Genomic DNA, 54,641 nt, shown 5'->3' with positions numbered 1-54,641 from the left:
GCGCGGGCGCCTATGTCGAGGCGGTGCTGCCCGGCGACAATGCGGTGCTGCCCAAGGTCAGCGCCTTCGAACTCACCGAGGCGCGCTCGCTGTTCGAGGCCGAGGCCGCGGCGCTCGCCGCGCCGACCATCTCGTCCGAAACGCTCGAAAAACTCGACGAATTGCTCGCCCTGATGGCCGACGACGGCAAGAGCGAGGAAGAGGTCAGCGCGATCGACCGCGAGTTCCACATGACGATCGCCGCGGCGTCGAGCAACAAGGCGATCATCCATGTGATCGAGAGCCTGTGGCGGATGCGCATGGAATTGCCCGAGGTGCGCAGCAGCCACTCGCTCGTCTGCCGCAAGGACGGCGCGGCGCGCCAGGCCGAACATGCCGATGTCGTCGCGGCGCTGCGCAAGCGCGATGCCGCGGGCGCCCGGCTCGCGATGCGGCGCCACTTCAACCGGTTGATCGAGTCGATGCTCGACGAGACCGAGGAGCGCGCGATCGTCGAACTGCGCCGCCAGTCGGCCGAGAGCCGCCAGCGCTATTTGCTGACCGCCAAACTCGCCTGATGCCGCGCGCGCCGGATCCCGTTGCGGCGCTCTTGGCGGCGCGCCTTTCGGGGCAGGCACTTTCCGCCTTTCCCGCGCCGGTTCCCGCGACGCTGGCCGAGGCCTATGCGATCCAGCGGCGCCTGACCACCGCGCTCGGCGCCCCGGTGCTCGGCTGGAAGGTCGGGCGCATCCCGCCGGCGCTGGTCGGGACGCTCGGCGCCGAGCGCGTGGCCGGACCGGTGCTGCGCATCGCCGAACTGGGCGGAAGCACGCCGGGCGAGGCGCTGGTCTTCGATGGCGGCGCGGGCGCGATCGAAGCTGAGGTCATGCTGTGCCTTCGCGCGGTGCCGGGCGGCGAGGTGGCCGGCCGCGACGACGGCGCCGTATGGATCGACGAGATCCGCGCTGGGTTCGAGGTCGCCAGCTCGCCCGCGCCCGACGTCCACGACCATGCGCCTTACGCTATCGTCGCCGACATCGGGATCAACAATGGCCTGCTGCTCGGCCCGCGGCTGGACATCGCCGACTTCGCGACGCTGGCGGTCGAAACGCGGATCGACGGCGGGCTTGTCGGGACGGGGCGTGCGATCGACGTCCTCGACGGGCCATGGGGATCGCTGAATTTCCTCGTCGGCCTCCACCGGTGCGGCATCATCGAACTGCAGCCCGGCCAATGGATTTCGGCCGGTGCGATCACCGGGGTGCATCCGATCGCCATCGGGCAGCGTGCCGAAGCGCGCTTCGGCACCGCCGCGCCGATCGCCTGCACCGCGGTCCCGGAGACCGGATTCCAGCCATGAGCGCACCCGATGGCACCATCGCCTGTTTCGGCGAGATCGTCCTGCGCGTCTCGGTTCCGCACGGCGAGCTCCCGCTGCAATCGGCGCGTTTCGACGCCCATGTCGGCGGCGCAGAGGCGAATGTCGCGGTCGCGCTCGCCGCGCTCGGGCGCCGCACTGCTATGATCAGCGCGGTCCCCGAGGGGCCCATCGGCGACGGCGTCCTCGGCGCGCTCCGCCGCAACGGCGTCGATATCGCGCCCGTGCTGCGCCCCGCGGGCCGTATGGGGCTCTATTATCACCTCCCTGGCGGTGCGATGCGCCCCGCCGAGGTCGTTTACGACCGCGCGGGCTCGGCCTTCGCGGAGACGCGGCCCGAGCGCTGGGACTGGGATGCGCTGCTGGACGGCGTCGGCTGGCTGCACCTGTCGGGCGTCACCCCCGCGCTCGGACCGGGTGGCGCGGCGGCCGCGCTCGAAGCCGCGACCCGCGCCCGCGCCGCCGGGATCGGCGTATCGTTCGACGGCAACTGGCGCGGCCGCCTCTGGGAGCGCTGGCAGCGCGACCCGGCGGCGATATTGAAACCCATCGTCGCGCAGGCGACCCTGCTCTTCGGCAATCACCGCGACGCGGCGCTGCTCCTCGGGCGCGACTTTTCGGGCGAGGGCGAGGATCGGCGGCGCGAGGCCGCGCTCGCGCTGCTCGACGCCTTTCCTTCGCTGGTCCATGTCGCGTCGACCGCGCGCGAGATCGTCGGTCCCGATGCGCACCGGATCACCGCGCGCATCGATACGCGAAGCGAAGGCGGGTCGAGCGCTCCCACCCTGATCGCGCCGGTGATCGACCGGGTCGGCACCGGCGACGCCTTCGCCGCCGGGGTGCTCGACGGATTGTGGGCGGGCAAACGCCTCGCCGATGCAGCGCGGCAAGGGCTCGCGCTCGCCGGACTCAAACACGGCCTGCGCGGCGATTTCGCGCCCTTTTCGCGCGCGGCGGTCGAATGCGCCTCCTCTGGAACGCAGGATATCGCACGCTAGCTTCGCATCGGCTGGAAATCGCCGACGCCATTGATGATTGGGCGCGTATCGCACATTCTTGGTGCATGAACAGGAAATCCAGCCAGAGCGCCAAGGGACTGCGTCAGTTCCTCGATCCCGACCAGCAGGAAGCGTGGCTCGAGGGAAGAGCGGAACCGGCCGACGCCGAAGAGCGGCAGGATTCGATCGAGCAGCGGATCAAATATGCGCCCCGCTCCCAGAAGCTGCTGCGCCGGCCACAGGCGCCCGAGCTGTTTGCGATTCTGGAGCTGTACGGCCGGACCTGCCTTCCGATCCCGCGCGCGACCGAGCGGTTTTACTGGTCGGTTTCCTGCCTGCCCTCTACGTCGGACAAGCCATTGGTCCGCGTCAACGCGAGCTGGATGGAGCTGTTCACCCTCTACGCCGACGGCGACGATCTCCGTGCCCGCTTCATCCTGCACGTCTCGGATTTCACGGCCGACGGGTCGCCCATGTCGGAGGCAATCGACCCCATGCTGCTCGAGCGAAGCGTGCGGGCTCCCGAGGACCTGGACTATGTGTGTCCCGGCAGCTCGGACCTCTTCATCGTCAAGATAGGCGGCGGCGCTTCGATCCGCGATTTTCTGACCGACCCTCACGCGCTGCGTGCCATTCGGCGATTCAACCTGACCCATATGAACCGCGGCCGGAACGCCTATCAGGCCAGCCATTCCTATAGCGTGGCGGACTATATGCTGGGGGAAGGCGCGCTCTGATACACGCATGTCCGGGTCGCAGGGAGCGCGCTGGTGCCGGCTGCAGGATTCGAACCCGCGGCCCCCTGATTACAAATCAGGTGCTCTACCAACTGAGCTAAGCCGGCGCCCTTCGGCCCTTTGCTTCAAATGATGCCAAAGGTCCAGCCTTCGGTGCAGGCCAGACCTTCTGTGAGGGGCGCGGGGGACCAGGGCGCGGGGTCGGCCGCAATCGCGCGCAGCCATGCGGCGGTGAGCAGCGCGTCGCTGGCATGGTCGCTGATCGGGCCGGCGAAGCGCGCGGGCGGCGAGCCGAGCACCGCCAGCGCGGCGTCGAGCGCCGCGCCGTCGCGGATCTTGCTGCGCCCGCCGCCGATGCCCGCCGCGCGTGCGGCGAGGCTGGTGTAGATTTCGACGAGCAGCGGGCCTCGCGCGGGCACCGGGTCGAGCGGCCAGAGCGGCAGGCGGCCGCTGAGGCGGTGGAGCAGGCGCATGCCCGACAGGCTCGCCTTGCCGACCTGCGCCGCGCCGACGAGGTTGAAATTGCTGACGCTCGCGGCCTGCTTCGTCGCGCGCTGGTGCTGCTCGACGACGCGCAGCCGCCCGGCGCCGCCTTCGAACCGGTCGCCGACATCGCCGCGGCCGTGGCGGAAATGGCGCCGCGCCTCGGTATGGGCCAGGAAAGCGCCGATTTCATAATATGGATCGGTGGCCGTCAGCGCCTCGACCAGCATCCACAGCGCGGGCAGGTCGGCGGGGCTTTCCGCCCATTGCGGAAAATAGGCGCCGCGGTCGGCAAAGGCGAAGGCCGCCGAAAAATCGAAGCCGATCAGCATGTCGGCGCCCGATGCCGCCATATCTTCGAGCCACGCCAATATCTCGGCGCGCGACCAGATATGCCCGGGGCGCACCAGCTCGGGCGCCGCGCCGCCGCTCGCCACCGCCAGCGCGATCCCGCGCTGGCGCGGCCCGCGCGCGCCCGACCAGTCGATCGCGGCAAAGTGGGAGAAACGGCGCATTTTTCGCCCCTAGCGCATCTTTGTCCGCTTGCACAAAGCCCCATCGCGCCCCACATGCGCCCCATGCTGATCGAAACCGAATCGACGCCCAATCCCGCGACGCGCAAATTCCTGCCCGGCCGGGTGGTGATGGAAGCGGGCACTCGCGACTTCGCGAGCCCCGAGGAAGCGCAGGCCTCGCCGCTCGCGACCGCGCTTTTTTCGCTCGGCGACGTCACCGGGGTCTTCTTCGGCCGCGACTTCGTGTCGGTGACCATCGCGCCCGGCGCCGAATGGGCCGATGCGAAGCCCGACATCCTCGGCATCGTGATGGACCATTTCCTCGCCGACATGCCGCTGTTCCACCCCGCGAGCGCATCCGGCTTTTCGGTTCCTGCCGAGGATGAGGGTTTTGCCGACGATCCAGCCGACGCCGATATCATCGAGCAGATCAAGGAACTGATCGAGACGCGCGTCCGCCCCGCGGTCGCCAACGACGGCGGCGACATCATCTATCGCGGCTTCGACAAGGGCAATGTGTATCTGAAGATGCAGGGTGCCTGCGCCGGCTGCCCCTCGTCGACCGCGACGCTGAAGAACGGCATCGAATCGCTGCTCAAACATTATGTTCCCGAAGTGACGGCGGTCCACGCCGTCTGACCCTCAGGACCCTTTCCATTCAGGAGAATGACCCGATGAGCGAGCCGCTTTCCAACGAGGCCCTCGACCAGCTGTTCCGCACCGCGCGCACCTATAACGGCTATGTCGACAAGCCGGTGAGCGAGGAACAGCTGCACGCGATCTGGGACCTGGTGAAATATGGCCCGACCAGCGCCAACTGCCTGCCGGCGCGGATTATCTGGTGCACCTCGGACGAAGCCAAGGAAAAGCTCGCCGCGCTCGCGCTGCCCGCCAATGGCGACAAGATCCGCAAGGCGCCGGTGACCGCGATCATCGGCATGGACCTCGAATTCTACGAGAATCTCCCCGAACTCTTCCCGCACGCCGATGCGAAGTCCTGGTTCAACACCAATGCCGAGCTCGCGCACGCGACCGCGTTCCGCAATTCGAGCCTCCAGGGCGCCTATTTCATTCTCGCCGCGCGCGCGCTCGGGCTCGACACCGGGCCGATGTCGGGATTCGCCAACGACGCGGTCGATGCCGCTTTCTTCGCTGACCAGCCGACGGTGCGGAGCAATTTCATCTCGACCCTCGGCTATGGCGATCCCGCGACCATCTTCGACCGCAGCCCGCGCCCCGGCTTTGACCGCTTCAACCGCATCGCCTGAGGCCCGTAGTCTCGTCATCGACTCCGCCAGCGAGGCCTGCTCGGTCGCGCTGTTCGAGGGCGCGCGCCTGATCGATCACCGCCACGACGTCATCGGGCGCGGCCACGCCGAACGGCTCGTCCCGCTGATCGCCGAGCTGGCGGAGGGCGGCCGCGCCGACGCGATCTTCGTCGGCTGCGGCCCCGGCAGCTTCGCGGGGGTGCGGATCGGCGTCGCCGCGGCGCGCGCGCTGGCGCTCGGCTGGCAGGTCCCCGCGCAGGGCTTTTCGACGCTCGCGCTCGTCGCCGCTGCGGCCGCGAACGGCATCGCTGCCGCCGGCGGCGCGCTTATCGTGATGGAAGGCGGCCACGGCCAATGGTTCGTCCAACCCTTCGCCGCCGACTTGTCACCGCGCTCCGACGTGCGATCGCTCCTCCCGGACGCCGCGATCGAATACGATGACGCGCTGATCGTCGGCAACCGTGCCGAGGCCTTCGTCGCGCGGCGCGGCAGCGGCGCCGCGCTGCCGATGCTGCCCGACGCGCGCGCCTTCGCACGCCTGCCGGCGGGCGCGATCTTCGCCGACCCCAGCCCGGTCTATGGCCGCGCGCCCGACGCGAAGCCGATGGCGGCCCCGGCATGAGCGATACGATCAGCCTCGCGACCGCGCGCGTCGCCGACCTCGCGGCGGTGATGCAGGTGATGGAGGCCGCCTTCGACCCCGCCTATGGCGAGGCGTGGAGCCGGGCGCAGCTGCTTACCCTGTTCGCGCTGCCATCGGCGCGCATCTGCCTGGCGTGGGACGGCGAGATTCCGTGCGGCTTTTCGGCGGCGCGGATCGCCGGCCCCGAAAGCGAATTGCTCCTTCTGGCGGTCGATCCCGAATGGCGCGGCCGCGGCGTCGGCGCACGGTTGATGGCCGACTGGCAAGGTTGGGCGGCTGCCGAAGGAGCCGAAGACTATTTCCTCGAAATGCGCGCCGACAACGACGCTGTTCATCTCTATCGGCGCAGCGGTTTTTCGGAATGCGGCCGGCGCAAGGACTATTACCGCGGCGCCGACGGGACGATCCGCGACGCGATTACGATGCGCCGTTTCCTCCATAGTCGAGATAACTAGGGCAGCGATCTTGCGGAAGCGACGCCAAAGTGGCATGGGCAAGTGCGGATGAAGAAGACTCTCAATATTCGTCATCCAACTTCTGGGTATAACAAATAAGGAATCTGTCCCATGTCGGAGCAAGCCGATACCAGCGAAATGCTGGTTACCCTTACGGCGGACATAGTCGCCGCCCATGTCAGCAACAATAGCGTCGCGATCTCGGATCTTTCGGTGCTTATCAATAATGTGCACGCGGCCCTGTCGGGCCTCGGCACGCAGGTGGTCGAAGAAGAGAAGCCGGTTCCGGCGGTTTCGATCCGTACGTCAGTGAAGCCGGACTTCATCACCTGTCTCGAAGACGGCAAGAAGCTCAAGATGCTGCGTCGTCATTTGATGACGCATTATGGCATGACCCCCGACGACTATCGCGCGAAGTGGGGCCTTCCCGCCGACTATCCGATGGTCGCCCCCAATTATGCCGAAAAGCGCCGCGCGCTGGCCAAGGAAATCGGCCTCGGCACCAAGGGCCGCGGCGGTGGTCGCAAGCCCAAGGCCAAGAAAGCGGCCTGACGCTTTTCGAAACTTGGCCCGCCAGGGCAGGTAAGGGCGGTGCCGCAAGGCGCCGCCCTTGTCCTATGCGCGGGCCGTGCCTATACATAAATGCAGAAGAACGACACGGCTGCATATTGCAGGAAAGGCCTCCATGTCCGGTACCATCGACCTCGAAGCTCTGTGCCACGAAAAGGGGCTGCGCATCACCGAGCAGCGCCGCATCATCGCGCGGGTGATTTCGGATTCCGAAGATCACCCCGATGTCGAGACACTCTATGAGCGCGCGTCCAAGCTCGACAGCGGCATCTCGATCGCGACCGTCTACCGGACCGTCCGCCTGTTCGAAGAGGCGGGCATCCTCGACCGCCATGATTTCGGCGACGGCCGCTCGCGCTACGAAGCCGCGCCCGAGGCGCATCACGACCATCTGATCGACGTCGAAACGGGCAAGGTGATCGAATTCGTCGACCCCGAACTCGAGGCGTTGCAGAAGGTGATCGCCGAACGACTGGGTTTCCGCCTCGTCGACCATCGCATGGAGCTTTACGGTGTCTCCCTCGCTCGCGACAAGGGCTGACGCCGCCCGCATCACCTGGCGCACGGTCGCGCGTCTCGCCCTGATGGTGCTGACGCTGCTGTTCCTGATCGTTCCGCATCTTTGCTACCGCGCCGTCGGCCGCCCGTCGCCGATGGTCATGGCGTTCCTCAATGCCGTCGGCTGGATCGCCGGGCTGCGCATCCGCACCACCGGCACGCGGTTGCGCCGCGACGTCCTGTTCGTGTCGAACCATGTCAGCTGGCTCGACATCCTCGCGCTCGGCGGCGCCGCGCGCTCGGCCTTCGTGTCGAAGGCCGAGGTCGAAACCACACCGCTCGTCGGCTGGCTCGCCGACCAGAACAAGACGATCTATGTCCAGCGCGAGGCGAAGCGCGAAATCCACAGTCAGGCAAATAGCTTGCGCGCGGCGCTCGCGCGCGGCCGCCCGGTGACGCTGTTTCCCGAGGGCACGACCGGCCCCGGCGACGGCCTGCTGCCCTTTCGCGCCTCGCTGTTCCAGGCCATCGTCCCGACCCCGCCGAACCTGCGCGTCCAGCCGGTCTTCCTCGACTATGGCGCACAGGCCAGCGACATCGCGTGGCTCGATCCCGAATCGGGGCTCGACAATTTTAAACGGTTGCTCGCGCGCAAGCGACCGATCCCGCTGACCATCCATTATCTCGGTCCGCTGCCCGACCATGTCGAGCAGGACCGCAAGGCGATCAACGAGGCTGCGCGCGCCGCGATCGCCGCCGAAATCGCGGCGACCGTGCGCCCTTCCGCCGCGTTGCGGCATCGCCTATAGCGCGCCGATGAAATCCGACTCTCCGAAAACCTTCCACGTCAAATCCTTCGGCTGCCAGATGAACGTCTATGACGGCGAGCGCATGGCCGAGATGCTGGGCGCCGAGGGCTATGTGCCCGCCGCCGACGGGGCCGATGCCGATCTGGTCGTGCTCAACACCTGCCACATCCGCGAGAAGGCGGCCGAGAAGGTCTATTCGGACATCGGCCGGCTGAAGCGCGCGGACGGCAGCACGCCGACGATCGCCGTCGCGGGCTGCGTCGCGCAGGCCGAGGGCGCCGAGATCGCGCGCCGCGCGCCCAGCGTCGACGTCGTCGTCGGCCCGCAGGCCTATCACCGCCTGCCCGAGCTGATCGCGAAGGCGGCGAAGGGCGAAAAGGCGATCGACCTCGACATGCCGCTCGAAAGCAAGTTCGGCGCGCTGCCGGGGCGCGCCGGCGGCCAGCGCCCGACCGCCTTCCTGACCGTGCAGGAGGGCTGCGACAAATTCTGCACCTATTGCGTCGTGCCCTATACGCGCGGCGCCGAGATCAGCCGGCCCTTCGCCGACCTGATCGCCGAGGCGTGCGCGCTCGTCGCGGGCGGGGTGCGCGAAATCACGCTGCTCGGGCAGAACGTCAACGCGTGGGACGGCGAGGACGACAGGGGCCGGGCGATCGGCCTCGACGGGCTGATCCGCGAACTCGCGAAAGAGGACGGGCTCGAGCGCATCCGTTACACGACGAGCCATCCGAACGACATGACCGACGGGCTGATCGCCGCGCATGGCGAGATCGACAAGCTGATGCCCTTCCTCCACCTGCCGGTGCAGGCGGGCAGCGACCGCATCCTCGCCGCGATGAACCGCAGCCACAGCGTCGACAGCTACCTCCGCGTCATCGAGCGCGTCCGCGCGGCGCGCCCCGACATCGCCATTTCGGGCGACTTCATCGTCGGTTTCCCTGGCGAGACCGAGGCGGATTTCGAAGCCACGCTCGATATCGTCCGCGCCACCAATTATGCGATGGCGTACAGCTTCAAATATTCGCGCCGCCCCGGCACGCCCGCCGCGACGATGGACGGGCAGATCGACGAAGCGGTCATGAACGACCGGCTCCAGCGGCTGCAGGCCCTGCTCAACGAACAGCAGCACGCGTTCAACGCCGCCACGGTCGGCCGGTCGACGCGGTTGCTGCTCGAACGCAAGGGCAAGCACGACGGCCAGCTGATCGGCAAGTCGCCCTGGCTGCAATCGGTGCATCTCGTCGCACCGGGGCTGGCCATCGGCGACATGGTCGATGTAGAGATAATCTCGGCTGGTCCGAACAGTCTGGGCGCAATGGTGCGCCAATTGCAGGAGGCTTGATGTCCAAACGCCCGCTCGCCGCAGCGCCCGCCGAACCCGGCGATCGCGTCCGATTGACGGCCGAGTTTGAAAGGACACAGCTTCTCGGTATCCTCTTCGGCGAATTCGACCGCAACCTCGTGGCGATCGAAAACCGCCTCGGCGTCTATATCTCGGCGCGCGGCAACCGCGTCCAGATCGAGGGCGAGGCCGAAGCCGCCGCGCGCGCGCGCGACGTGCTCGTCGACCTCTACAATCGCGCCGAACAGGGGCAGGAGGTCGACGCCGGCACGGTCGACGGGGTGATCGCGATGTCCGCGCAGCCGACGCTCGACGGCATCATCCGCCACGACACCAACGCCGCGCCGCCGATCATGATCCGCACGCGCAAGAAGACGATTGTCCCGCGCGCGCCGTCGCAGGTCCCCTATATGCAGGCGCTGGCGCGCGACGACGTGATTTTCGCGCTCGGCCCCGCGGGCACGGGCAAGACCTATCTCGCGGTCGCGCAGGCGGTTGCGCAGCTGATCACCGGCAGCGTCCAGCGCCTGATCCTGTCGCGCCCCGCGGTCGAGGCCGGCGAGAAATTGGGCTTCCTGCCCGGCGACATGAAGGAAAAGGTCGATCCCTATCTGCGCCCGCTCTACGACGCCTTGCATGATTGCCTGCCCGCCGAGCAGGTCGAGCGCCGCATCGCATCGGGCGAGATCGAGATCGCGCCGCTCGCCTTCATGCGCGGGCGCACGCTCGCCGATGCCTTCATCATCCTCGACGAGGCGCAGAATACGACGATCCCGCAGATGAAGATGTTCCTGACCCGCTTCGGCATGAACAGCCGCATGGTGGTCTGCGGCGACCCCAAGCAGGTCGACCTGCCGATCCCCGCAACCTCGGGCCTCGCCGATGCGGTGGCGCGGCTCGAAGGGCTCGAAGGCATCAACGTCAGCTATTTCACCAGCGCCGACGTCGTCCGCCACCCGATCGTCGGGCGCATCGTCGATGCCTATGAGGGGCCGGGGGCTTAGCTTCCAATCTTGCGGAACGTCGCGGTCGTCGGTGTATCGTCGTCGTAGTTGAGCTCGAACTCGCGGATGCCGCGCCGCGCGGCGCCGTCGGGCCAGCGAATCTGATAGACGTTCCGGCCCCGGATTTCGGCGGGCTTGCCCGTTTCGATCTCCTTCCACCGGCAGGCGAAGCGATCCCACGGGTCGGACAGTTTGCGCGTGCAGACCTTGAAGGCGAAGGCGCTGATCAGCAGCACCTCGCCGCCGGGCGGTTCGGTTCGCACGATCACCGGCGCCGGCGGAGCATCGCCGCAACCACCGTCGGCGATGACCTTGGGCAAGCGAGGGGCGGTTCGCTCGCGATTCGCCTCGATTTCCCGCGCCAGCGCGGCTTCGGGCGGCTCGCCGACCTCCGCTTCCTCTTCCGCTTCGGGCAAGGCGTCATAGATTTCGTCGGGGCCGATGCCGAGCGCCATCAACACCTGGTCGGGCGTGCGCCGCTGCGCCTGCTCGACCAGATGGCGCTCGTAGGCCGCGAGTGGCGCGGCGTAGACGTTTGCAGGATAGCCGATCGTCACGAGATCCCGGCGCATCCGCGCGATTTCGAGCGCGGTGTTGCCAAAACGCCGCGTCGCCTCGTCGGCCTCGTCGGGCATGATGAAGAAGCCGCCGCAGCCGAGAATGTCATATTGGGGGCCGTCACCCCAGTCCGGCGCGAGATCGCCCTTCGCGACCGGCGCCTCGGCAAGTTCGGCCTCGGCGGCGATGCGCGCGTCATAATAGCCGTCGGGGTACCAGTCTTGCGGCGGGACATCGGCTTCGATCCGCTCGAGATCCGCCGCGGTCGCAGGCTCGCGCGCCTGGGCGGGCGCCGCGACCAACAGGCCGATCAGCCCCGCAAATGCCAGATGATGCATGGCAACCTCCTTTCGCGCCGCCCCGCCCGCTCAGCTTCCGGTCTTGCGGAAGGTGACGGTGGCGGAGCCACTTGGCCCGGGCGCCACCTCGCGCGTGCCCTTGCGCACCGTGCCGTCGGGCCAGCGGACCTGATAGACGAAGCGTCCCGACAGCGGCTTGGCGACGCCGGTCTCGATCTCGTTCCAGCGGCACTGGAAGCGGTCCCACGGGTCGGGCTGTCTGCGCGTGCACACTTTGAACGCAAAAGCGTTGATCATCAGCACCTCGCCCGCGGGTGGCTGGGTGACGAAGGTCACGCCCGGCGCGCGGCGTGGCCGGACGCTCGCGATCGCCGGCCTGCCGGGGGCTGGCGACGGGGCGGCGGCGGGCGGCGGCGTGCATTCGTCGAAAGCGAAGACCTCGGGGAGATCGGGCGCGTCTGCCCGCGCGGCGTTGAGCGCCCCGGCGAGCGCTTCATAGGGATCGCCCGATCCGTCGCCGCCGTCGGCGACCGCGATGCGCGCGCGCTCGAAGGCCAGCAGCGGTTCGGTATAGGCGCCGGCGGGATAGCCGAGACGGCCGAGCTGCGCGCGCAGCCGCGACGTTTCGAGCGCGGCATAGCCATAGCGCTGTAACAGCGGGTCGGAGGCGCCGGGGTCGATCTTCTGCGCATCGCAGGCGATCAGGTTGAAATCGCCGCCCGGCGTGGCGGGCCGGTCCACGGCGGGTTGCGCGGCGCGCTCGGCAGTCTCCGCCTCGGCGGCGATGCGGATGTCGTAATAGCCTTCGGGATACCAGTCTTGCTTCGGCACCGCGGTCTCGAGCGCGCGCATCGCGGCGGCTTCGTCCACCTCCTGCGCCGCAGCGGTCGCCGGGTCCGCGAGCAACAGCAAGGCGGCAAGCGTCCGGCCGCCCATGCTCAGCTCCCCGTTTTCTTGAACGTCACGGTCACCACGGCGTCCTCATCCTCAAAATCGGGAATGATCTCGCGCGTGCCCTTGCGCAGCGTGCCATCGGGCCATTTGACCTGATAGACATAGCGGCCCGACAGCGGCTTCGCGATGCCGGTTTCGATCTCGTTCCATTTGCACTTGAAGCGGTCCCACGGATCGGGGGTCTTGCGCGTACACACCTTGAAGGCGAAGGCGTTGACCAGCAGCACCTCGCCGCCCGGCGGGCTGGTCTTGACGATCACCCCGGCGCCTTCGCCGGCGCCGCAGCCGCCTTCTTCGGCTACGATCGGCAGGCGCGGCGCGATCCGCTTGCGGTTCGCTTCGATGGCCGCGATGAATTTATACCCGGGTGAATCCTCGAACTCGCCGACGTCGGGCGGGGGTGGTTCGTCCTCGGCGGGCATGACCATTCCCGACGCGACCTGCACCTCCCGTTCGCTCAGCCGCGCCGATTCGGCGATGCGCGCGCGCTCATAGGCCGCGAGCGGTTCGGCATAGACGGCGGGCGGATAACCGAGCTGTTCGAACTCGTAACGCAGCCGCGACACGTCGATCGCGATATAGCCGTAGCGCGCGAGCACCATGTCGCCGTCCGGATTGATCTCTTCGGTGCCGCAATCGATGATGTCGTATCTCTTGCCCTGGCCGTCTCCCCAATCGAAGAGGATCTCGTCCTTCTTGCGCGGGCTCTCGGCGCGCTGCCCCTCGGCGGCGATGCGGATGTCGTAATAGCCCTCGGGATACCAGCTCTGCGGCGGCACCTTCGCCTCGATCGCCTTGAGCGCGGCGGCGTCGAGCGGCTGCTGTGCCGCCGTCGCGGCGGGCAACGCCAGCGCCGCGAGCGTCGCGATCATCCGGGTTCGCATCATCCATCCTCCTGTTTCAGCCGCCGCGGCCCGCCGAGCCACGCCGCGATGAGCAGCGCCGCGCTCGCGGCGATCAACGCCCATGCGCCGCCGAGCAGCAGCTTGACGCGCCCGATCGATCCGGCGGTCCACAGCACCGCCGGGTCATAGGCTGCGTCGATCAGCGCGTCCGACGGCAGGTCGGGGCATTCGCTCTCATAGACCAGCTTCGCGTCGGGCGTGCATTCGGTCCCGCGCACCAGCGGCGCCCCGTGCTCGCCCTCGATCACATAGCTGCTGTGCGCCCAGCCATAGGCCGCAGCCGCCGCGACGAGCAGCGCGAGCAGCACGCCCTGTACGCTGCGTTTCGTCCACCACTTCGCCTGCCCGCTGCCGATCACCCCCGCGGGGATCGCCAGCGCGACGAGCGGCGCCAGCCAGCCGATCGGCGAAGCGGGCGGCGCGAGCCCGCCGAACCACGCCGCGAATAGCAGCAGCGCCAGCACCGCGCCGCCCGTGCCCGCGCGCACCAGCGCATTGTTCCAGCTGAGCTTCGCGGCGCCGCGCGGCCCCGCCGAGCGATAGTCGCGTGCGTCGGTGACGCCCGTCACCAGCTGGCTCACCACATCGCCCAGCCGCGCGATATGATCCTCGACGGGCGGCGACAGCGCGTCGAGCCAGTGCGGCACGCTCATGAAATATTCGAGGCTGCGTTCGGGGACGACATCCTCGATGCGGAACGGGATGATCGGCAGGCCCAGGTGCACCGCGCGCTCGACCTCGCGCAAAATCTGCGGCGAGGTGTTGGCGTGGCGCGAAAAGACGAGCACGAAGACGCGCGCGTCCTTCAGCCCGTTGATGATCGCCTCGCCCCATTCGGTGCCGGGCAGGATGTCGCGCGGCGCGACCCAGCAGCGATGCCCGCGCTCTTCGAGCAGCGCACACACCATGTTGGCGACGGTGCGATCCTTCGACGAATAGCTGATGAAAACCTCGGCCGTCATCGGCGCGTCCCCCCATCGCGATCATGCCGCGCGGGGAAGGGGAGGGCAATGGCTGAGTGATCCTCCCCATCGCAAGTCGATGGGAGGATCGTTCCATTGCGCGAACGACTCGCATTATCATAAAGCTTGACCCCCGCGCTTCATGCTCCTAGAGCGCCGCTATTGCGAGTCACTCGCAAACTGCAAGGGGAAGACAATTGAAGATCCAGGGTTCGCCGTCCGTCCACCGTCTCGCCGCGGGCACCGCGCTCGGCCTCGCGCTCGCCGTGACCGCCGCGCCCGCAATGGCGCAGGACAATGACGGCGAATATTGGGCGCTGCGCAAGAACCAGATCGTCGTCACCGCGACGCGCACCGAAGTGAAGGCCGAGGATGTGCCGCTCACCGTCTCGCTGATCACCGAAGAGCAGATCGCGAACGAACTCGCGACCGACATCCGCGACCTCATCCGCTTCGAGCCCGGCGTCAGCGTCCAGCGCCAGCCCGCGCGCTTCGGCGCTGCGCTGGGCGCCACGGGCCGCGCGGGCAACGACAGCTTCAACATCCGCGGTATCGGCGGCAACCGGGTGCTGATCCAGGTCGATGGCGTGCGCGTCCCCGACGGCTTCGCCTTCGGCGCGCAGGCGTCGGGCCGCGGCGACTATGTCGACCTCGGCCTCGTCAAGTCGGTCGAGATCCTGCGCGGCCCCTCGTCGGCGCTCTACGGCAGCGACGGCCTCGCGGGCGCGGTCAGCTTCGTCACCAGCGATCCCGAAGATTTCCTGACTGGCGGCAAGTCGGTCGGCGGCCTCGTCCGCACGAGCTACAGCAGCGCCGACGACGAGTTCAGCGAAACCGCGATCCTTGCGGGGCGCAGCGGCGACTGGTCGGTGATGGCGGCCTATACGCGGCGCGACTGGCAGGAACTCGACAACAAGGGCACCAACGCCGGGATCGTCTTCCCGGTCGGCACCCCCGGCACCTCGGGCCTCGTCCCGGGCACCGGGCCGCAGCGCACTTTACCCAACCCGCAGGACGGCAAGTCGAACGCCGCGCTCGCGCGCATCGTCTATGATCCGGCGAACGGCCACAAGCTGCGTCTGACCGGCGAATATCTCGACACGCATCTCTACACCGAGGGGCTGACCGGGGTGACCGCGACGCGCAATGCCGCGGGCGTCATCACCTCCAGCGTCGACCGCCTCGAAGGTTTCGACAGCGGCGAGCGCAAGCGCGTCTCGCTCGACTGGAGCTGGGAGGGCGAGGGCGCGATCGATTTCGCCCGCGTCGCGCTCTACTGGCAGGACGGCGAGGACAATCAATATACCGAGGAGGATCGCACCCCCGCCGCGGACCGCACGCGCCTCAACACCTTCGAGAACCGCGTGATCGGCGGCGCCGCCGACGCGCGCGCCGACTTCGCGACCGGGTCGATCTCCCACCGCCTCGTCTTCGGCGGCGACATCAGCAAGACGCGCCAGCGCGGGCTGCGCGACGGCACCGTGCCGCCCTTCGGCGAAACCTTCCCGACGCGCGCCTTCCCCAGCACCGATTTCACCCGCGCCGGCCTGTTCGTCGGCGACGAAATCTCGGTCGCCGATGGCCGGCTGCTGCTCTATCCCGCGCTGCGTTTCGACTGGTACGACCTGTCGCCCGACGACGACCCGCTGCTCCCCGCCTTTGCCGGTGCCAAGCAAGACGGCTCGCGCGTCTCGCCGAAGTTCGGCGCGGTGTTCAAGATCACCGACGAGGTCCGTCTGTTCGGCAATTATGCGACCGGCTTCAAGGCGCCCGAACCGGGGCAGGTGAACCAGTTCTTCTCGAACCTCGCCTCGGGCTATACCTCGATCCCGAACCCCGACCTGGGGCCCGAGCGCAGCCAAAGCTTCGAAGGCGGCATCCGCTTCTCGAACGACGCGATCAGCCTCGACGTCACCGCGTTCCGGTCGCGCTACAAGGATTTCATCAGCCAGGAACAAGTCAGCGGCAGCTTCACGCCCGCCGATCCGGCCATTTTCCAGTTCGTGAATCTCGATCGTGTCCGGGTCAAAGGGGCCGAGGCACGCTTCGAGGGGCGAGCGTCGTCCGGCCTCTACACGACGCTCGCCCTATCCTATGCCACGGGCGACGTGATCGAGCCCAATGGCGCGCGCAGCCCGCTGTCGACGATCGACCCGCTCAAGCTCGTCGCCGGGGTCGGCTATCGCGCGCCGGGCGGGCGCTTCGGCGGCCAGCTGATCATGACCCATGCGGCGCGCAAGGAAGCGTCGCGGACGACCGGTCTCTGTACGCCCGAATGCTTCCGCCCCGACGGTTTCACCATCCTCGACGCGACGGCCTTCGTGCGCATCGTCGACGGGCTGACGGCGCGCGCGGGCGTCTTCAACATCCTCGACAAGAAATACAGCTGGTGGAGCGACGTCCGCGGCCTCGCTTCGACCTCGCTCGTGACCGATGCCTATTCCCAGCCCGGCCGCAACGCGAGCGTGTCGCTCAGCTACCGCTTCTAACGACAAGAAGGACTGCACCGATGAAAAAATCCTATCGTTCGCTTGCCGCCGGCCTGTTGCTGCTGGGCGCCGCGCTGCCCGTCGCCGCGCTTGCCCATCCGCCGATCGCCGAGGAGGCCGCCGCCGCCAATTTCGAAGCGGACCGTGCCGACATCCTCGCGATGGCGGGCAATTACCGCGTCAGCTTCAACATGCAGGAATCGACGCGCTGGGACCCCAATTACGAAGTCCTCGAACCCAAGCGCTCGGGCGGCAACGAGGTCGTGCGCGTGATCGAGGATACGGGGCGCGTGATCCGCTTGCAGCATATGCTCGTCATCACCGGCGACGACGACAAGAGCATGATCATCAAGCATTGGCGCCAGGACTGGGAATATGAACCCGCCAAGGTGCTGGTCTATTCGGACCGCAACGCCTGGACCTGGGAAGACGTGCCCGAGCGCATGCGCACCGGCCGCTGGTCGCAGACTGTCTATCAGGTCGACGACAGCCCGCGCTACGCCGGCTGGGGCCAGTTCGAGACGCAGGCGGGCATCCGCCGCTGGCGTTCCAACTGGACCTGGCGCCCGCTCGCGCGCCGCGATGCCGTGCGCAATCCCGTCTACGACCGCTATTATTCGATCAACCGCCACCAGCCCTCGCCCGACGGCTGGGTCCATTGGCAGGACAATACCAAGATGGGGCTCAAGGACGGCAAGCTGGTCCCGATCGTCCAGGAATATGTCCTCAACACCTATATCAAATACGACCAATATGACGTGAAGGCCGCCGACGATTATTGGGCCGCCACCAAGGATTATTGGGCCGCGATCCGCGCCGAATGGGACCGCGTCGCCGCCGCCAAGGGCGGCATCGCGATCCAGGAGGAAGCGCAGACCGGGACCGTGATCAGCGGCCGCCTGCTCGAAATGGCCGACGAGATCCAGGACAGGAAGCTGACGACCGAGAAAGCGATCGCCGAGGCGAAGAAGCTGATCGAGACCAATACGCGAAAGCTCTGACGACCTTCACCATGTGAAGCCCGCAACTGCAGGGGCGGCTCCACAAGGGGCCGCCCCATTTTTGTCAAGTCGATGGCTGATGTTTCGGCCGGCGTCAGCTTAGGGTGGGAAGCGGACGTTGATCTCCCCTCCCGCATGCGGAGGGGAGATCAGTTTGATCCTTGAATGTCGCCTTTCGCCCGAAACCTGTCGGTGCGCCGCCCCTTGGCGGAACGCGGCGCCTGCGCAAGTGACGCCGCGCACGCCTATTTCTTCATCGTCCCGTCGGCGCTCCAGATGCCCGCGCCGCGCGTCGCGATGAACAGGAACAGGAAGCAATAGAGCGCGATCGTCTCGCCGCCATTGGCGATCGGGAAGGCGCCCTGGCTACCGTGCGCGACCCAATAGCCGACCGCCGACATGCCGCTGGCGACGAACGCCGCGGGGCGGGTCATCACGCCGATGACGATCATCGTCCCCGCGACCAGCTCGATCGCCCCCGCGGTCATCAGCATCGGATTCAGCGGCATCGGAAAGGGGACGGGGAAGTTCAGGAACTTCTGCACCCCGTGCGCCAGGAACAGCAGGCCGGCGACGATGCGCAGCAGCGCATAGGCCTGTTCGGTGTAGCCATCGAGAAATTTCATGAGCGATCCCCCTTGGGTTGAACGACAGGGGCGATGCTAGCGCCTCGCAGGCGGACATCAACCCATATCCCCGGCGCGAAGGGCTATACCAAAGCGGGGTTGATCTTGGCCCCGCCGGCCGGGGCAGGACGGGCGCGCCGAAAAAAATCGCCCGCCATGTCACAGACGCCGGGCGCCGCTCGTCAAGCCGGTACAATCCAAGCAAAGGAGATATGACATGACCAAGGTAACCGACCCCTATGCCGCTGCCCCGCAGTTGATGAAGCAGTGGATGGCCGTCTCGATCGCCGCGCAGAACAGCCTCGAGCCAAGCCTGATCGAACTGGTCAAGATCCGCGCGTCGATCCTCAACGGCTGCGCCAATTGCATCAACATGCACACGACCGAAGCGCGCGCGAAGGGCGAGACCGAGCAGCGCATCTACCTGCTGGCCGCCTGGCACGAGGCCCCGGTCTACACCGACCGCGAGCGGGCTGCGCTGGCCTGGACCGATGCCTTGACCACGCTGTCGCAAGGCCACACACAAAGGGCCGCCAAGGACGCGCTCGAAGCGCATTTCACGCCGGAGGAACAGGTGAACCTGACCGTGATGATCAACGTCATCAATGGCTGGAACCGTATCGCGGTCGGCTTCGACCTCTGGTACGAAAATGGCACGCTGGTGAAAGCCGCCTGATGACACCCGAGGGCATCCCGGGCGCCGCCGGCAATGCGGACGCGGCGGTCAGCTTCGACCCGCTGCGCCCGCTCCTCACGCGCGTCGCCTATCGCATGCTCGGATCGGTCGCCGATGCCGAGGATGTGGTGCAGGATGCCTTCCTCCGCTGGCTCGCCACCGACCGCAGCGCGGTGCGCGAGCCCGCGGCCTTCCTGCGGCGGACCGTGACGCGGCTCTGCCTCGACCAGATCAAGTCGGCGCGCCACCAGCGCGAGACCTATGTCGGCCCCTGGCTCCCCGACCCGCTCGTCGAGGAGGAGGAAGAGGACGACGTCACCCTGCCGCTGATGCTCGCGCTAGAACGGCTGTCGCCGCTCGAACGCGCCGCCTTCCTGCTCCACGACGTGTTCGGGGTGGGTTTTGACGAGGTCGCCAAGACGATCGATCGCGACCCCGCCGCGACACGCCAGCTCGCCGCACGCGCCCGTACCCATGTCCGCGACGCGCGCCCACGCTACAAGCTCGAGAAAGAGCAGGGGATGGAAATCGCCAACGCCTTTTTCGCCGCGTCGCGCAGTGGCGACATGGGTGCCTTGGGTGCGCTGCTCGCCGCCGATGTCGGCCTGTGGGCCGACGGCGGCGGCAAGCGCCCGGCGGCGATGGAACCCGTGCTCGGCCATGACATCGTGCTGAAGCTGCACCGCAGCCTCGCGGTGCTGTTCGGCAAATATGGTTCGACGCTCGTCCACACCGGCACGATCAACGGCCTGCCGGGCTTCGTCACCCGCGAGGCCGACGGCGAATTCCAGACCACGGCGCTCGAGATCGCGGACGGCAAGGTCACCGCCATCTATGTGATGCGCAACCCCGACAAGCTGAAGCATATGCATTAGGTGGCGACGCGGAGCGCTCCCGCCGCGACGAACAGGATCGCTGCGGCAAAGCTTGCTGCGGTGCGGACCGAGTTCCACATCGTCCATTCGCCAAGGTACCGCGTCCACAGCGCGCCGGCTTCGGGCGTACCGGTCGCCGCCGCGGCGAGCGCGTTGTTCAGCGGCACGTTGAGCGCCATCGTCACCCCGTCGCAGCCGACGACATAGAGCAAAGCGGCGGCGAGGATCAGCTTGGCATCGAGCGTGCCGAACGAGCCCAGCGACAGTGCACCGATGACGAGGCAGAGCAGCCCGGTCCCGAACAGCGCGAGCATGAATCCGGGGTTGATCACGGTGACGTTGATCGCGTTCATCGCCGTAGCGCCCTGTTCGGGCGGCAATCGCCCGAGCCCCGCCATGATGAAGTTCGAAAAGCCGAAGAATACCCCGCCGACCAGCGCGGCGCCGAACGCGGCGGCAAAGCTCAATCCGGTCACGAAATCGTCAGTCATCGTCTTCCTCCCGAAGGGTGCCGCGATCCAGGGCCATATCAAATATCGCTGTCCTACGAAATCGTGGCGCTATAGGCGTAGGCGCCGTGCTGATCGTCGAAACCCACACCGCCACACCCTGGCCCGACCCACTCGACTGGGAGGCGCGCGCCGGCGAAGCCGTCGCCGCCGCGCTGGCGCTCACCCCCTTCGCGGACCTTGCCGACGCTGCGCCGATGGTCGAGGTCGCGGTGCGCCTCACCGACGATGCCGAGGTGCAGACGCTCAACCGCGACTTCCGCGGCAAGGACAAGCCGACCAACGTCCTCTCCTTTCCGCAGGTGCAATATGACCTGCTCGAAGGGCTGGCCAACAGCGACGATGGCGAGATATTGCTCGGCGATATCGTGCTCGCGCGCGAAACCTGCGCGCGCGAGGCGGAGGAGAAGGGGATTTCGCTGGAGGATCACGCCACGCATTTGATCGTCCACGGAACGCTGCACCTCGTCGGTTACGACCATATGGACGATGCGGGCGCGGGCGCGATGGAGGCGCTCGAAGTGAAAGCGCTTGCATCGCTGGGCCTCGCCAATCCATATGCCGAGCTGGATTAACAGGGAAACGCAAGCCATCATGCCCGACGACCAGGGATCTTCGACCCGATCGGAAGACGACAGTAGATCCGGCCTGTGGGCCGGCATCCGGACATTGCTGTTCGGCGGCGACAAGGAACCGTCGCTGCGCGAGCAGATCGAAGAGGTCATCGACGAGGCCGAGGAGGAGGGGCAGGACCGGCGCGGCAGCAGCGTCGTCGGCGACCTCGCTCCCGTCGAGCGCAAGATGCTGCGCAATCTCCTGCATTTCGGCGAGCAGACGGTCGACGACGTCGCGGTGCCGCGCGGTGAGATCATCGCGATCGACGAGAGCGCGAGCTTCGAGGAGGTCGTCGCGCAATTCGCCGAGGCCGGGCACAGCCGCCTGCCGGTCTATCGCGAAAGCCTCGACGAAGTCGTCGGCATGATCCACGTCAAGGACGTCTTCGCGGTGCTGGCCGAGAAGCGCGCGCCGCCGCCGCTGATCGACCTGATCCGCCAGCCGCTCTATGTGCCGCAGTCGATGGGCGTGCTCGACCTGCTCGCCGACATGCGCGCGCAACGAACGCATCTCGCGATCGTGATCGACGAATATTCGGGCACCGAAGGCCTCGTCACGATCGAGGATCTGGTCGAGGAAATCGTCGGCGAGATCGAGGACGAGCATGACGACGAGCCCGTGCTGCTCTTCACCCGCGGCGAGGGCGGCTGCTGGGACGCCGATGCGCGCGCCGAACTCGACGATATCGGCGAAGCGATCGACGGACGGCTCGCCGAGGTCGAGGAGGATGTCGATACGCTGGGCGGCCTCGCCGCGGTGCTCGCGGGGCATGTCCCCGAAGTCGGCGAGATCCTGCTGCATCCCAGCGGCTGGCGCATCGAGGTGACCGAGGCCGACGAGCGCCGCGTCCACCGCCTGCGGCTCCACCCGCCGGTCGTCGTCGAACTCGAAGCGCCGTCGGAGACGGGCGACTAATCCGGCTTCACATTGACGACATTGTAGCGCAGCGCCTCTTCGATCGTCAGGCAGCGCCGGGTCGATTTGTCCTCCGCGGTCGCGACCGCCTTCTGCCGGTACATGATGTCGGACAAAAGGTCGCGCGACACGTCGAGGCGGATCAACAGGTCATTGTCCTCGGTCGCCATCAGCGCCGCCTCGCGTTCGACGTCGCTGATCAGTTCGGTGGTCGATTCGGCGCCCAGCGCAACGCTCGACTGGATCGTGCTCTGGTCGCCCGTCATCGTGAACATATGCACCATGAAATGCCCGCCCGGATCGATCGTCCGCGCGCGGCCGCCCATGAAGACGAAATTGCACGCGCTGAAACAGGTCCAGCCCGACGGGATGCGCGTCACCATCTGGCGCTCTTTGCTGAACTTGCGAATGAGCAGCCCTGCCGCATTGCCCGCGCGCGCATCGCCGCCCGGCGAGCGAATCCAGATCTCGCTGATCGCGGGATTGTCGTAGAGCACCTTCTCGAGCCGCGCTGGAAGCCCGCTGTCGACCCGCCCCTCGGCGAGCAGCACGGTCTCGCCGCTGCGCTGGAATGGCGTCAGCACCATCGTCTTGTAATCGGACCAGTTGGGCTTGGCCGGGCAGGTCGGATTATCGGGATCCATCCCCGGCGGGGTCGCAGCGGTGCATGCCAGCATCGCGGCGAGGCAGGCAAGTGATCTGATCCAGCGGCGCATGCGGCCATCCCCGACTGCGGCGGGCCCAGCCCGCCGATGGGCCATTTTAAGCGAGGCGCGGCGCCAAGACAATGTGTGACCGTCGTCATTGGCCGAACTTGCGGCGCCTGTCATTCGGGCCTAATCTTTGGAAAGGGGGAATCGGACATGCGTGCCGCGCTGCGACAGATATCGGCGCTCGCCGTCATCGGCGCGTTGCTGCTTGCCGGCGGCGCGGTGGCGGCCGCGGCGCAGGGCGAGGACGACAAGGCTTATGCGCCGCCGCCGGTGGCCGAGCCGCCGCTACCGGATTTTCCGGCCCGCCCGCAGCTCGATACTGCAAGCTATCCCGATTGCCGCGAAGCCTATCGAAAGATCGACGCGCCGTTCGACAAGGCGGCCGCGATCAACCGCTGCACCGTCGCGATCGACGCCTATTACAACGGCAAGATGCTGCCCTATCGCGAGGCGATGATCCGCTATCAGGATGCGCTGTCGTCGCTCTATTCGGCGAAGGTCGGCGGCAATATGCGCTATTCGGCGGCGACGCAGGACCGTTTCTACAAACAGGTCATGGCCGAGCATGCGGCGTCCGATCCCGAAGGCGCGAACCTCGCGGCCTACCGCGCGGTGGAGGCGCAATATCAGACCGACCGCGCCTATCTGGCCGACCGCTTCTGCGTCAACACCGGCTGCAACGGTTATCCCATGCCGGCCCAGGTGGCCAAGGCGTCCGATCCCGAACCTGCCGCGGAAAAGGGCAAGAAGGGCGATGCCGCCAAACAGGCGGACGCCGGCAAAGCCGTGCCCAAGAAATGCAAAAAGGCGCGCAAGCGCGGCGGCGTGATCGGCGGGCTGATCGGCAGCGTTGCGGGCAGCGCCGCGGGGCTCGACGGCGTCGGGACGGTGCTTGCGGGCGCGTTCGGCGCGGTGCTGGTCGGCGAGATCGCATGCCAGCTCGACGAAAAGGAACAGAAGGTCGCGGCCGAGGCGACCGTCGCGGTCACGAAGCAGGAAGCGGTCGGCGCGACCGCCAGCTGGACCAGTCCGACGCGCGAGGGCGTGTCGGGATCGTCGACGATCACCGCGCTCAACACCGAACCCAATGGCAGCAAATGCCTCGCGATCACCGACATCGCGATCATCGAGGGCGAGGAAACGCGCGTGTCGAAGCGCATGTGCCGCAAGAAGCCGGGCGAGCCGTATAGCATCATGGCCTGACGGCGGGCGTTGCCTTTGGCCCGCGACGGGGTTAGCGGAGGCCGGATGGACGTTTCAGGCCTCCGCATCGCGCTGTTCAGCGGCAATTACAACATGACGGTCGACGGCGCCAACAAGGCGCTCAACCGGCTCGTCGGCTATCTCTTGAGCAAGGGCGCGGCGGTGCGCGTCTATTCGCCGACCGTCGCCCACCCCGATTTCGAACCGACCGGCGACCTCGTCAGCGTGCCGTCGATGCCGATTCCGAACCGTCCCGAATATCGCATCCCGCTGCATTTCTCGGGCCGGGTGCGCGAGGATCTGACCGCCTTCGCGCCGAACATCATGCATATCTCCAGCCCCGACCGCGTCTCGCGCCAGGCCGCGGCCTGGGCGCGCCGCCGCCGGCTGCCGGTCGCCTGTTCGGTGCACACGCGCTTCGAGACCTATTTCCGCTACTATAATCTCTCGTTCGTCGAGCCGATCATCGTCGCGTGGCTACGCAAGCTCTACCGCAAATGCGACGCGCTGATCGCGCCGTCCGAAAGCTTCGCCCAGGTGCTGCGCGAGCAGCGGATGAATTACGACATCGGCATCTGGACGCGCGGGGTCGAGCGCGACGTCTTCAACCCCGGGCGCCGCGACATGCGCTGGCGCCAGAGCTGGGGGATCGCCGACGACGTGCCGGTGATCGCCTTCCTCGGGCGGCTGGTGATGGAAAAGGGGCTCGACGTCTTCGCCGATGCGATCGACCAGCTCCAGCGGCGCAAGGTCGAACATGAAGTCGTCGTGATCGGCGAGGGCCCCGCGGGCGACTGGTTCGAATCGCGCCTGCCCGATGCCAAATTCGTCGGCTTCCAGGGCGGCGAGGATCTCGCGCGCGCGCTTGCCTCGTGCGATGTCTTCTTCAACCCCTCGGTCACCGAAACCTTCGGTAATGTCACATTGGAAGCCATGGCGTGCGGGCTGCCGGTGGTCGCGGCGCGCGCGACCGGCAGCGCCAGCATCGTCAAGGACCGGGTCACCGGCTATCTGGTGTCGCCCGGATCGATCACCGGCTTCGCCGACCATCTGCAACGCTATTGCCAGGACGACATGCTGCGCGGATCGCACGGCGCGGCGGCGCTCGCCGAGAGCCACAATTACGAATGGGACGCGATCAACCAGTCGGTCGCCGACACCTATATCCGGCTGATCCGGCAAAAGCAGCGGCGGGGATAGGTCGTGGCCGGCGACCTGTTCGGCGAGGATGAGGCCCCGGCGTGGGCGGGCACGCCCGCGGCCGGCGCGCCGCTCGCCGAGCGCCTGCGTCCGAAAACATTGTCGGAGGTCGTCGGGCAGGAGCATCTGACCGGCCCTGACGGCGCGATCGGCCGCATGGTCGCCGCGGGGCAGCTGTCGTCGATGATCCTCTGGGGACCGCCGGGCACGGGCAAGACCACAATCGCGCGGCTGCTCGCCGAGGCGGTGGGCATGCGCTTCGCGCCTCTGTCGGCGGTCTTCTCGGGCGTCGCCGACCTCAAGAAGGCCTTTGCCGATGCCGAGAAGATGGCGGCGGCGGGCAAACGCACTTTACTCTTCGTCGACGAGATCCATCGCTTCAATCGCGCGCAGCAGGACGGTTTCCTGCCCTATGTCGAGCGCGGCACCGTCGTACTCGTCGGCGCGACGACCGAGAATCCCAGCTTCGCGCTCAACGCCGCGCTGCTGAGCCGCGCGCAGGTGCTCGTCCTGCGCCGCCTCGACGAGGACGCGATGGCGACCTTGCTCGATCGCGCCGAGGCCGAGGTTGGGAAACCCTTGCCGCTGACCGATGCGGCGCGCGAGGCGCTGACCGCGAGCGCCGACGGCGACGGGCGTTTCCTGCTCAACCAGGTCGAGACCTTGTTCGCGGCGGGCATCACCGAGCCGCTCGATCCAGCGGCGCTCGCGCAACTGCTGCATCGCCGCATGCCGGTCTATGACAAGGACCGCGACGGCCATTACAACCTCATTTCGGCGCTGCACAAGGCGCTGCGCGGGTCGGACCCGCAGGCCGCGCTCTATTATATGGCGCGCATGCTCGTCGCGGGCGAGGAGCCACTCTATGTGCTGCGCCGCCTCGTGCGCTTCGCGAGCGAGGATGTCGGGCTCGCCGACCCGCAGGCGCTGGTGCAATGCCTCGCCGCGAAGGACGCCTACCAGTTCTTGGGCTCGCCCGAGGGCGAACTCGCGATCGTGCAGGCGTGCCTCTATCTCGCCACCGCGCCCAAATCGAACGCGGCCTATGCCGCGCAAAAGGCAGCCTTCGCCTCGGCGCGCGACACCGGCAGCCTCGCGCCGCCCGCGAACATCCTCAACGCCCCGACCAAGCTGATGAAGGAGCTCGGCTACGGCGCGGGTTACGAATATGACCATGACGCCGAGGGCGGTTTTTCGGGTGCCGATTACTGGCCCGAGGAGATGGGACCGCAGACCTATTACCGACCGACCGACCGCGGCTTCGAAAAGCGCATCGCCGAACGCCTCACCTGGTGGGATGAGCAGCGGAAAGCGCGCGGCTGACGGCGGTTCTGGGGTGATAGACCGCCATGGCATTCTTTCTTCCCGGGTTTGGATCCGGTCGGCGCGAAGGCCGCGTGACATTCCAAAGTTCAGTAAAGTTCAGCCCTGTGCGCGCCCCGATTTGGACCTTGCGACCCGCGAGACACGTCCAGCGCGGCGCGCCGGGCAGCGACCGCTTTTGTCCAGCAAATGAACGAGTCGGATGAAGGCTGGCACAGCCGAATAATGTAGGAAAGGCTTTTTTAAGGCGATGCTCGCTTTAAGGCGGCGCCCGCTTGCTTCGCTCCGGGCTTGGCCGTAGCAATCGCGCATTGGGTCGCTCCACGTCCGGGAACCAAGCATGTCACTGACCCTCGCGCTTGCCGTCCTAACGACCCCTGTCATCTCCTGCCCCAGCGGCAGCATCGAAAGTGAATGCAGCCGCGCGGACGTCGCCAAGAAGATCGCGCTCGCGCCAGACCGCATCGCCAAGATTGCCGACACCTGCCTCTATGATTTCGGCGGCCGCTGCGGCGTCGAGGCGAGCGGGCGGATCGAAGTGCCCGAGCGCGGCGGCCCGCTCTTGTGGCAAAAGGCGTCGCTTGCGCCGCGCGACGGGCCGGGGGCGTGGATGGTCGTGGTCGTCGCGCGCGATGCGACAGGCAAGGCGTCGCTCGCGGGGTTTGCCGAAAGCTCGGGATCGATCGGTACGCCCGACCTCGTCGCCAGCGACGGGACACGAAGCCTCGTCCATATCACCGGCACGCTCGCGGGCAGCGGCAGCGGCAACGCCGATGCCTTGTTCATGGGCGAGGGCGACCAGGCGACCTGGGGACAGGTCGATATGGAGGGCTGGTACGACGACGGCAGCAAGATGCTGCCCAAGGGCTATTGGCTGCGCGGTCCGGCCAAGTTCATCTTCGCAGAAATGATGGCGGTGATCCCGGTCGCGCGCGACGGCGACGGAAATTGCTGCCCGCGCGGCGGGCAGGGGCTGTTCGACCTCGAGATCAAGGAGGGCAGGCTGGTCCTCACCGGCATGCGCTTCCAGCCGATGCAGCCCGTCGGCGACAGCGTCGAATATCCCGCGCCGAGCGAGTAGGAGGGGAGCGGGATGACGCCGAAATTCGATAGCTGGGACGATGTCGTCGCCTTTGCCTGCGCTTTGCCCGACGTCGAGATGCTGTCCTTTTACGGCACTCCCTGTCCCAAGCTCAACGGCAAGGCGCTCGCCTCGCCGGGACGCGAAGCGGGCAGCTTCGCGGTGATGTGCAAGCCCGACGAAAAGGAAATCCTGCTTGAAACCGATCCCGACACTTTCTGGCAGACCCCGCATTACGAGGGCTGGCACGCCTTGCTCGTCCGCTTCGGCTCGGACGATCCCGAACGCGTCGCGAACGTCCTGCGCCGCGCCTGGTGGGACCGCGCGAAAAAACCGCAGCGCCAGGCCTTTGGCGAGCGGCCCTGAGATGCTGCGCCGGCTGATCCTTGGTGCCGCGCTGACCGCGGTCGCGCTGCCGGCGCAGGCGGCCGATGCCAATGCCGAGCTCAACCGCGCCTGGGCGGCGGGCTATCGCGCCGCCTTCACCTGCTCGTCGCTGTGGAATGGCGCGGGCAAGCCGCTCGACGCCATCGAGCGCGATGAACTCACCGGCATCTATCCCGAGATCGAGGCCGATGTCCGCGCGCTGAAGGCCGAGGTCGACGACAAGGCAAAGCGCGTGAGCGTGCGCTACCGCGACGACATGCCGCCGCGCATCGCCGAATGGGACAGCCGCGAGGGCTGTGTGACGCTGCCGATCGGCGCGGTGCCGCGCGAGCGCAGCGACTATCGCCCCGGCCGGCCGAACCTCGACGACAAGCCATGGCCGCTCGGAGACGCGGGTGCCTGGGTCCCGATGCCGCGCGCGCCCACGGCCTATGAGCATGCGGCGATGGGCAGCGCCGATTTCGGTGGCCGGACCAGCGCGCTCCTGATCGTCAAGAATGGCAGGATCGTGGTCGAGAGCTATGAGCACGGCCACGACATCCACACTGCGCAGCGCACCTTCTCGGTCGCCAAATCGATGGCGGCGACGCTCATCGGCAACGCCGCGCTCGACGGCGACATCGACGTGACCAAGCCCGCGACGATTGCCGACTGGCAGGCGCCCGGCGACCCGCGCGCTGCGATCACCACCGAGCAGCTCATGCGCATGGCGAGCGGCCTCACGAGCGACACCGCGGGCAACCGCAGCGACGCTGTCTATATGGGCGGTGCGTCGGTGCGCCAGTGGACCGTGCAGTGGCCGCTGCTGAACCCACCGGGAAGCACCTTCCGCTACGCGAACAACGACACCTTGCTCGCGGTCCAATCGTTGAAAGCCGCGCGGCAGAAGGCGCTCGACGAACGCAATGCGAAATCGGCGATGATTCGGCGTGGACCGGCGCTCGATCCGGTCGCCTTTTTCGACCGGCTCGGCATGACGCGCACCTTCGCCGAGCATGACGTCGGCGGCGACTATATCCTGTCGAGCCAGGTCTGGACGACCGCGCGCGATCTCGCGCGGCTCGGGCTGCTCTATCAAAACGACGGGATGTGGCAGGGCCGGCGCTTGCTGCCCGAAAACTGGCGCAGCTTCGTGACCACGCCGAGTGGCCCGCAGCCCGCCGGGGCCTTCGGCTATGGCGCGGGCTTCTGGCTGCTCAACAAGTCGGAAGGCATCCCCGCCGACGCTTTCGGCGCCTTCGGCAACCGCGGCCAATATGTCGTCGTCATCCCCTCGCTCCAGCTGGTGATCGTCCGCCAGGGCTATGACGACGACAAGAACCGGCTCGACATCGCCAGGCTGGTCGCCGCCGTCGTCGCGGCGGATGGGCGGTAGGAGGTCGCGGGGTTTTGGAGGGGGGAGCGGACGCTAAAACCCCTCCTCTGAAGAGGAGGGGCTGGGGAATGACCGCTCCCGTCCGAAAGCCGCCCCTGACTCTCCCTAACCCGGATAACGCTCGAAGGCGGGCAGGTCGGCCAGATTGTCCATCCAGCGAATCCGCTCGGCGGTCTGGATCTGGACCTGCGCGGGGATCAGGTCGGGGTCGTCGAGCGTCGCCGACTGGACGTCGATCTGACCGGGGAACACCGCGTCGCTGGTGTAGAAGAGCCCGGTGCCGCAGTCGCCGCAGAAATGGCGGCGGCCATGCTCCGACGAGGCGTAGATCTTCGGCGAGCCCGTCACTTCGAGCTCGTCCTGCCCGACGAGCGCCCAGCCGACGATCGGCGCGCCGGCGTGGCGGCGGCAATCGGAGCAGTTGCACAGGGCGTGATGGACGACGGTGGTCGGCATCGAATAGCGGATCGCGCCACAATGGCATTGGCCGGTGGCGCGGTTGGGGGCGTCGCTCATCTATCTCTCTCCTCGGGAAGTCGGGTAAGGAACATAACATAAACATCGGCCGAGTCCAGCCGGGGCATACTGCCGTTTATCCACTTGTTAACCACATCCCTTTAGTCCGTTCCTGGCAAGGATAGTGGGGAGTTTCGATGTATCAGCAGCGGGCCGAAGTGCTGGCTTTCGACCGGGCGCAGGCGCTTGGCGTGACGATCGTCATGCCGTGCCTCAACGAAACGATCAGCCTGCCGCACTGTATCGCCAATGCTAAGGACGCGCTGGCGCAGATCGAGGAACATTTCGGGCTCGCGGGCGAGATCGTCATCGCCGACAATGGTTCGACCGACGGCAGCCAGGCGCTAGCCGAATCGCTTGGCGCGCGTGTCGTTCCCGTGGCGCGGCGCGGCTATGGCGCGGCGCTGATCGGCGGCTGCGCCGCGGCCTATGGCGACTATATCCTGATGGGCGACTGCGACGGCAGCTATAATTTCACCGAAGGCGTGGCGATGATCGGCAAGCTGATCGAGGGCCATGACCTGTGCATGGGGTCGCGCTTCGACGGCGGGATCGCGCCCGGCGCGATGCCGTGGAAGAACCGCCATATCGGTAATCCCGCGCTCACCGGCATTCTCAACCTTTTCTTCCGCTCGGGGATCAACGACGCGCATTGCGGCCTCCGCGCGATCCGCAGGCAAGCGTTCGACGATCTCGGCCTCGCGGGCGAGGGCATGGAATTCGCCAGCGAGATGGTCATCAAGGCCTCGCTCAAAAAAATGAAAATGGTGCAGGTTCCGGCGACCTTGTCGGTCGACCTGCGCGACCGCGCGCCGCACCTCCGCCCCTGGCGCGACGGCTGGCGGCACCTGCGCTATCTGTTGATGCTGTCGCCGACCTGGGTGTTCGGCGTTCCGGCGACGCTCGCCGTGGGCAGCGGGGCGCTGATCCTGCTCGTCGCGCTGGCGCATCTGCTCGGCATGGTCGGCGGCGAGCCGCTGTTCGGCGCGAGCTGGACGATCGCCGCGGGGTTCCTGGTCAGCGTCGGCCACCTCGCCGCGATCATGGCGCTCGCGACGCATTTCCACGGCGTCAACCGCGGCTATCGCACGCTGCGTCCGGTCATTCGCCGCTACGCCGACTGGCTGACGCTCGAGACGATGCTGATCGCCGGGGCGCTGTTGCTGCTCGGTTCGGGCGGCGGGATCGCGGCGCTCGTCTATTACTGGTCGCAGACCGGCTTCAACGCGCTGACCTCGGTGCTGCCGACCGTGCTCGCGCTGACCGGCGCGACCGTTGCGATCCAGACGATCCTCGGCGGCTTCCTGCTCGCGATCATCAACGGGCACCGGGCGACGCTCGCGCCCGGCGGCGAGGCATGACGGCGGGCCGTGCCGGACAGCGCGTGCCGCGCTATACCGCGGTCAGCCTGTTCTGCGTCCTGTTCAACAACGTCCTGCTGATCGCGCTCGACGCGGCGGGCATCCATTATGGCATCGCGGTGCTGATCAGCGCGGCGGTGATGATCCCGCTGTCCTACACGCTCCAGCGCCTCCTCACTTTCGCCGCTGACGCGGGTTGGGGCGCTTTTGTACGCTATGCCGCCGTTCAGCTCGTGAACACGCCGATCGCCTGGCTGCTGTTCCTGCTGATCCACGACTGGGGCTCGCTGCCGATGCTGTTCGCGGCGCCGGTGGTCACCGGGCTGCTCTTCCTGTGGAATTTCTTTACCAGCGGCTGGGCCATCGCGCCGCGCGCCGCCGCCAAATCTTCGCTGTGAAAGGCCGAATATGTCGATCCCGTCCGACCTCCTGACCGAATTCGTCGCCCGCTACCCCGCGCAGCCCGCGACCGCCTTTCTGCGCAGCATCGAGATTCAGCGCTTCGCCGACGCGATCGAGCCCGAGGGGCTGGGCCTCGACCTCGGCTGCGGCGACGGCATTCTGACCGACATCCTCTTCCGCGAGGCGGGCGTCACGCCGCGGCTGGTCGGCATCGACATCGACCCGCTCGAAACCGCGGCGGCGGCGAAATATGATTTCTACGAACGCATCCACACCGTCCCGGCGCAGGCGATCCCCGAAGCCGACGCCAGCTTCGATTATGTGATCTCCAACTCGGTACTCGAACATATCCCCGACCTCGAAGGCGTGATCGCCGAGGTCGGCCGGCTGCTCAAGCCCGGCGGGGTTTTCTGGTTCACCGTGCCGGGGCCGGGCTTTCGCGCCAATCTGTCGGGCAGCATCATCCCCGGTGCGTCGCGCGAAGCCTATCTGGCCGAACTCGACAAGAGGCTCGCGCATTTCCACTATCTGTCGGAGAGCGACTGGAACGAGATTTGCGGGCGCCACGGCCTGACGGTCGACAGCGTCGACGGCTACCTCGACCGCGGCGAAACGCGGCGCTGGGAAAGCCTGTCGCGTATGACCGGCGGCCTGCTCCACAGCCTGACCGGCGGGCGCAGCCGCCCGATCGAGATCCAGCGCCGCCTGAAATTGCGCGACCTGCAGAACAGCGCCGCGATGCCGCGCGTCGTGGCGTCGGCGCTGGCCAAGGCGATCGCCGCGGGGGTGCGCCCCGACGCGGTCGAGGCGCCGCCGTCGTGCCTGCTGGTCACCGGCCGGCGTCCGCTCGTGCAGGGCTGACGCTGGCGCCGCCCTGACAAATATCAGTCGAAGGAATAGTTGACCGGTCGTGACCCTGGGCCGCGGCCGTTCAGTTCTTGCGAGCGATGATCCGGATCGCCGAGGGACGGCCGCTCAATTTCTCACCCAGCCACTGCAGCGGGTGCAACATGATACCCGCGAGCAGGAAGGGCAGCGCATTGGGCCGCCCGAAGGCATTGGCCAGACTGCGCCCCATGGTGGGCACGCAGATATCGAGATCCTGCTCGATCGTGAGCCCCGCGCGCTCGACCAGCGCGCGGAGCGCCGGGCGCGAAAAATGCGTGCGGTGAAAGGGCAGGTACCAGGCGTCCCAGGCCTCGCCGAGCAGGCGCGTCCAGACGCAGTCGATATTGGGTACTTCGAGGACGATCGTGCCGCCGGGGGCGGCCAGCGCGGCGATGCGGCCAAGCAGCGCCTGCGGGTCGTCGTCATGCTCGAGCACGTGGAAAGCGCTGACGAGGTCGAATTCGCCCGCATGCGATGCCGCCTCGCCGATCGGGAAATAGCCGCGGCCCGCCAGTTCGGCGGGCGGCGCATCGTGGAAGTCGGCGCCGGTCACGTCGGATGCGAGCAGCATGTCGCCCAGGCAGCGGGTGAACTGGCCACTGCCACAGCCGAAATCGAGCGCGCCCTGCGGCGCGGTGCCCAGTTGGCGCAGCAGCGTGCGCGCCTGGCGGCGAAAGGCGATGTCCTTGATCCGGTGCGCCAGGCCGCGCGCGTCGGGCTGGAAATCCTGGCTCTCCCGCCCCTCGTAAAGAAAAGCGACGTCGGCGAGCGGCGGCATCGAGACGCCGATCCCGCAGCGCGTACAGCGGAGGATGCTGACCTCGCCGACCTTGCCGCTCTTGTCGGTAAAGCGGCCCATCGATGCGAAGTCGCACGGCGCGCCATCGCCCACGGCGCAGGGCCGGACGTCGGCGACGGGGTGACGATGGATCATGCGAGGCCTTCCGGGAGATATGGCCTTCGCTTGTGCGCCGATATGGTTAACAGCGGCTTAAATCGGCCGCTCACGCGGCTTCCATATCGGCCAGGATCTGCGCGGTGCTGCCGGCGATCGACAGGCGCGCGGCGTTGGCGGCGAACCAGGCGCGGGTGCGGGTGCGCAGCGCGTCGCCGCCATCGATCGCCGCGGCCATCGCTGCCGCGAGCGCGGCGGGGGTGGCGTCGGCGGCGGTGAAGCCATTCTCGCCCGTATCGACGAGTTCGGTCGCGGCATTGTCGGGGGCGGGAACGACGACGACCGGAACGCCGCGCGCCGCGGCCTCGACGACGACCATGCCATAGCCTTCGCGTTCGGACGGCTGCACGATCGCCGCGGCTTCGGCCATCGCGGCCTCGATCTCGGCCTCCGGGACGAAGCCGGGGCGGTGGATCGCCTTGCCGAGCCCAAGCCGCGCGATCTGCGCCTCGATCGCCGCCTGTTCTGGGCCGCGGCCGAAGATGACGAGCCGCACCTCGGGGCGCTGCGCGGCCAGCAGGGCGAAGGCGTCGACGAGCAGCGATACGCGCTTTTCGGGGATCAGGCGTCCGGCATAGACAAGGGTCGGCGGGGCCGCGGCGGGGTGGGCGGGATAGGCGCTCCCGGCATATTCGCCGGGCAGGATCGTGACGGGTGAGGGACAGCCGATCGCCTCGGCGCGTGCCGCATGCATGCGCGAGAAGGCATAGGCTTTTTGCGGGACCCGCGCGCAAAGCCGCTGGACCGCGATGCCGAGCCATCCGAGCCGGCCGAGATAGGCGCGCCAATAATCGTCGGTCCACACCTCGTGCCAGTCGACCGCGATGCGGTAGCCCGAGAAGGGGCGCAGCAATCCCGCCGCGAGCAGTGAGAAGAAGGGAAAGGAGGCGAGGTGCAGCCGATCATAGCGACGGCCATGGCGCAGCAGGTGCCGGAAGAGGCCAAGGCCGAAGCGGAGCGGCGGCCAGATGCGGCGTTTCCCGCCAGCGTAAAGCGCCATGCGCGGGCCGACCGCGACGACCTTCACCCCGGGCAGGTCGGGCGTGTCGGAGGCGTCCCACTGCCGCAACGTCAGATAGGTGACCTCGTGCCCCGCCGCCGCCAGCCGCTCGGCCAGATTGCGGTACCAGCGCTCTGCCCCGCCGATCGTCCAGGGGAACAGGCAGTCATAGACGACCGCGACCCTCAAAGCGGGACCTCGGTGCAGCCGAGGCCTTGGAGTCGCGCGCGGGCTTTGGTCATATTGGGACTTTCGGCCGGGGTCGGATGGCCGAAGAGCCGGTTTACCGGCGCCAGGGCGGCCGAGCCGAGGATCGCGACGCGCTTGCCCTCGCACAGCCGCGGCGACCAGCTTCCGCGCGGCACGGCCAGCGCGTCGAAGCGGATCGGCCGGCGATCGAGGAAGGGGGGATTATAGACGAGGTCCCGCGCCGAAAAGGCGGCGGCTTCGTCGATCAGCGCATAATCGGCGCCGCTCGCGGCAATGCGCCGGTCCAGCGCCGCATAGGGCTCGACGATGCGATGCGCGTTCCAGCCGAGCCAGAGCAGCACGCCGAGCGTCGCCATGCTCGACACCATCACCAGGCGCCGGTGGTCGAGGCCGCGCTCGCGCAACGCGATCCAGCCATATCCGGCGAGCAGGCAGAAATTGCCGATCGTTCCGTGCAGGTAGCGATAGCCCCAGCCATGGCCCTGATAGGGTAGCAGGACGAGCAGCGCGGCGACGGTCAATATCGGGCCGAGCGCGAGCGCCCGCACGAGGCCGTCGGTGCGCCAGCGCAAAGCGACCGCAGCGAAGGCGAGCGGGAGCAACAGAACATGCTGCCATGCCGCGAAGCGCAGCAGGTTGAGCGCCATCAGCCAGAAGCCATTCGCATTCCACTCCGCGAGCGTTTCGACGAGCCGCGTCAGATAGCTCGCTCCGTCGGCGGTCGCGGCGATGGTGGGAGCCGGTCCCGCCGCCGTCACGACCGTGCCCGGCCAGCTCAGCCAGAAGAGGCCGATCGCGGCATAACCGCCGACGAGCAGCGCCAGCACCCGCCATTGCCGGCGCTCGGCGAGCAGCAGCAGGAAGGGCGCGACGAAGAGCGGATGGAAGATCGGCTGGTGCAATCCCGTCGCGAGGAAGCCGACCGGAAGCAGCAGCGCATAGGCCCACCAGCGATCGCGCAGGAAGAGCGCGAGCCAGAGCAGGTTGAGCGCCAGATGCCCCGTCATCGCATAGCTCGTCGTTGCGGTGACGAGCATCTGCGCCGACAGCAGCAGGCAGAGGAGGGCAATCGCCTGCGGCGCGGCATCGCCGGGCCACAGGCGGCGCGCCGAGGCCCAGAGCGCGAGCAGCGCGGCGACGGCGAGCAGCGGCGCGGTCGCATGGGCATCGCCGAGTGCGGCGCCGGCCGCGTGCAGCACGGCGTTGACAGGCAGATAGCCCGAGACCCACGCGTCCGCGGGCAATCCCGGCAGGACGAAGGTCCGATTGAGCGCCTCGCCGGTCGCAGCCCAGTCGGCGGAGAGGCGCGCGAAAAGCTCGCCCCGCGCCAATATATCGGCATCGAACAGCACCATCTGCTCGTCGCGGCTGAGGTCGTAGCCGCTCATCAGCCAGTCATGGCCACTCCAAGCGAGCGCGAAGAGCAGGGCCGCTGCCAGCCACGGCCACCAGGGCGCAAGGCGCGGCGCGAAGGCGGGGCCGCTCGCGCCCCATCGCCGCGCGGCGAGCAGGGCGGCGGCCAGCGCGACGAGCGCGGGCAGATCCTGATGCTGCCAGAAATAGGCGCTAAGCCCCGGCGCGGCGCGCGTGTCGAACAGCAGCGGGCCGGCGACGACGAGCAGCAGCAGCACGGCGAAGGCCGCAGCCAGCCCCCGCCAGCCTAGTGTCGGCGTCCCCATGCCGACCGGCGTCTCAGTCGCCAAGGTCGACCTGGTGCGCCTTGGCCCAATCTTCATATTGGGCGCGGGGGGTGGTCGAGGGCTGCGCGAGGATCGCCGGGATGTCGCGGCGCAGCGCGGCGAGGTCGAGCGAGCGGATCATCGCCTTGACCGGACCGACACCCGCCGGGGTAATCGACAATCGCTCGATGCCGATGCCGAGCAGCGCCATGGCCTCCAGCGGGCGCCCGCCCATCTCGCCGCACACGCCGAGCGTCACCTTCGACCCCGCGACGGTCTTCACCACGCGCGACAGGAAACGCATGACGGTCGGCGACAGCCAGTCGTAGCGCTCGGCGAGCCGCGGATGCGCGCGGTCGGCGGCGAAGAGGAATTGCGTAAGGTCGTTGGTGCCGATCGACAGGAAGTCGAGGTGCGGCAGCATCAGGTCGAGCGTCTCGGCGAGGCCAGGCACTTCGAGCATCGCGCCATAGCGGATCGCCGCGGGCAATTTCTTGTTATGGCTCGCGAGCCAGGCGCGCTGGCGGACGAAGATGTCGCGAGCGGCCTCATATTCCCATGGTTCCGACACCATCGGGAACATCACGTTGAGCGTCCGCCCCGCCGCGGCTTCCATCAGCGCGCGCGCCTGAACCTTCAGGAGACCGTCGCGTTCGAGCGCGAGGCGCAGCGCACGCCAGCCCATCGCCGGATTTTCCTCCAGCATGGTGTCGGTGTTCATATAGGGCAGCGCCTTGTCGCCGCCGATATCGACCGTACGGAAGATCACCGGCCGGTCGCCCGCGGCGTCGAGCACGTCGCGATAGAGCCGCTGCTGGCGATCGCGCGACGGCAGCGTCGCCGAGACGAGGAACTGGAATTCGGTGCGGAACAGCCCGATGCCGCGCGCGCCGGTCAGGTCGAGCGCGGCGATATCTTCGCGCAGCCCCGCGTTGATCATCAGGTCGATCGGCACGCCGTCCTTGGTGACCGCGGGCAGGTCACGCAGCGAGGCCAGATTGGCGCGCCGCTTCTGCGAAATGACCAGCTTGCCGTCGAACGCGTCTTGCACCGCCTGCGTCGGGCGGACCTGGACCGTCCCCGCGCCGGTATCGAGCAGCAACAGGTCGCCCTCGCGGATCACCGTGCGCACGTCGCGGACGCGGCCGAGCACCGGCACGCCCATCGCGCGCGCGACGATGATGACATGGGCGGTGAGCGACCCTTCCTCGAGCACCACGCCCTTCAGCCGGCGCTTGTCATATTCGAGCAGTTCGGCGGGGCCGAGGTTGCGCGCGATCAGGATCGAATCCTGCCGAAGGCCCATCTGCGCCGCGGTGCCCATCTGCCCCGACACGATGCGCAGCAGCCGGTTCGACAGATCCTCGAGGTCGTGCATGCGGTCGCGCAGCAAGGGGTCGTCGATCTGGCGCATGCGCATCCGGGTGCGCTGCTGGACGCGCTCGATCGCCGCCTCGGCGGTCAGACCGCTGTCGATCGCCTCGTTGATCCGCCGCGACCAGCCCTCGTCATAGGCGAACATCTTGTAGGTCTCGATGACCTCGTCATGCTCGCCGCCGACGCCGAATTCGGCCTGGCTCGCCATGCGGTCGATTTGCTCGCGCATCTTGTCGAAGGCGGCATAGACGCGGTGGCGCTCGGCTTCGGTATCCTCGGCGACGGTATGTTCGATGGTGATGCGCGGCTGGTGATAGACCGCGACGCCCGCGCCCATGCCGTCGACGAGCTTCTGGCCGGTGAGCCGCTGCGCCGACTGGTCGGCGGCGGCGGCGTCGGTGCGCGCGGCGGTATCCACCAGCTCGGCGTTGGCGATCAGTTCGGACAGCACCATCGCGACGGTCTGCAGCGTTTCGATCTCGATATCGTCGTAGCGGCGCGGCTCGGCGTGCTGGACGCAGAGCACGCCGACGGCGCGTTCGCGGCGGATGATCGGCACGCCGGCGAAGCTGTGGAACAATTCCTCGCCCGTTTCGGGGCGATAGGAGAAGTCGGGATGCGCCGCCGCCTCGTCGAGGTTGAGCGTCTCGATCTGCTCGGCGATCATGCCGACCAGGCCTTCGCCGAGCGCGAGGCGCGTGACGTGCACCGCCTCCTGCTTCAGCCCGCGCGTCGCGAACAGTTCGAGCGCGCCGTCGCGCAGCAGATAGATCGAGCAGACCTCGCTATCGAGGCATTCGCCGATGATGCCGACGACCTGGTTGAGCTTGCCCTGCGCGTGGGTTCGCGCCGCCATCACCTCGTGCAGCCGCGTCAGGATCGTGCGCGCCGACTGGGCGGCGGTCGAGGGCGGGAGCGGAGCGTTGGTCATGTCCCGCCACTGCTAACAGATGCCGCGCCCCCGCGCCAAGGGGAGCGTGCAATATTTCCTGCCGCCGGTCAGCCCGCCGGATTGGGCCCGGACGTGGTGGTCGGCGCGGCCGGGCCGTAGACCGTCGGCGTGGTCGCGGGGACGTAGACGGCGGGGTTCGTCGTCAGCGGCGCCGGCGCGCTCATGATCGGCGGCGGCGGAGCATATTTGGCGTCCCACGCCGCGGCGTCGACCTGATATCGGGCATAAGCCTCGTAGAAATCGAGGAAGGGCTGGTCGAGCCGCGCGAGATGGCCCGGCGCCTGCGCCACCACATCCTTGGCCGGGGTGGTCGAGACGAGCTGGGCGACTTCGTTGGCGCGCATGCAGAAGTCGCGCTGGGCCGGCGGCTGTGCGAAATAGTTGAACAGCTGGGTCGACAGCTTGTCGCGCTCCTTGATGCCGTTGGTCTTGTTTTCCTTGCCGAGCTGCGTGATCACGCTCTTCTCGGTCGACTTGATCGTTTTGCCATGCGCCTTGATGATCGCGTTATAGGCCGAGATCAAGGTCGCTTCCTCGAGCCCGCGACAGCCGATCGCGGCGACGTTCAGCGCGATCTTCATCTGCCAGAAGGCGCGGTCGCCGGTGATATCGGTGTTGGCGGTATAGAAGCGCCCGTTGAGCCCGCGGCCGGGCAGGAGCTGCGTCGCCGCCGCATTGCCCGGAGGTAGCGGCCGCGGCGGCACGATGATCACGACCGGAGCCGGCGGTGGCGGCGGGGGAGGTGGCGGCGGCGGGGGCGGCGGGGCGCAGGCCGCAACGCTCGCAAGCAGCCCGACGACGATGATTTTCCGCAACAATTTCATGCTCCACTCCCCAGCCGCACAATCATGCGGCATCACCCGCGTGCGTGCAAGGCCGCTTCGGCCTGTTGCACCAAGGACGCGATTATTTCCCCGACCGTTTCCTCGGACGTTACCATACCCACCGATTGCCCGGCCATTAACGAGCCGTTTTCGACATCGCCGTCGATCACCGCGCGGCGCAGCGCCCCCGCCCAATAATGTTCGATCTGGAGCTGCGCCTCGAGCATGTCGACGCTGCCGCCGTCGAGCAGGTTCGCGACCTCGCGCTGCTTGGCAGTGAACTCCTCGGTCCCGGCGTTCTTGAGCGCGCGTACCGGGATAACGGGCAGGCGCGGGTCGATCTGCACGCTGGCGACGGCATCGCGCGCCGAGGCGCGGATGAAGGCCTTTTTGAAGTTGGGATGCGCGATGCTCTCGGTCGCGCAGACGAAGCGCGTACCGAGCTGGACGCCCGAGGCGCCCATTTCGAGATAGCCGGCGATCGCCTCGCCGCGGCCGATGCCGCCCGCAACGAAGATCGGGACTTCGTCCGCCAGTGCGGGCAGGATTTCCTGCGCCAGCACGCTCGTCGACACCGGACCGATATGACCGCCCGCCTCCATGCCCTCGATCACCAGCGCATCGACGCCCGACCGGATCAGCTTCTTGCCCAGCGCCAGCGTCGGCGCGAAGCAGATGACCTTGGCGCCCGATGCCTTGATCGCCTCGAGGCTACCCTTGGGGGGCAGGCCGCCAGCGAGCACGACATGGCTGACGCCATGCTTCGCGCAGACGTCGATCAGATCGAACAATTGCGGGTGCATCGTGATCAGATTGACCCCGAACGGCCGCGCCGCGAGCGCCCTGGTCGCGGCGATTTCGGTGTCGAGCAGTTCGGGCGTCATCGCGCCGCACGCGATCACGCCGAAACCGCCCGCATTGCTGATCGCGCTGACCAGGTTCCGCTCCGAAACCCAGCTCATCGCACCGCATAAAATCGCGTAGTCGCTACCCAGAAGCGCGGTTCCCCGCACCATCAGATCGTTAATTTTTGTCATCGTCCGTGCCTTTGCCAGCACTGGGACTCGCGTGCAATCCCTAGCGTCCGCAGCCGTCTCCGAAGCGCACCAATGCTGCGCAGCGGCAAGCTCTCGCTTGGGCGCACGAACCGAACCTTTCGGCGCAGAAAGCAAATCAATCATTGTCAACTAAATCACTTGGCATATGCTTGCCGCCGAATCGAACCAGGGAAAGGGAAATAATGTCCGCTTCATCCGATCAGGCCCCGGGCCAGCGCGAGGCTGTGCCGCGCGCCGTCCAGACGGTGCTCGAGGCGCTTGAGAAGCTGCGCTTCGGCGCGATCCAGCTGACCGTCCACGAGGGCAAGCTGGTGCAGGTCGATATCACCGAGCGTCACCGCTACCCCAACTGATTTCAGGCTCCCAAGCCGGGGGAATGCCTTCCCCCCAAATGCCGCAGACCGGACCACCGGATGTGGCGATTTCTTTTGCAACAGGAAATTGCCATGACCGCCAAATATCCGTCCGTCCGCCGACGCGCGCCCGCCACGCCGCTGGCACTCGCGCTTCTTCTCGCGCTCGCCGCGCAGCCCGCCGCCGCCGATGAGGGCGCTGCCGAAGGCGAAGCCGCCGCCGCAACCGTCGCCGACGAAGCCGCTGATGCTGCCGCCCAGCTCGACGAGGATGTCAGCCGCGGCGACATCATCATCGTCACCGCTCGCCGCCGCCGGGAAACCGCGCAGGAAGTGCCGGTCGCGATCTCGGTCATCAGGGGCGATTCGATCGAGGCGACGGGCAATTTCAACGTCGTGAAGCTGCAGCAGCTGGCGCCGACGTTGCAGGTCTATACGTCGAACCCGCGCAACACCTCGGTCAACATTCGCGGTCTCGGCGTGCCTTTCGGGCTGACCAGCGACGGGTTCGAGCAGGGCGTCGGCATCTATGTCGACGACGTCTATAATTCGCGCGTCGCCGCCGCGACCTTCGACTTCCTCGACGTCGACCAGGTCGAGGTGCTGCGCGGGCCGCAGGGCACGCTCTATGGCAAGAACACCACCGCGGGCGCGATCAACATCACGACCAACCAGCCGACCTTCGATTTCGAGGGCCGCGCCGAGGTGACCGTCGGCAATCTCAACTACCGCCAGGCCAAGGCCGCGGTCTCGGGGCCGCTGACCGACAAGATCGCCGCGCGCATCGCGATCGCCGCGACCAGCCGCCGCGGCACCTTGTTCAACACGCGCACCGACCGCTGGATCAACGAGCAGGACAATCTGGGCCTGCGCGGTCAGCTGCTGTTCCAGCCCAATGACGACGTCAGCATTACCCTCGCCGGCGATTACAGCCGCCAGAATCCCGAATGCTGCGGCACCGCCTTCGTGCGCGTCGGAACGACGCAGCGCGCGCTCAGCCGCCAATATGACGCGATCATCGCCCGGTTGCAGGCTGCCAACCCCAATTACAACTACATCGTACCGAGCCGGAACGTCTACGACCGGCTGACCGACATCGACGCCAGCCTCAATGCCGGCAACAAGATCGGCGGCGCGTCGCTGCGCGTGAAATGGGACGTTGGTCCCGGGACCTTCACCTCGATCACCGCGTGGCGCTTCTGGGACTGGCAGCCCGAGAACGACCGCGACTTCACCGGCGCCTCGGTCGTCGCCAAGTCGCAGAACCCCTCGCAGCAGGACCAATATAGCCAAGAGTTCCGCTATAATTACGAAAGCGACACGGTCGACTTCGTCGTCGGGCTGTTCGGCTTCAAGCAGCGCATCGACACGCAGGGGACCGAGCAGCAGGGCATCGACGCCACGCGCTACAGTCTGGCGCCGTCGACCGATCCGAACAATGTCTACAACCGGCCCGAAGTGCTGAACGGGCTGACCGCCACCAACACCCAATTTCTGAAATCCGACAGCGCGGCGCTCTATGGTCAGGTGAGCTACAAGCTGACCCCCGAGCTGACGATCCAGCCGGGCATCCGCGTCAATTACGACAAGAAGGAAGGCTTTTACCAGCGTGTGGTCACCACCGGTGCGGGGCAGGTGATTGCTAGCTGTGCGCCCTCGGCCACCACCGGCAATGCGGTGCTGACTGCGCAGTGCGGCGTCTATCAGCCGCAGCTCACCATGCCGTCGGTCAGCGACTGGAACTTCAGCTATGACCTGAACGTCAACTACAAGATCGCGCCGGATATCCTAGCCTATGCGACCTATGCCAAGAGCTTCAAGACCGTCGGCATCAACCAGAACGGCCTGCCGCTCGACACCAACAACCAGCCGGTGCTGAGCGCCAGCACGGTGAAGCCGGAATCGGTCAATCATTTCGAGATCGGCTTGAAGACGCAGTTCCTGAACCGCCTCGCAACCTTCAACCTCACCGCCTTCCGCACCGAGATCAAGAATTTCCAGGCGACGGTGAACGGCGGGCAGTTCGGCACGGTGCGCGGCTATCTCGCCAATGCCGAAAAGGTGGTGTCGCAGGGCATCGAGGCGGATTTCAAGATCCGCACCAGCGACCGCTTCACGGCCTATGTCAACGGCGCCTACACCGATGCCAAGTACAAGAAGTTCACCAGCGCACCGTGCCCGCCCGAACTGTCGGGCGGCACCTTCGTCACTGGCAACCAGACGCCGGGTGCACCGGGCGCCCCCGGCCTCAGCCCGCGCCAGTGCGACATTTCGGGCCAGCGCCTGCCCGGCGTGTCGAAATGGGCCTTCTCCTACGGCGCCGAGACCAATCTGCCGGTCACTTTGTTCGCCAAGGACGGGCAGGTCTATCTGGGCGTCGACGGCAATTACCGGTCGAACTGGAATTCGAACGCGTCGCCGTCGATCTACACCAACGTCAAGGGCTATGCGCTGACCAACTTCCGTCTCGGTTTCCGCGGCGACGGCATCGATGTGTTCGGCTGGGTCCGCAACGCCTTCGACGTGAAATATATCGAACTGCTGCAGGTCGCGCCGGGCAATGTCGGCCTGATCGCCGGCACCCCCGGCGATCCCCGGACCTGGGGCGGGACGATCAAGGTCAGCTTCTGATCCACGCCGCCTTCGGACAAAAGAAAAGGGGCCGCTCCAGCTGGAACGGCCCCTTTCTCGTGCAGCCTGATCGTCAGCGCTGCTGTTGGTCGTCGCGGTCGTTGTCCGACCGCTGACCGCCCTGCTGGCGGTCCTGGCCACCCTGTTCTTGCTGCTGCTGTTTGCGGCGCTGTTCTTCGTCGCGTTGCCGCTGCTCGTTGGGGTTCTGGTTAGCCACTTTCTCTCTCCTTCTGCCGCGCCGGGGAATGAGCGCGACCATGAGCCAACCCGCTCAAAGGGCGGGGCGTTGCCTGGCGGCGGTCTCCTTTCGCCGGGGCGTGGCGCCGCCGCGACCAACGTCCTTTTCATGCGGCAACGCCTTCGGCTGTAATCGGTTCGTTCAATGACTGAGTTCAGCTTATTCGGTTATGTCGATGGAGGGGGGCGGCCTATCCTTTCCATCCCAAGGCGAAAGGATGACCCCATCGACTCGCGGCCTGCCCCTGTCGACGCACCTGCCGTGGCCACGCGCCGCGGCTCCGTCACGCGCCGGTCATCGCACAGCGCCAATCCCATCCGACAAAAAGCCCAACGAGGAGAGACTGCATGAACGACCAGACCCCCATCGACGCCGCGGGCGGCTGCCCGGTCAACCATGGTGGCGCTCGCGCGCTGCTCGGCCGCACCAACAAGGACTGGTGGCCCGAGATGCTGGCGACCGAGATCCTCAACCCGAACGGGTCGTCGAACCCGCTGGGCGACGATTTCGATTATGCCGCGGCGTTCAAGTCGCTCGACTATCAGGCGTTGAAGGACGACCTGACCGCGCTGATGACCGACAGCCAGCCGTGGTGGCCGGCGGACTATGGTCACTACGGTCCCTTCTTCATCCGCATGGCGTGGCACGCCGCGGGCACCTATCGCACCGCCGACGGCCGCGGCGGCGCGAACAGCGGGCAACAGCGCTTCGCCCCGCTCGACAGCTGGCCCGACAACGGCAATCTCGACAAGGCGCGCCGCCTGCTGTGGCCGATCAAGCAGAAATACGGCAACAGGATCAGCTGGGCCGACCTGTTCATCCTCGCCGGCAATGTCGCGATCGAGAGCATGGGCGGCCCGGTGTTCGGCTTCGGCGGTGGCCGCGCCGACGTGTTCGAGCCCGAGCGCGACATTTATTGGGGCAGCGAAGACAAATGGGTGAACCAGGGCGTGCAGACGCGCATCGCCCCCGAACATGGCTTCCACGAGATCGAAGGCCCGCTCGCCGCGATCCAGATGGGCCTGATCTACGTCAATCCCGAAGGGCCACAGGGCAATTCGCACGACGGTGAAGGCATGGCGCGCGACATGAAGGAAACCTTCGCGCGCATGGCGATGAACGACGAGGAAACCGTCGCGCTGACCGCGGGCGGCCACACCTTCGGCAAGGCGCACGGCAATGGCGACGCGTCGCTGCTCGGCGCCGCGCCCTCGGGCGGCGACCTTGCCGCGCAGGGCTTCGGCTGGGTCAGCGGCCACGAGAGCGGCGGCATCGGCGAACATACCGTCACCAGCGGGCTCGAAGGCGCATGGACGAACACGCCCGACACATGGACCGACAATTTCTTCCGCCTGTTGTTCGACTATGATTATGAGCTGGTGCAGTCGCCCGCGGGCGCGAACCAGTGGCAGCCGATCGACCAGAAGGAAGAGGATATGGCCCCTGCGGCCTGGGATCCGAACCTGAAGGTGCCGACGATGATGACCACCGCCGACATGGCGCTGAAGCGCGACCCGGCCTATCGCAAGATCAGCGAGAAGTTCCGCGACGATCATGAAGCGTTCAAGGATGCCTTCGCGCGCGCCTGGTTCAAGTTGACCCACCGCGACATGGGGCCCAAGATCCGCTACCTCGGCCCCGAAGTCCCCGCCGAGGACCTGATCTGGCAGGACCCGATCCCCGCCGGTTCGGCGCCCTCGGACGCCGATGTCGCGGCGGTGAAGGACAAGATCGCCAATAGCGGCCTGACCGTCAGCCAGCTGATCAAGACGGCCTGGGCGTCGGCGAGCACCTATCGCAAGTCCGATTTCCGCGGCGGCGCCAATGGCGCGCGCGTCCGGCTGGCGCCGCAGAAGGACTGGGAGGTCAACGAGCCCGCGATGCTCGCCAGCGTGCTGGGCACGCTCGACGGGCTGCGCGGTAGCCTGTCGATCGCCGACGCCATCGTGCTCGGCGGTGTGGTCGGCCTCGAAAAGGCGATCAAGGATGCGGGCTTTAGTGTCGCGGTGCCTTTCACCGGCGGCCGCGGCGATGCGACCGACGAGCAGACCGACGCCGACAGCTTTGCGGTGATGGAGCCCGAGGCCGACGCCTTCCGCAACTATCTCGGCAAGAAGAAGCTGGCGGTGAAGACCGAGGAAATGATGCTCGACCGCGCCTCGCTGCTCGGCCTGTCGGTGCCCGAAATGACCGTGCTGGTCGGCGGGCTGCGCGTGCTCGGCGCCAATCACGGCGAGCGCGGGCATGGCCATTTCACCAAGCGCTCGGGGCAGCTGACGAACGATTTCTTCGTCAACCTGCTCGACATGACCAATGTGTGGAAGGCCGTCGACGGTTCGGACGACCAGGAATATGTCGCGACCGACCGCAAGGGCGGCGGCGAGACCTGGCGCGGGACGCGCGCCGACCTGATCTTCGGTTCGAACGCCGAACTGCGCGCGGTCGCCGAGGTCTATGCCGAGAGCGGCCATGAGGAGAAGTTCGTCAAGGACTTCGTCAAGGCCTGGACCAAGGTTATGAACGCCGACCGCTTCGACCTCGCCTGATCGGCCGACGCCGACGGGTCGCAAGGACCCGCCCCCGGGGACATGGGCCCGGGGGCGGGTTTTCTTTTGCAGGCTTAAAGCCACAAAAGCCCCGCATGCGCGCTTCTAAAACGTGTCCTTTGTGGCTTTAAGCGGGGCGGCATCCTCGCGCAGCGCCGAACGGACGATCGCCATGTCGGGGCCGCCGGAAACATCGATTGCGCCGCCGCGCAGGACGCGCACGGTGGTGACCCCGTTGAGCGCGCGGTCCATCGCATAGTCGAACTGGCGCATCCGGCCCATCGAGAGGGCGCGGTCCCATGCGACTGCGAAGCTTTCGGCGCTTGGGCGTTCGAGCAAGCGGTAAGCGGAACGGCGGCCCATGCCGACGGCCTTCGCTGCGCGTCCCACCGAACCCATCGCTTCGAGCGCGCGGATGAAGCATTGCTGCACCTCCGGCGTCCAGCCGTCGGCGCGGCGACGCTGTGCGGGGACGGGGGTGAAGGCGAGGCAGGTGCCGGCGAGTTGCTGCACGGGCGAGTCGGTGTGTTCCATCTGCCAGTTTGGAACATAGCGGGATATTTTAGGAAAGAAGTTTTTGGGGCGGGTGTGGAAGCGCGTCGGCTTTGGGGTGGTTTCAAGACATTCCCCTCCCTGAAAGGGAGGGGTTAGGGGTGGGTAGCGAGCGCAGCGAGCAAGAGAAGGAGCGCCGCCTTTGGCGGCCACCCACCCCCAGCCCCTCCCTTGCAGGGAGGGGAGATTAAACGTCCGCGACCACCCGATACCGGTCGTTCCTAGACCCTAATGCGCATCCTTCGGCGCTGGGCCGCCGATCGGGGGCGGTTTGCAGAAGGGGACCATCACCAGCGCCGCGAGGAAGAGATAGGCCATCAGGCGGAAGACGTCGTCGAAGGCGAGGGTCAGCGCCTCGCGGCCGACGAGGCGGCTGAGCATGCCTTCGGCCATCTGCTGCGCGAGCGCCGGGTCGGAGACGGTGCGGCCGATATGCTTGGCGAGCCCCGCCGCGGCTTCGTTCGCGGCGTCGGCCGAGCGGCCTAACGCTTCGGAAAGGCGCAGCATGTGGAGGCGCAAATTATCGCCGAGCCAGGTGTTGACGAGCGCGATGCCGATCGCGCCGCCGAGGTTGCGCATCAGGTTGAACAGCCCCGAGGCGTAGCGCAGCTCGGGTCCCTCGAAATTGCCGAGCGCGAGCCCGACCGAGGGCACGATGCACAGCATGATCGCGAAGCTGCGCACGACCTGCGGCCAGAAGAGCGCGGCGAAGCCCCATTCGGGGGTCATGAAGCTGAACATCCAGAGGCCCGTCGCGAAGAGCGTCAGCCCGACGGTGATCACGATGCGCTGGTCGACCTTTTGCGACAGCACTGCAGCGATCGGCACGCCAAGCAATTGCGCGAGGCCCGAGACAAAGACCGTCGTGCCGATCTCCGACGCGTTATAGCCCTGCACGCGGCCCAAATAGATCGGGACCAGATAGGTGCTCGCGTAGAGGCCGAAGCCGATCACGAGGTTGAAGATGCAGGCGAAGACGAAGGTCGGCTTGCGGAAAGGAGAGAGCCGGACGATCGGCCCGTCCGAGCGGAACGAGCGTTCGAGGAAGAGGCCGAAGGCGACGAACGACACCCAGGCGCCGATCGCGATCTCGGGCTCGCTGAACCAGTCGTGCTTGGGCCCTTCCTCGAGCACGAACTCGAGCCCCGCGAGGAACACCGCCATCGAGGCGAGGTGGACCCAGTCGATGCGGCGCAGCATCGGCAAATTGGGCTTGTCGATTCGCACGAGCGCGAGGATTGCGAACGTCACCATCGCGCCGGGCAGGACGTTGATGAAAAAGACCCAGCGCCAGCCCATCGCGTCGGTGATCCAGCCGCCGACCGTCGGGCCGAGCGTCGGTGCGAGCACCGACACCATGCCGAGGATCGCGGGGATCATCGCGCGCTGCTTGCCCTCGAACAGCATGTAACCCGTCGCGAACACCGTCGGGATCATCGCGCCACCGACGAAACCCTGCACCGCGCGGAACAGGATCATCGATTCGATGCTCCACGCGAGCCCGCAGAGGATGCTCGCGATGGTGAACAGCGCCGCAGAAGCGGCGAACAGCCAGCGCGTCGAGAGCGCCTGCGCCAGGAAGGCGGAGAAGGGGATCATCACCAGTTCGGCCATCAGATAGGCGGTCTGGACCCAGCTGATCTCGTCGGGTCCGGCGCTGAGCCCCGCCTGCACCTCGTTGAGCGACGCGGCGACGATCTGGATGTCGATCAGCGCCATGAACTGGCCGAACGCCATCACCGCGAAGATCAGATATTTGCGCGCGTCGGGCATCGCCGCCGGGTTAAACGGCGCGCCCTCGTCCTTTGGTGCTGCTGCGGGGGAAAGCGGGATGGAAGCCATGGGTCTTGTGTCCTGTCGTCTTTATATTATATGCGTCATATAAAAGGAGGCGCAAGTGCGCTATTCAACCGAGCACAAGGCAGAGACCCGCCAGCGGGTGCTGAAAGAAGCGGCGAAGGAAATCCGCGCGAAGGGCCCCGACAATGTCGCGGTCGCGGGCATCATGGCGCGCGCGGGGCTGACCCACGGCGGGTTCTACGCCCATTTTCTGTCGAAGGACGCGCTGGTGAAGGAAGCGATCGGGACGATGTTCGCCGATGCCCGCGCGCGCTCGGCGAAGATCGACGCGGCGGGCGATCCCAAGGCGGTGCTGCGCGCCTATGTCGATTTCTACCTCTCGCCCGCGCATCGCGACAGCCGCGACCGGGGCTGCCCGTTGCCCACGCTGTCAGGCGATTTCGCGCGCTCGCAGCCTGCGACGCGCGAGCGCTTTGGCGCGGGGGTGGTCGGGATCGCGTCGCGGCTCGCGGTGCCGCTGGCGGCGTTGGGCTATGCCGATGCCGAGGCGGAATCGCACGCGCTGCTCGCGCAGCTGGTCGGCGGCGTCGCGCTGGCGCGCGCGGTCGGCGATCCGGCGCTCTCGGACGCGATGCTGGCGGATACACACGCCTGCATCGTCGCGCGCTACGGGCTGGAGAGTGCGCAATGACCCTCGCCAAGGTGCAGGGACTGATCGAGGCGGGCGGACGCCCGCCGATCGGCGAGACTTTGGGCTTCCAGCTCGTTGAGGCGGGGGAGGGCTGGGCCGCGTTCGAAGGTGTTCCCGGGCCCGAGCATTTCAACCCGATGGGCTTCGTCCACGGCGGCTATGCCGCGACCCTGCTCGATTCGGCGTGCGGGATCGCGGTGGTCACCAAGCTTGCCGACGATCAGGCGATGACGACGCTCGAGCTCAAGACCTCGTATCTCAAGGCGATGACCGGGGAGACGGGCAAGGTCCGCGCCGAGGGGCGGGTGATCTCGATCGGGCGCCGCGTCGCCTATGTCGAGGCGAAGCTGACCGACGCGGCGGGGCGGCTCTATGCCACCGCGACCTCGACCCTGCTGGTGTTGCAACAATGAACGCGCAGACGGCGATCGCGGCAGAGGCGCCGGTAGAGGCATCGGTGCGGCGCCGCTTCGCGTTGCCGAAGAAGGCGTGGAAGGTCGGGCTGATCGCCTTGCTCGTCGCGGCGGCGGGGGTGTGGTGGCTGACCTCGCCGCGCACCGCGGAATCGACCGACAATGCCTATCTGCAGGCCGATTCGAGCAATGTCGCGCCCAAGGTCGGCGGGCTGGTTGCCGCGGTGCTGGTGCGCGACAATCAGGCGGTGCAGGCGGGCGACCCGCTGGTGCGCATCGACGCCGAGGATTATGACGCGCGGCTGCAGGCGGCCGAGGCGGCGGTAGCCGACGCCGATGCCGGGGTCGCGACCGCGCGGGCCGCGCTCGCCGCGCTCGGCGCCGACGAACGGCTCGCCGCGGCGCAGATCAGCGCGGTCGGGACCGAGATCGCGGCGGCCGATGCCGAATCGGTGCGCGCGGCGGCCGACCTCAAGCGCTACGATACGTTGCTGGTCGACGGTTTCGTCACGCGGCGCGACGCCGATCAGGTGCGCGCGACCGCGGTCGGCGCGGCGTCGGCGGCGCGGCGTTCGCGCGCCGATCTCGGCGCAAGCTACGAGCAGGCGGCGGTGACGCGGGCGCGCCGCCCGGTGCTGATGGCGCAGGTGCAGGCCGCCGAGGCCGAGGCGCTGAAGGCGCGCGCCGCCCTCGCGCTGGCGAAGCAGGACCGCGGCCACGCGCTGGTTCGCGCGCCGATCACGGGCGTGGTCGGCAACCGGCAGGTCCAGGTCGGCGACTATGTCCAGCCAGGCACGCGGCTGTTGTCGGTGGTGCCGGTCCGGTCGATCTATGTCGTCGCCCATTTCAAGGAAACCCAGACGCACGCGATGCGGCCCGGCCAGAAAGCCGAGGTCTATGTCGACGCGCTGGGCGAAACGCTGGCCGGCACCGTCGACAGCCTCGCGCCGGGATCGGGAAGCGAGTTCACCTTGCTGCCCTTCGAGCCCGGATCGGGCAATTTCACCAAGATCGTGCAGCGCGTCGGGGTGCGTATCCGGCTCGACCCGGGGCAGGCGGCGCTGGCGCAGCTGCGCCCCGGCCTGTCGGTGACCGCAAAGGTGCGGCTGCGCGACTGAGGCTCGGTTCGCCGTGCGTTCGGGCCACTCCGTCGCGGCCGATGTTAACAATGTCAATTTTGACTTGACCCGGCCGCGCTGCGCATGCAATGTTTACGACAGTAACATTGAGTCCCCGGAAAGGACGATCATGCGCACCCTGCTCTACGCCCTCGGACCGATGCTGTTCGATTCGCTTGGCATCATCACCTTCGCGATCCTGCTCGCCGCGGGCGCAGGCATCGCCCCCGCGGTGATCGCGGGCACGCTCGTCGCGGTCGTGGTGGTCGGTTACGAGCTGGTGCGCGGCCACCAGGTCGCGGCGCTGCAGTGGATCAGTCTGGCGTCGGTGCTGTTCACCGCCGCCGCGACATTGCTGACCGGCGACCCGCGCTTCGTGATGGCGAAGCCGACATTGGTCTATCTGATCGTAGGCACGGTGATGCTGCGCAAGGGCTGGCTGAGCCGCTATATCCTGCCCGAGCAGATGGCGCTGGTCGGTGACGTCATGGACCGCTTCGGCCAGATCTGGGCGGCGCTGATGTTCGCGAGCGCGGGGCTGAACCTGGTGATCGCGCTGTTCTTCACCGCCTGGTGGCCGCTGTTCATCGGCGTCTTTCCGCTGGCGTCGAAATTCGGGCTGTTCGCGATCCACATCGCGGTGGTGCATTTCGTTGGCCAAGCACGGCTGCGCCGCCGCGCGGAGGGCGGCGAGTTGCAGCCGGCCGAATAGGCTTACTCCGCGTCGAGCCCGTAAGCGGTGTGCAGCACGCGCACCGCGAGTTCGGTCTCGTCCTCGTCGATCAGCACGCTGACCTTGATCTCGCTGGTCGAGATCGCCTGGATGTTGATGCCGCGGTCGGCCAGCGCGCGGAACATCGTGCTGGCGACGCCCGCGTGGCTCTTCATGCCGACGCCGACGACGCTGATCTTGGCGATCTTGTCGTCGCTGATGATGCGGTTGAAGCCGATCTTGTCCTTCGCGCTCTCGAGCAGGTCGATCGAGCGGAGCAGGTCGGTGCCGGGGACGGTGAAGGTCACGTCGGTCTCGCCCTTTTCGCGGCCGACGTTCTGGATGATCATGTCGACGTTGATCCCGGCGGCGGCGAGCGGGCCGAAGATGTTCGCCACCGCGCCCGGCTTGTCGGGCACGCGCGTGACGATGATCTTCGCTTCATTCTTGTCGTGGGCGATGCCGGTGATCAGCTGCCGTTCCATCTGATGTTCCTCTATTTCCTCGTCGCTGACGATCATCGTGCCTTTTTTGGGGGCTTCGTCGCCCTCGACGAAGCTCGAGAGCACTTGCACGCGCACGCCCTCTTTCATCGCCAGCCCGACCGAGCGCGTCTGGAGCACCTTGGCGCCGACGCTCGCGAGTTCGAGCATTTCCTCATAGGTCACATAGTCGAGCTTGCGCGCGCGGGCGACGATGCGCGGGTCGGTGGTGTAGACCCCGTCGACGTCGGTGTAGATGTCGCAGCGGTCGGCCTTGAGCGCCGCGGCGACCGCGACCGCGCTGGTGTCCGAACCGCCGCGGCCGAGCGTTGAGACGCGGCCGTCGTCCATCATGCCCTGGAAGCCCGGGATCACCGCGACCTCGCCCTTGGCCATCGCGGCGCCGAGCGCGCCGGTGTCGATGTCGGCGATGCGCGCGCGGGCGTGGGCCTCCTCGGTGCGGATCGGGAGCTGCCAGCCGAGCCAGCTGCGCGCCGGAGTGCCCATCGCCTGCAGCGTCAGCGCGAGCAGGCCCGACGTCACTTGCTCGCCCGCGGCGACGACAACGTCATATTCGGCGGGGTCGTAGCGCGGGTTGGCCTCGCGGCAGAAATTGACGAGCCGGTCGGTCTCGCCTGCCATCGCCGAGACGACGACCGCGACCTCGTTGCCATTGGCGACTTCGCGCGCGACGAGCTTCGCCACGGTGCGAATTCGTTCGGTGCCCGCCATCGACGTGCCCCCGAATTTCATCACGATCCGCGCCATCTCGCCCCGCTTTCAAGAAACTGGTTTCCGCCGCAACTTCTCAGCATTTCCGCGGCGTTCGGCTGTTAGGGAAGGGCGGCGGCCATGGCAAGGTGGCCGCGTTACCTGTGTGGATATATTTTCTTGCCTTGAAGCAAGCGAATGGAGGTTTTGCGTTGAAAAATTGACCTGTGAGGCAAATTTCTTGCGCAGGGCAAGGGGCAGTGCCACATCGCGGGGCATGAGTAGCGCGACGATCGACCCCAACGAAGCTGCCCATTTCGGCGCGCTTGCCGCCGACTGGTGGGACCCGCACGGCTCGTCGGCGATGCTGCACAAGCTGAACCCGGTGCGTCTCTCTTATATCCGCGGGCAGATCGATGCGCACTGGCATGGCGATCCGCGCGAACGTCGCCCGCTCACCGGCAAGAGCGCGCTCGACGTCGGTTGCGGCGCGGGGCTGCTCGCCGAGCCGCTCGCGCGGATGGGCGCGGCGGTGACCGGTGTCGACGCGGCGCCCGAGAATATCGCGGCGGCGCAGGCGCATGCGGCGGGGCAGGGGCTGGCGATCGACTATTTTGCCGGCGAACTCGCGACGCTGCCGCCGCGCCAATTCGACCTCGTCACCTCGATGGAGGTGGTCGAGCACGTCACCGACCCTGCGGCGTTCGTCGGCGAGCTTGCGGCGCGGCTGGCGCCCGGCGGGCTGATGATCCTGTCGACGCCGAACCGCACCGCGCTGTCGAAGCTGCTGCTCGTCGAGGCGGCCGAGCGCGTCGGCGCGGTGCCGCGCGGGACGCACGACTGGGACCAGTTTCTGAAACCCGAGGAACTGACGAAGCTGATCGAGGATGCGGGGCTCGAGGTTTTCGACCGCACCGGACTCTCGCCGTCGGCCGCCAAGGGCTTCAAGCTCGGCGGGAGCGAGGCGCTCAACTATCTGGTCGCCGCGCGGTGGCCGGGATGAGCCGCGACCCGCGCGTCACCGCCTATATCGCGGCGCGACAGCCTTTCGCGCAGCCGATCCTGACCCACCTGCGCGAACTGGTGCACCAGCATGCGCCGGGCGCGGAGGAGACGCTGAAATGGGGCGTGCCGCATTTCGTGCTGAACGGCCAGAATCTCGCGGGCATGGCGGCGTTCAAGGAGCATGCGACCTTCGGCTTCTGGCGCGACGAGGAGGTCACCGGGTCGCCGCGCGATACCGGCGCGATGGGGAGCATGGGGCGGCTGGCGTCGCTCGCCGATTTGCCGGGCGACAAGCAGATGGCGACGTGGATCGCCAAGGCCGCGGCGCTATGCGGCGAAGGCAAGCCCAAGCGCCCGGCCCCGCAGCCCAGGGCCGCGCTCGACCTGCCGGGCGATCTGGGCGCGGCGCTGAAGGCCAATGCTGCCGCGCAAGGCCATTGGGACGTTTTCTCGCCCGGCAAGCGTCGCGACTATATCGAATGGGTGATCGAGGCGAAGCGCGAGGAAACGCGCGCCAAGCGCATCGAAACGATCGTTGCGCAGGTCGCCGAGGGCAAGGACCGGCACTGGAAATATAAGGGCTGCTGAGGCGGCCATACCGACCTCGTCATCCCGGCGAAGGGTGTTCAGAGGCACGTGACTCTGAACACGATCTCATCCTCGCTCACTGACGCACCGGCGAGATCCCGGCCTGCGCCGGGATGACGGCTGGTTAGAAGTCCACATCCTCATAATATTTCGGCGGCGTCACGATTTCCATCCGTTCGGCCAGCAGCGGCCGAAAGCTCGGCCGCGACTTGAGGCCCGAATACCAGCCTT

At 67.4% G+C, this 54,641-nt stretch carries 57 protein-coding genes and 1 tRNA gene (2 of these 58 only partly in view); 37 read left to right on the top strand and 21 right to left on the bottom strand.

Going from position 1 to position 54,641, the window contains the following annotated elements; genetic code table 11:
- The 4 genes from AC1RNQ_RS06490 to AC1RNQ_RS06475 form a co-directional block, all read left to right on the top strand.
- Positions 1-557, top strand: partial view of a FadR/GntR family transcriptional regulator gene (locus AC1RNQ_RS06490; RefSeq protein WP_493169837.1) — the 3' portion only. It extends 190 nt beyond the left edge of the window; the window shows 557 of its 747 coding nt (coding positions 191-747); the start codon falls outside the window, past its left edge; the stop codon is at positions 555-557.
- Positions 557-1,339 carry a 2-keto-4-pentenoate hydratase gene (locus AC1RNQ_RS06485; protein WP_493169835.1) on the top strand — a complete coding sequence of 261 codons (783 nt, stop codon included), beginning with the start codon at positions 557-559 and terminating at the stop codon, positions 1,337-1,339. The genes AC1RNQ_RS06490 and AC1RNQ_RS06485 overlap by 1 nt, the downstream gene beginning before the upstream one ends.
- A complete protein-coding gene (locus AC1RNQ_RS06480; protein WP_493169833.1) occupies positions 1,336-2,355 on the top strand; it encodes a sugar kinase in 1,020 nt (339 codons plus the stop codon). Before AC1RNQ_RS06485 ends, AC1RNQ_RS06480 begins: the two co-directional genes overlap by 4 nt.
- A 65-nt stretch (positions 2,356-2,420) precedes the next feature.
- Positions 2,421-3,092, top strand: coding sequence for a hypothetical protein (locus tag AC1RNQ_RS06475; protein WP_493169831.1), 672 nt, complete (start codon positions 2,421-2,423; stop codon positions 3,090-3,092).
- A 31-nt stretch (positions 3,093-3,123) separates the two neighbouring features.
- Here AC1RNQ_RS06475 and AC1RNQ_RS06470 read toward each other — a convergent pair.
- Together AC1RNQ_RS06470 and AC1RNQ_RS06465 are read right to left on the bottom strand one after the other, a co-directional pair.
- Positions 3,124-3,199 (bottom strand) — tRNA-Thr (locus AC1RNQ_RS06470).
- A gap of 18 nt (positions 3,200-3,217) precedes the next feature.
- Positions 3,218-4,090 (bottom strand): hypothetical protein, encoded by an 873-nt coding sequence (locus tag AC1RNQ_RS06465; protein WP_493169830.1) that lies wholly within the window; start codon positions 4,088-4,090, stop codon positions 3,218-3,220.
- A 63-nt stretch (positions 4,091-4,153) separates the two neighbouring features.
- On the opposite strand from AC1RNQ_RS06465, the gene AC1RNQ_RS06460 reads away from it, so the two are divergent.
- The 9 genes from AC1RNQ_RS06460 (at position 4,154) to AC1RNQ_RS06420 (ending at position 10,682) form a co-directional block, all read left to right on the top strand.
- A complete protein-coding gene (locus tag AC1RNQ_RS06460) occupies positions 4,154-4,729 on the top strand; it encodes a NifU family protein (RefSeq protein WP_493169829.1) in 576 nt (191 codons plus the stop codon).
- A gap of 35 nt (positions 4,730-4,764) precedes the next feature.
- Positions 4,765-5,358, top strand: coding sequence for a malonic semialdehyde reductase (locus tag AC1RNQ_RS06455; RefSeq protein ID WP_493169827.1), 594 nt, complete (start codon positions 4,765-4,767; stop codon positions 5,356-5,358).
- A complete protein-coding gene (gene tsaB, locus AC1RNQ_RS06450; RefSeq protein ID WP_493169825.1) occupies positions 5,333-5,980 on the top strand; it encodes a tRNA (adenosine(37)-N6)-threonylcarbamoyltransferase complex dimerization subunit type 1 TsaB in 648 nt (215 codons plus the stop codon). Before AC1RNQ_RS06455 ends, tsaB begins: the two co-directional genes overlap by 26 nt.
- Positions 5,977-6,456: a GNAT family N-acetyltransferase gene (locus AC1RNQ_RS06445; protein ID WP_493169823.1), complete on the top strand. Its 480-nt coding sequence runs from the start codon at positions 5,977-5,979 to the stop codon at positions 6,454-6,456. The genes tsaB and AC1RNQ_RS06445 overlap by 4 nt, the downstream gene beginning before the upstream one ends.
- Before the next feature lie 111 nt (positions 6,457-6,567).
- On the top strand, positions 6,568-7,008 hold the full coding sequence (locus tag AC1RNQ_RS06440) for a Ros/MucR family transcriptional regulator (RefSeq protein WP_493169821.1): 441 nt from the start codon (positions 6,568-6,570) through the stop codon (positions 7,006-7,008).
- 133 nt (positions 7,009-7,141) lie between these two features.
- Positions 7,142-7,567 (top strand): Fur family transcriptional regulator, encoded by a 426-nt coding sequence (locus AC1RNQ_RS06435; RefSeq protein ID WP_493169820.1) that lies wholly within the window; start codon positions 7,142-7,144, stop codon positions 7,565-7,567.
- Positions 7,539-8,333 carry a lysophospholipid acyltransferase family protein gene (locus AC1RNQ_RS06430; RefSeq protein WP_493169818.1) on the top strand — a complete coding sequence of 265 codons (795 nt, stop codon included), beginning with the start codon at positions 7,539-7,541 and terminating at the stop codon, positions 8,331-8,333. Before AC1RNQ_RS06435 ends, AC1RNQ_RS06430 begins: the two co-directional genes overlap by 29 nt.
- Positions 8,334-8,340: 7 nt before the next feature.
- Positions 8,341-9,678 carry a tRNA (N6-isopentenyl adenosine(37)-C2)-methylthiotransferase MiaB gene (miaB, locus tag AC1RNQ_RS06425; RefSeq protein ID WP_493169816.1) on the top strand — a complete coding sequence of 446 codons (1,338 nt, stop codon included), beginning with the start codon at positions 8,341-8,343 and terminating at the stop codon, positions 9,676-9,678.
- Entirely contained in the window at positions 9,678-10,682 is a 1,005-nt protein-coding gene (locus tag AC1RNQ_RS06420) for a PhoH family protein (protein ID WP_493169815.1), read from the top strand. Before miaB ends, AC1RNQ_RS06420 begins: the two co-directional genes overlap by 1 nt.
- Here AC1RNQ_RS06420 and AC1RNQ_RS06415 read toward each other — a convergent pair.
- From AC1RNQ_RS06415 to AC1RNQ_RS06400, 4 genes are read right to left on the bottom strand one after another with little or no spacing between them, the layout of a single operon-like run.
- The gene (locus tag AC1RNQ_RS06415) at positions 10,679-11,578 is read right to left on the bottom strand and encodes a hypothetical protein (RefSeq protein WP_493169813.1); all 900 of its coding nucleotides are present in this window, start codon (positions 11,576-11,578) and stop codon (positions 10,679-10,681) included. The genes AC1RNQ_RS06420 and AC1RNQ_RS06415 overlap by 4 nt on opposite strands.
- A 30-nt stretch (positions 11,579-11,608) precedes the next feature.
- Positions 11,609-12,475 (bottom strand): hypothetical protein, encoded by an 867-nt coding sequence (locus tag AC1RNQ_RS06410; protein ID WP_493169812.1) that lies wholly within the window; start codon positions 12,473-12,475, stop codon positions 11,609-11,611.
- A gap of 2 nt (positions 12,476-12,477) precedes the next feature.
- Positions 12,478-13,380, bottom strand: coding sequence for a hypothetical protein (locus AC1RNQ_RS06405; RefSeq protein ID WP_493169810.1), 903 nt, complete (start codon positions 13,378-13,380; stop codon positions 12,478-12,480).
- Complete coding sequence (locus AC1RNQ_RS06400; RefSeq protein WP_493169808.1) at positions 13,377-14,360, bottom strand: toll/interleukin-1 receptor domain-containing protein; 984 nt, start codon at positions 14,358-14,360, stop codon at positions 13,377-13,379. Before AC1RNQ_RS06400 ends, AC1RNQ_RS06405 begins: the two co-directional genes overlap by 4 nt.
- A 197-nt stretch (positions 14,361-14,557) precedes the next feature.
- Between AC1RNQ_RS06400 and AC1RNQ_RS06395 the strand changes: the two genes are divergently transcribed.
- Both AC1RNQ_RS06395 and AC1RNQ_RS06390 read left to right on the top strand, forming a co-directional pair.
- On the top strand, positions 14,558-16,849 hold the full coding sequence (locus tag AC1RNQ_RS06395) for a TonB-dependent hemoglobin/transferrin/lactoferrin family receptor (protein ID WP_493169807.1): 2,292 nt from the start codon (positions 14,558-14,560) through the stop codon (positions 16,847-16,849).
- 20 nt (positions 16,850-16,869) lie between these two features.
- A complete protein-coding gene (locus tag AC1RNQ_RS06390; RefSeq protein WP_493169805.1) occupies positions 16,870-17,850 on the top strand; it encodes a DUF6607 family protein in 981 nt (326 codons plus the stop codon).
- 245 nt (positions 17,851-18,095) lie between these two features.
- Here AC1RNQ_RS06390 and AC1RNQ_RS06385 read toward each other — a convergent pair whose 3' ends face one another.
- On the bottom strand, positions 18,096-18,476 hold the full coding sequence (locus tag AC1RNQ_RS06385; protein WP_493169803.1) for a DoxX family protein: 381 nt from the start codon (positions 18,474-18,476) through the stop codon (positions 18,096-18,098).
- Positions 18,477-18,693: 217 nt separating this feature from the next.
- Here AC1RNQ_RS06385 and AC1RNQ_RS06380 point away from each other — a divergent pair, with 217 nt between their 5' ends.
- A complete protein-coding gene (locus AC1RNQ_RS06380; RefSeq protein WP_493169802.1) occupies positions 18,694-19,152 on the top strand; it encodes a carboxymuconolactone decarboxylase family protein in 459 nt (152 codons plus the stop codon).
- Positions 19,152-20,027, top strand: a complete 876-nt coding sequence (locus AC1RNQ_RS06375) for a sigma-70 family RNA polymerase sigma factor (protein ID WP_493169801.1) — start codon at positions 19,152-19,154, stop codon at positions 20,025-20,027. Before AC1RNQ_RS06380 ends, AC1RNQ_RS06375 begins: the two co-directional genes overlap by 1 nt.
- On the opposite strand, the gene AC1RNQ_RS06370 is transcribed toward AC1RNQ_RS06375, so the two are convergent.
- Positions 20,024-20,518, bottom strand: a complete 495-nt coding sequence (locus AC1RNQ_RS06370) for an anthrone oxygenase family protein (RefSeq protein ID WP_493169799.1) — start codon at positions 20,516-20,518, stop codon at positions 20,024-20,026. The two genes, AC1RNQ_RS06375 and AC1RNQ_RS06370, sit on opposite strands and share 4 nt — an antisense overlap.
- Before the next feature lie 86 nt (positions 20,519-20,604).
- Here AC1RNQ_RS06370 and ybeY point away from each other — a divergent pair, with 86 nt between their 5' ends.
- Both ybeY and AC1RNQ_RS06360 read left to right on the top strand, forming a co-directional pair.
- Positions 20,605-21,111: an rRNA maturation RNase YbeY gene (gene ybeY, locus AC1RNQ_RS06365; RefSeq protein WP_493169798.1), complete on the top strand. Its 507-nt coding sequence runs from the start codon at positions 20,605-20,607 to the stop codon at positions 21,109-21,111.
- Between the two features lie 19 nt (positions 21,112-21,130).
- Positions 21,131-22,066, top strand: coding sequence for a hemolysin family protein (locus AC1RNQ_RS06360; protein ID WP_493169797.1), 936 nt, complete (start codon positions 21,131-21,133; stop codon positions 22,064-22,066).
- On the opposite strand, the gene AC1RNQ_RS06355 is transcribed toward AC1RNQ_RS06360, so the two are convergent.
- Positions 22,063-22,782, bottom strand: a complete 720-nt coding sequence (locus tag AC1RNQ_RS06355) for a COG3904 family protein (protein WP_493169796.1) — start codon at positions 22,780-22,782, stop codon at positions 22,063-22,065. The genes AC1RNQ_RS06360 and AC1RNQ_RS06355 overlap by 4 nt on opposite strands.
- A 147-nt stretch (positions 22,783-22,929) precedes the next feature.
- Between AC1RNQ_RS06355 and AC1RNQ_RS06350 the strand changes: the two genes are divergently transcribed.
- The 6 genes from AC1RNQ_RS06350 (at position 22,930) to AC1RNQ_RS06325 (ending at position 29,348) form a co-directional block, all read left to right on the top strand.
- Positions 22,930-23,982, top strand: a complete 1,053-nt coding sequence (locus AC1RNQ_RS06350) for a hypothetical protein (protein ID WP_493169795.1) — start codon at positions 22,930-22,932, stop codon at positions 23,980-23,982.
- A gap of 45 nt (positions 23,983-24,027) precedes the next feature.
- The gene (locus AC1RNQ_RS06345; protein ID WP_493169793.1) at positions 24,028-25,182 is read left to right on the top strand and encodes a glycosyltransferase family 4 protein; all 1,155 of its coding nucleotides are present in this window, start codon (positions 24,028-24,030) and stop codon (positions 25,180-25,182) included.
- Between the two features lie 3 nt (positions 25,183-25,185).
- Positions 25,186-26,505, top strand: a complete 1,320-nt coding sequence (locus AC1RNQ_RS06340) for a replication-associated recombination protein A (protein WP_493169792.1) — start codon at positions 25,186-25,188, stop codon at positions 26,503-26,505.
- Between the two features lie 340 nt (positions 26,506-26,845).
- Positions 26,846-27,586: a hypothetical protein gene (locus AC1RNQ_RS06335; protein WP_493169791.1), complete on the top strand. Its 741-nt coding sequence runs from the start codon at positions 26,846-26,848 to the stop codon at positions 27,584-27,586.
- A 12-nt stretch (positions 27,587-27,598) separates the two neighbouring features.
- A complete protein-coding gene (locus AC1RNQ_RS06330) occupies positions 27,599-27,952 on the top strand; it encodes an MmcQ/YjbR family DNA-binding protein (protein ID WP_493169790.1) in 354 nt (117 codons plus the stop codon).
- Position 27,953: 1 nt separating this feature from the next.
- Positions 27,954-29,348 carry a serine hydrolase domain-containing protein gene (locus tag AC1RNQ_RS06325; protein WP_493169789.1) on the top strand — a complete coding sequence of 465 codons (1,395 nt, stop codon included), beginning with the start codon at positions 27,954-27,956 and terminating at the stop codon, positions 29,346-29,348.
- Between the two features lie 105 nt (positions 29,349-29,453).
- Here AC1RNQ_RS06325 and AC1RNQ_RS06320 read toward each other — a convergent pair whose 3' ends face one another.
- Complete coding sequence (locus AC1RNQ_RS06320; protein WP_493169787.1) at positions 29,454-29,864, bottom strand: GFA family protein; 411 nt, start codon at positions 29,862-29,864, stop codon at positions 29,454-29,456.
- Between the two features lie 137 nt (positions 29,865-30,001).
- On the opposite strand from AC1RNQ_RS06320, the gene AC1RNQ_RS06315 reads away from it, so the two are divergent.
- The 3 genes from AC1RNQ_RS06315 to AC1RNQ_RS06305 are packed head-to-tail and all read left to right on the top strand — an operon-like array spanning position 30,002 to position 32,488.
- On the top strand, positions 30,002-31,225 hold the full coding sequence (locus AC1RNQ_RS06315; RefSeq protein WP_493169786.1) for a glycosyltransferase family 2 protein: 1,224 nt from the start codon (positions 30,002-30,004) through the stop codon (positions 31,223-31,225).
- Positions 31,222-31,623 carry a GtrA family protein gene (locus AC1RNQ_RS06310; RefSeq protein ID WP_493169785.1) on the top strand — a complete coding sequence of 134 codons (402 nt, stop codon included), beginning with the start codon at positions 31,222-31,224 and terminating at the stop codon, positions 31,621-31,623. Before AC1RNQ_RS06315 ends, AC1RNQ_RS06310 begins: the two co-directional genes overlap by 4 nt.
- A gap of 10 nt (positions 31,624-31,633) precedes the next feature.
- Positions 31,634-32,488, top strand: a complete 855-nt coding sequence (locus AC1RNQ_RS06305) for a class I SAM-dependent methyltransferase (protein ID WP_493169784.1) — start codon at positions 31,634-31,636, stop codon at positions 32,486-32,488.
- A 70-nt stretch (positions 32,489-32,558) separates the two neighbouring features.
- On the opposite strand, the gene AC1RNQ_RS06300 is transcribed toward AC1RNQ_RS06305, so the two are convergent.
- From AC1RNQ_RS06300 to AC1RNQ_RS06275, 6 genes are all read right to left on the bottom strand, one after another.
- Positions 32,559-33,449: a class I SAM-dependent methyltransferase gene (locus AC1RNQ_RS06300; RefSeq protein ID WP_493169782.1), complete on the bottom strand. Its 891-nt coding sequence runs from the start codon at positions 33,447-33,449 to the stop codon at positions 32,559-32,561.
- Between the two features lie 70 nt (positions 33,450-33,519).
- On the bottom strand, positions 33,520-34,659 hold the full coding sequence (locus AC1RNQ_RS06295; RefSeq protein WP_493169780.1) for a glycosyltransferase family 4 protein: 1,140 nt from the start codon (positions 34,657-34,659) through the stop codon (positions 33,520-33,522).
- On the bottom strand, positions 34,656-36,383 hold the full coding sequence (locus AC1RNQ_RS06290) for a hypothetical protein (RefSeq protein ID WP_493169779.1): 1,728 nt from the start codon (positions 36,381-36,383) through the stop codon (positions 34,656-34,658). Before AC1RNQ_RS06290 ends, AC1RNQ_RS06295 begins: the two co-directional genes overlap by 4 nt.
- Complete coding sequence (gene ptsP / locus AC1RNQ_RS06285) at positions 36,373-38,667, bottom strand: phosphoenolpyruvate--protein phosphotransferase (protein WP_493169777.1); 2,295 nt, start codon at positions 38,665-38,667, stop codon at positions 36,373-36,375. Before ptsP ends, AC1RNQ_RS06290 begins: the two co-directional genes overlap by 11 nt.
- A gap of 68 nt (positions 38,668-38,735) precedes the next feature.
- A complete protein-coding gene (locus tag AC1RNQ_RS06280) occupies positions 38,736-39,512 on the bottom strand; it encodes a hypothetical protein (protein WP_493169775.1) in 777 nt (258 codons plus the stop codon).
- A gap of 32 nt (positions 39,513-39,544) precedes the next feature.
- Positions 39,545-40,549: an NAD(P)H-dependent flavin oxidoreductase gene (locus AC1RNQ_RS06275; protein WP_493169773.1), complete on the bottom strand. Its 1,005-nt coding sequence runs from the start codon at positions 40,547-40,549 to the stop codon at positions 39,545-39,547.
- Positions 40,550-40,752: 203 nt separating this feature from the next.
- On the opposite strand from AC1RNQ_RS06275, the gene AC1RNQ_RS06270 reads away from it, so the two are divergent.
- Together AC1RNQ_RS06270 and AC1RNQ_RS06265 are read left to right on the top strand one after the other, a co-directional pair.
- Positions 40,753-40,923, top strand: coding sequence for a YezD family protein (locus AC1RNQ_RS06270; protein ID WP_493169771.1), 171 nt, complete (start codon positions 40,753-40,755; stop codon positions 40,921-40,923).
- A gap of 93 nt (positions 40,924-41,016) precedes the next feature.
- Entirely contained in the window at positions 41,017-43,554 is a 2,538-nt protein-coding gene (locus tag AC1RNQ_RS06265) for a TonB-dependent receptor (protein ID WP_493169770.1), read from the top strand.
- Positions 43,555-43,627: 73 nt separating this feature from the next.
- Here the strand turns inward: AC1RNQ_RS06265 and AC1RNQ_RS06260 are convergent, their stop codons facing one another.
- Entirely contained in the window at positions 43,628-43,771 is a 144-nt protein-coding gene (locus AC1RNQ_RS06260; protein ID WP_493169768.1) for a hypothetical protein, read from the bottom strand.
- A gap of 368 nt (positions 43,772-44,139) precedes the next feature.
- Here AC1RNQ_RS06260 and katG point away from each other — a divergent pair, with 368 nt between their 5' ends.
- Positions 44,140-46,338 (top strand): catalase/peroxidase HPI, encoded by a 2,199-nt coding sequence (gene katG, locus AC1RNQ_RS06255; RefSeq protein ID WP_493169767.1) that lies wholly within the window; start codon positions 44,140-44,142, stop codon positions 46,336-46,338.
- Between the two features lie 105 nt (positions 46,339-46,443).
- Here katG and AC1RNQ_RS06250 read toward each other — a convergent pair whose 3' ends face one another.
- Positions 46,444-46,872: a hypothetical protein gene (locus tag AC1RNQ_RS06250; protein ID WP_493169765.1), complete on the bottom strand. Its 429-nt coding sequence runs from the start codon at positions 46,870-46,872 to the stop codon at positions 46,444-46,446.
- Positions 46,873-47,118: 246 nt separating this feature from the next.
- A complete protein-coding gene (locus AC1RNQ_RS06245; RefSeq protein ID WP_493169764.1) occupies positions 47,119-48,732 on the bottom strand; it encodes a DHA2 family efflux MFS transporter permease subunit in 1,614 nt (537 codons plus the stop codon).
- A 55-nt stretch (positions 48,733-48,787) separates the two neighbouring features.
- Here AC1RNQ_RS06245 and AC1RNQ_RS06240 point away from each other — a divergent pair, with 55 nt between their 5' ends.
- From AC1RNQ_RS06240 to AC1RNQ_RS06225, 4 genes are all read left to right on the top strand, one after another.
- Positions 48,788-49,381 (top strand): TetR/AcrR family transcriptional regulator, encoded by a 594-nt coding sequence (locus AC1RNQ_RS06240; protein ID WP_493169762.1) that lies wholly within the window; start codon positions 48,788-48,790, stop codon positions 49,379-49,381.
- Positions 49,378-49,794, top strand: a complete 417-nt coding sequence (locus AC1RNQ_RS06235; protein ID WP_493169761.1) for a PaaI family thioesterase — start codon at positions 49,378-49,380, stop codon at positions 49,792-49,794. The genes AC1RNQ_RS06240 and AC1RNQ_RS06235 overlap by 4 nt, the downstream gene beginning before the upstream one ends.
- Positions 49,791-50,912 (top strand): HlyD family secretion protein, encoded by a 1,122-nt coding sequence (locus tag AC1RNQ_RS06230; RefSeq protein WP_493169760.1) that lies wholly within the window; start codon positions 49,791-49,793, stop codon positions 50,910-50,912. The genes AC1RNQ_RS06235 and AC1RNQ_RS06230 overlap by 4 nt, the downstream gene beginning before the upstream one ends.
- A gap of 130 nt (positions 50,913-51,042) precedes the next feature.
- Positions 51,043-51,624, top strand: a complete 582-nt coding sequence (locus AC1RNQ_RS06225) for an inner membrane-spanning protein YciB (protein ID WP_493169759.1) — start codon at positions 51,043-51,045, stop codon at positions 51,622-51,624.
- A 2-nt stretch (positions 51,625-51,626) separates the two neighbouring features.
- Here the strand turns inward: AC1RNQ_RS06225 and AC1RNQ_RS06220 are convergent, their stop codons facing one another.
- Complete coding sequence (locus AC1RNQ_RS06220; protein WP_493169758.1) at positions 51,627-52,874, bottom strand: aspartate kinase; 1,248 nt, start codon at positions 52,872-52,874, stop codon at positions 51,627-51,629.
- Positions 52,875-53,094: 220 nt separating this feature from the next.
- Here AC1RNQ_RS06220 and ubiG point away from each other — a divergent pair, with 220 nt between their 5' ends.
- Both ubiG and AC1RNQ_RS06210 read left to right on the top strand, forming a co-directional pair.
- Entirely contained in the window at positions 53,095-53,820 is a 726-nt protein-coding gene (gene ubiG / locus AC1RNQ_RS06215) for a bifunctional 2-polyprenyl-6-hydroxyphenol methylase/3-demethylubiquinol 3-O-methyltransferase UbiG (RefSeq protein WP_493169757.1), read from the top strand.
- Positions 53,817-54,410: a YdeI/OmpD-associated family protein gene (locus AC1RNQ_RS06210; protein WP_493169756.1), complete on the top strand. Its 594-nt coding sequence runs from the start codon at positions 53,817-53,819 to the stop codon at positions 54,408-54,410. The genes ubiG and AC1RNQ_RS06210 overlap by 4 nt, the downstream gene beginning before the upstream one ends.
- A 124-nt stretch (positions 54,411-54,534) precedes the next feature.
- Here AC1RNQ_RS06210 and AC1RNQ_RS06205 read toward each other — a convergent pair whose 3' ends face one another.
- A protein-coding gene (locus tag AC1RNQ_RS06205) for a glutathione S-transferase family protein (protein ID WP_493169755.1) crosses the window boundary here: on the bottom strand, positions 54,535-54,641 show its end. Its footprint extends 565 nt past the window's final position; only the last 107 of its 672 coding nucleotides appear in the window; its start codon lies off the right edge, out of view — the gene reads right to left on this strand; its stop codon occupies positions 54,535-54,537.

The organism is Sphingopyxis sp. GW821-FHT12F08, from assembly GCF_058806755.1.
Note: the sequence above shows the minus strand (reverse complement) of the source record. Positions and strands in the feature narration are given on the sequence as shown.

Excerpts from the sequence above, each read along its gene's own strand:
- AC1RNQ_RS06400 (WP_493169808.1), bottom strand. The coding sequence starts at position 14,360 with ATGACGGCCGAGGTTTTCATCAGCTATTCGTCGAAGGATCGCACCGTC.
- AC1RNQ_RS06465 (WP_493169830.1), bottom strand. The coding sequence starts at position 4,090 with ATGCGCCGTTTCTCCCACTTTGCCGCGATCGACTGGTCGGGCGCGCGC.
- AC1RNQ_RS06270 (WP_493169771.1), top strand. The coding sequence starts at position 40,753 with ATGTCCGCTTCATCCGATCAGGCCCCGGGCCAGCGCGAGGCTGTGCCG.
- AC1RNQ_RS06440 (WP_493169821.1), top strand. The coding sequence starts at position 6,568 with ATGTCGGAGCAAGCCGATACCAGCGAAATGCTGGTTACCCTTACGGCG.
- AC1RNQ_RS06405 (WP_493169810.1), bottom strand. The coding sequence starts at position 13,380 with ATGATGCGAACCCGGATGATCGCGACGCTCGCGGCGCTGGCGTTGCCC.
- AC1RNQ_RS06235 (WP_493169761.1), top strand. The coding sequence starts at position 49,378 with ATGACCCTCGCCAAGGTGCAGGGACTGATCGAGGCGGGCGGACGCCCG.
- AC1RNQ_RS06265 (WP_493169770.1), top strand. The coding sequence starts at position 41,017 with ATGACCGCCAAATATCCGTCCGTCCGCCGACGCGCGCCCGCCACGCCG.
- AC1RNQ_RS06350 (WP_493169795.1), top strand. The coding sequence starts at position 22,930 with ATGCGTGCCGCGCTGCGACAGATATCGGCGCTCGCCGTCATCGGCGCG.
- AC1RNQ_RS06280 (WP_493169775.1), bottom strand. The coding sequence starts at position 39,512 with ATGAAATTGTTGCGGAAAATCATCGTCGTCGGGCTGCTTGCGAGCGTT.
- ubiG (WP_493169757.1), top strand. The coding sequence starts at position 53,095 with ATGAGTAGCGCGACGATCGACCCCAACGAAGCTGCCCATTTCGGCGCG.
- AC1RNQ_RS06305 (WP_493169784.1), top strand. The coding sequence starts at position 31,634 with ATGTCGATCCCGTCCGACCTCCTGACCGAATTCGTCGCCCGCTACCCC.
- AC1RNQ_RS06335 (WP_493169791.1), top strand. The coding sequence starts at position 26,846 with ATGTCACTGACCCTCGCGCTTGCCGTCCTAACGACCCCTGTCATCTCC.
- katG (WP_493169767.1), top strand. The coding sequence starts at position 44,140 with ATGAACGACCAGACCCCCATCGACGCCGCGGGCGGCTGCCCGGTCAAC.
- AC1RNQ_RS06480 (WP_493169833.1), top strand. The coding sequence starts at position 1,336 with ATGAGCGCACCCGATGGCACCATCGCCTGTTTCGGCGAGATCGTCCTG.
- AC1RNQ_RS06330 (WP_493169790.1), top strand. The coding sequence starts at position 27,599 with ATGACGCCGAAATTCGATAGCTGGGACGATGTCGTCGCCTTTGCCTGC.
- AC1RNQ_RS06455 (WP_493169827.1), top strand. The coding sequence starts at position 4,765 with ATGAGCGAGCCGCTTTCCAACGAGGCCCTCGACCAGCTGTTCCGCACC.
- AC1RNQ_RS06325 (WP_493169789.1), top strand. The coding sequence starts at position 27,954 with ATGCTGCGCCGGCTGATCCTTGGTGCCGCGCTGACCGCGGTCGCGCTG.
- AC1RNQ_RS06375 (WP_493169801.1), top strand. The coding sequence starts at position 19,152 with ATGACACCCGAGGGCATCCCGGGCGCCGCCGGCAATGCGGACGCGGCG.
- AC1RNQ_RS06315 (WP_493169786.1), top strand. The coding sequence starts at position 30,002 with ATGTATCAGCAGCGGGCCGAAGTGCTGGCTTTCGACCGGGCGCAGGCG.
- AC1RNQ_RS06345 (WP_493169793.1), top strand. The coding sequence starts at position 24,028 with ATGGACGTTTCAGGCCTCCGCATCGCGCTGTTCAGCGGCAATTACAAC.
- AC1RNQ_RS06230 (WP_493169760.1), top strand. The coding sequence starts at position 49,791 with ATGAACGCGCAGACGGCGATCGCGGCAGAGGCGCCGGTAGAGGCATCG.
- AC1RNQ_RS06460 (WP_493169829.1), top strand. The coding sequence starts at position 4,154 with ATGCTGATCGAAACCGAATCGACGCCCAATCCCGCGACGCGCAAATTC.
- AC1RNQ_RS06245 (WP_493169764.1), bottom strand. The coding sequence starts at position 48,732 with ATGGCTTCCATCCCGCTTTCCCCCGCAGCAGCACCAAAGGACGAGGGC.
- AC1RNQ_RS06445 (WP_493169823.1), top strand. The coding sequence starts at position 5,977 with ATGAGCGATACGATCAGCCTCGCGACCGCGCGCGTCGCCGACCTCGCG.
- AC1RNQ_RS06220 (WP_493169758.1), bottom strand. The coding sequence starts at position 52,874 with ATGGCGCGGATCGTGATGAAATTCGGGGGCACGTCGATGGCGGGCACC.
- AC1RNQ_RS06380 (WP_493169802.1), top strand. The coding sequence starts at position 18,694 with ATGACCAAGGTAACCGACCCCTATGCCGCTGCCCCGCAGTTGATGAAG.
- AC1RNQ_RS06320 (WP_493169787.1), bottom strand. The coding sequence starts at position 29,864 with ATGAGCGACGCCCCCAACCGCGCCACCGGCCAATGCCATTGTGGCGCG.
- AC1RNQ_RS06275 (WP_493169773.1), bottom strand. The coding sequence starts at position 40,549 with ATGACAAAAATTAACGATCTGATGGTGCGGGGAACCGCGCTTCTGGGT.
- AC1RNQ_RS06370 (WP_493169799.1), bottom strand. The coding sequence starts at position 20,518 with ATGACTGACGATTTCGTGACCGGATTGAGCTTTGCCGCCGCGTTCGGC.
- AC1RNQ_RS06210 (WP_493169756.1), top strand. The coding sequence starts at position 53,817 with ATGAGCCGCGACCCGCGCGTCACCGCCTATATCGCGGCGCGACAGCCT.
- AC1RNQ_RS06410 (WP_493169812.1), bottom strand. The coding sequence starts at position 12,475 with ATGGGCGGCCGGACGCTTGCCGCCTTGCTGTTGCTCGCGGACCCGGCG.
- AC1RNQ_RS06415 (WP_493169813.1), bottom strand. The coding sequence starts at position 11,578 with ATGCATCATCTGGCATTTGCGGGGCTGATCGGCCTGTTGGTCGCGGCG.
- ptsP (WP_493169777.1), bottom strand. The coding sequence starts at position 38,667 with ATGACCAACGCTCCGCTCCCGCCCTCGACCGCCGCCCAGTCGGCGCGC.
- AC1RNQ_RS06355 (WP_493169796.1), bottom strand. The coding sequence starts at position 22,782 with ATGCGCCGCTGGATCAGATCACTTGCCTGCCTCGCCGCGATGCTGGCA.
- AC1RNQ_RS06250 (WP_493169765.1), bottom strand. The coding sequence starts at position 46,872 with ATGGAACACACCGACTCGCCCGTGCAGCAACTCGCCGGCACCTGCCTC.
- AC1RNQ_RS06485 (WP_493169835.1), top strand. The coding sequence starts at position 557 with ATGCCGCGCGCGCCGGATCCCGTTGCGGCGCTCTTGGCGGCGCGCCTT.
- AC1RNQ_RS06360 (WP_493169797.1), top strand. The coding sequence starts at position 21,131 with ATGCCCGACGACCAGGGATCTTCGACCCGATCGGAAGACGACAGTAGA.
- AC1RNQ_RS06225 (WP_493169759.1), top strand. The coding sequence starts at position 51,043 with ATGCGCACCCTGCTCTACGCCCTCGGACCGATGCTGTTCGATTCGCTT.
- AC1RNQ_RS06300 (WP_493169782.1), bottom strand. The coding sequence starts at position 33,449 with ATGATCCATCGTCACCCCGTCGCCGACGTCCGGCCCTGCGCCGTGGGC.
- miaB (WP_493169816.1), top strand. The coding sequence starts at position 8,341 with ATGAAATCCGACTCTCCGAAAACCTTCCACGTCAAATCCTTCGGCTGC.
- AC1RNQ_RS06435 (WP_493169820.1), top strand. The coding sequence starts at position 7,142 with ATGTCCGGTACCATCGACCTCGAAGCTCTGTGCCACGAAAAGGGGCTG.
- AC1RNQ_RS06420 (WP_493169815.1), top strand. The coding sequence starts at position 9,678 with ATGTCCAAACGCCCGCTCGCCGCAGCGCCCGCCGAACCCGGCGATCGC.
- AC1RNQ_RS06385 (WP_493169803.1), bottom strand. The coding sequence starts at position 18,476 with ATGAAATTTCTCGATGGCTACACCGAACAGGCCTATGCGCTGCTGCGC.
- AC1RNQ_RS06310 (WP_493169785.1), top strand. The coding sequence starts at position 31,222 with ATGACGGCGGGCCGTGCCGGACAGCGCGTGCCGCGCTATACCGCGGTC.
- AC1RNQ_RS06475 (WP_493169831.1), top strand. The coding sequence starts at position 2,421 with ATGAACAGGAAATCCAGCCAGAGCGCCAAGGGACTGCGTCAGTTCCTC.
- AC1RNQ_RS06390 (WP_493169805.1), top strand. The coding sequence starts at position 16,870 with ATGAAAAAATCCTATCGTTCGCTTGCCGCCGGCCTGTTGCTGCTGGGC.